This window comes from bacterium (assembly GCA_035549195.1).
GTDB lineage: Bacteria > Oederibacteriota > Muellerivitia > Muellerivitales > Muellerivitaceae > DASZRK01.
Genome location: DASZRK010000080.1, coordinates 57,672 through 115,342, shown reverse-complemented (window position 1 = coordinate 115,342; position 57,671 = coordinate 57,672). Strand labels below are relative to the sequence as shown.

At 56.1% G+C, this 57,671-nt stretch carries 52 protein-coding genes and 1 tRNA gene (2 of these 53 cut by a window edge); 1 reads left to right on the top strand and 52 read right to left on the bottom strand.

What is annotated here, in order from left to right:
- From VHE12_14395 to VHE12_14340, 12 genes are all read right to left on the bottom strand, one after another.
- A protein-coding gene (locus VHE12_14395) for a PilT/PilU family type 4a pilus ATPase (GenBank protein HVZ81974.1) crosses the window boundary here: on the bottom strand, nucleotides 1–1,088 show its beginning. 1,216 nt of this gene lie to the left of the window's left edge; only the first 1,088 of its 2,304 coding nucleotides appear in the window; its start codon is at nucleotides 1,086–1,088; the stop codon falls past the left edge of the window.
- A gap of 87 nt (nucleotides 1,089–1,175) precedes the next feature.
- Nucleotides 1,176–2,855 (bottom strand): DUF2723 domain-containing protein, encoded by a 1,680-nt coding sequence (locus VHE12_14390; protein HVZ81973.1) that lies wholly within the window; start codon nucleotides 2,853–2,855, stop codon nucleotides 1,176–1,178.
- An 8-nt stretch (nucleotides 2,856–2,863) separates the two neighbouring features.
- Complete coding sequence (locus VHE12_14385; GenBank protein ID HVZ81972.1) at nucleotides 2,864–5,218, bottom strand: tetratricopeptide repeat protein; 2,355 nt, start codon at nucleotides 5,216–5,218, stop codon at nucleotides 2,864–2,866.
- Nucleotides 5,205–5,960 (bottom strand): type III pantothenate kinase, encoded by a 756-nt coding sequence (locus tag VHE12_14380; GenBank protein ID HVZ81971.1) that lies wholly within the window; start codon nucleotides 5,958–5,960, stop codon nucleotides 5,205–5,207. The genes VHE12_14385 and VHE12_14380 overlap by 14 nt, the downstream gene beginning before the upstream one ends.
- Nucleotides 5,957–6,742 (bottom strand): biotin--[acetyl-CoA-carboxylase] ligase, encoded by a 786-nt coding sequence (locus tag VHE12_14375; protein ID HVZ81970.1) that lies wholly within the window; start codon nucleotides 6,740–6,742, stop codon nucleotides 5,957–5,959. The genes VHE12_14380 and VHE12_14375 overlap by 4 nt, the downstream gene beginning before the upstream one ends.
- Nucleotides 6,743–6,762: 20 nt before the next feature.
- The gene (gene nadC / locus VHE12_14370; GenBank protein HVZ81969.1) at nucleotides 6,763–7,611 is read right to left on the bottom strand and encodes a carboxylating nicotinate-nucleotide diphosphorylase; all 849 of its coding nucleotides are present in this window, start codon (nucleotides 7,609–7,611) and stop codon (nucleotides 6,763–6,765) included.
- 2 nt (nucleotides 7,612–7,613) lie between these two features.
- Nucleotides 7,614–10,271, bottom strand: coding sequence for a valine--tRNA ligase (locus tag VHE12_14365; GenBank protein HVZ81968.1), 2,658 nt, complete (start codon nucleotides 10,269–10,271; stop codon nucleotides 7,614–7,616).
- A 53-nt stretch (nucleotides 10,272–10,324) separates the two neighbouring features.
- On the bottom strand, nucleotides 10,325–10,918 hold the full coding sequence (locus tag VHE12_14360) for a GerMN domain-containing protein (GenBank protein ID HVZ81967.1): 594 nt from the start codon (nucleotides 10,916–10,918) through the stop codon (nucleotides 10,325–10,327).
- On the bottom strand, nucleotides 10,915–11,637 hold the full coding sequence (locus VHE12_14355; protein HVZ81966.1) for an N-acetylmuramoyl-L-alanine amidase: 723 nt from the start codon (nucleotides 11,635–11,637) through the stop codon (nucleotides 10,915–10,917). The genes VHE12_14360 and VHE12_14355 overlap by 4 nt, the downstream gene beginning before the upstream one ends.
- The gene (locus VHE12_14350; GenBank protein ID HVZ81965.1) at nucleotides 11,634–12,461 is read right to left on the bottom strand and encodes an acetyl-CoA carboxylase carboxyltransferase subunit alpha; all 828 of its coding nucleotides are present in this window, start codon (nucleotides 12,459–12,461) and stop codon (nucleotides 11,634–11,636) included. Before VHE12_14350 ends, VHE12_14355 begins: the two co-directional genes overlap by 4 nt.
- A 104-nt stretch (nucleotides 12,462–12,565) precedes the next feature.
- Complete coding sequence (tgt, locus tag VHE12_14345) at nucleotides 12,566–13,693, bottom strand: tRNA guanosine(34) transglycosylase Tgt (GenBank protein ID HVZ81964.1); 1,128 nt, start codon at nucleotides 13,691–13,693, stop codon at nucleotides 12,566–12,568.
- Complete coding sequence (locus VHE12_14340) at nucleotides 13,680–15,854, bottom strand: hypothetical protein (GenBank protein ID HVZ81963.1); 2,175 nt, start codon at nucleotides 15,852–15,854, stop codon at nucleotides 13,680–13,682. The genes tgt and VHE12_14340 overlap by 14 nt, the downstream gene beginning before the upstream one ends.
- Nucleotides 15,855–16,012: 158 nt before the next feature.
- On the opposite strand from VHE12_14340, the gene VHE12_14335 reads away from it, so the two are divergent.
- Nucleotides 16,013–16,441, top strand: coding sequence for a hypothetical protein (locus tag VHE12_14335; GenBank protein ID HVZ81962.1), 429 nt, complete (start codon nucleotides 16,013–16,015; stop codon nucleotides 16,439–16,441).
- Between the two features lie 2 nt (nucleotides 16,442–16,443).
- Here the strand turns inward: VHE12_14335 and VHE12_14330 are convergent, their stop codons facing one another.
- The 40 genes from VHE12_14330 to VHE12_14135 all read right to left on the bottom strand — a co-directional run.
- On the bottom strand, nucleotides 16,444–16,974 hold the full coding sequence (locus tag VHE12_14330) for a GNAT family N-acetyltransferase (protein HVZ81961.1): 531 nt from the start codon (nucleotides 16,972–16,974) through the stop codon (nucleotides 16,444–16,446).
- Nucleotides 16,975–17,043: 69 nt separating this feature from the next.
- A complete protein-coding gene (queA, locus tag VHE12_14325) occupies nucleotides 17,044–18,099 on the bottom strand; it encodes a tRNA preQ1(34) S-adenosylmethionine ribosyltransferase-isomerase QueA (protein HVZ81960.1) in 1,056 nt (351 codons plus the stop codon).
- 25 nt (nucleotides 18,100–18,124) lie between these two features.
- Complete coding sequence (locus tag VHE12_14320; GenBank protein HVZ81959.1) at nucleotides 18,125–19,324, bottom strand: SpoIID/LytB domain-containing protein; 1,200 nt, start codon at nucleotides 19,322–19,324, stop codon at nucleotides 18,125–18,127.
- Nucleotides 19,321–19,545 (bottom strand): DUF2905 domain-containing protein, encoded by a 225-nt coding sequence (locus VHE12_14315; GenBank protein HVZ81958.1) that lies wholly within the window; start codon nucleotides 19,543–19,545, stop codon nucleotides 19,321–19,323. The genes VHE12_14320 and VHE12_14315 overlap by 4 nt, the downstream gene beginning before the upstream one ends.
- A gap of 67 nt (nucleotides 19,546–19,612) precedes the next feature.
- Nucleotides 19,613–20,272 carry a fructose-6-phosphate aldolase gene (gene fsa, locus VHE12_14310; GenBank protein HVZ81957.1) on the bottom strand — a complete coding sequence of 220 codons (660 nt, stop codon included), beginning with the start codon at nucleotides 20,270–20,272 and terminating at the stop codon, nucleotides 19,613–19,615.
- Between the two features lie 42 nt (nucleotides 20,273–20,314).
- Nucleotides 20,315–21,112, bottom strand: a complete 798-nt coding sequence (gene tatC, locus VHE12_14305) for a twin-arginine translocase subunit TatC (protein ID HVZ81956.1) — start codon at nucleotides 21,110–21,112, stop codon at nucleotides 20,315–20,317.
- A gap of 37 nt (nucleotides 21,113–21,149) precedes the next feature.
- Nucleotides 21,150–22,532 carry a DUF4340 domain-containing protein gene (locus VHE12_14300; protein ID HVZ81955.1) on the bottom strand — a complete coding sequence of 461 codons (1,383 nt, stop codon included), beginning with the start codon at nucleotides 22,530–22,532 and terminating at the stop codon, nucleotides 21,150–21,152.
- A gap of 18 nt (nucleotides 22,533–22,550) precedes the next feature.
- Entirely contained in the window at nucleotides 22,551–24,155 is a 1,605-nt protein-coding gene (locus VHE12_14295; protein HVZ81954.1) for a GldG family protein, read from the bottom strand.
- Nucleotide 24,156: 1 nt separating this feature from the next.
- Nucleotides 24,157–24,870, bottom strand: a complete 714-nt coding sequence (locus VHE12_14290; protein HVZ81953.1) for an ABC transporter permease subunit — start codon at nucleotides 24,868–24,870, stop codon at nucleotides 24,157–24,159.
- Nucleotides 24,870–25,811 carry an ATP-binding cassette domain-containing protein gene (locus tag VHE12_14285; GenBank protein ID HVZ81952.1) on the bottom strand — a complete coding sequence of 314 codons (942 nt, stop codon included), beginning with the start codon at nucleotides 25,809–25,811 and terminating at the stop codon, nucleotides 24,870–24,872. Before VHE12_14285 ends, VHE12_14290 begins: the two co-directional genes overlap by 1 nt.
- A 159-nt stretch (nucleotides 25,812–25,970) precedes the next feature.
- On the bottom strand, nucleotides 25,971–27,239 hold the full coding sequence (locus VHE12_14280; protein HVZ81951.1) for a methyl-accepting chemotaxis protein: 1,269 nt from the start codon (nucleotides 27,237–27,239) through the stop codon (nucleotides 25,971–25,973).
- A complete protein-coding gene (gene ruvB, locus VHE12_14275; GenBank protein HVZ81950.1) occupies nucleotides 27,236–28,300 on the bottom strand; it encodes a Holliday junction branch migration DNA helicase RuvB in 1,065 nt (354 codons plus the stop codon). The genes VHE12_14280 and ruvB overlap by 4 nt, the downstream gene beginning before the upstream one ends.
- A gap of 47 nt (nucleotides 28,301–28,347) precedes the next feature.
- Nucleotides 28,348–30,393 (bottom strand): helicase C-terminal domain-containing protein, encoded by a 2,046-nt coding sequence (locus VHE12_14270; protein HVZ81949.1) that lies wholly within the window; start codon nucleotides 30,391–30,393, stop codon nucleotides 28,348–28,350.
- A gap of 230 nt (nucleotides 30,394–30,623) precedes the next feature.
- The gene (locus VHE12_14265) at nucleotides 30,624–31,043 is read right to left on the bottom strand and encodes a 23S rRNA (pseudouridine(1915)-N(3))-methyltransferase RlmH (protein ID HVZ81948.1); all 420 of its coding nucleotides are present in this window, start codon (nucleotides 31,041–31,043) and stop codon (nucleotides 30,624–30,626) included.
- 47 nt (nucleotides 31,044–31,090) lie between these two features.
- Nucleotides 31,091–31,166, bottom strand: a tRNA-Phe gene (locus VHE12_14260).
- A gap of 96 nt (nucleotides 31,167–31,262) precedes the next feature.
- Complete coding sequence (locus VHE12_14255; GenBank protein ID HVZ81947.1) at nucleotides 31,263–32,243, bottom strand: PorV/PorQ family protein; 981 nt, start codon at nucleotides 32,241–32,243, stop codon at nucleotides 31,263–31,265.
- 62 nt (nucleotides 32,244–32,305) lie between these two features.
- Complete coding sequence (locus VHE12_14250) at nucleotides 32,306–33,211, bottom strand: PorV/PorQ family protein (protein ID HVZ81946.1); 906 nt, start codon at nucleotides 33,209–33,211, stop codon at nucleotides 32,306–32,308.
- 65 nt (nucleotides 33,212–33,276) lie between these two features.
- Nucleotides 33,277–34,266: a hypothetical protein gene (locus VHE12_14245; GenBank protein HVZ81945.1), complete on the bottom strand. Its 990-nt coding sequence runs from the start codon at nucleotides 34,264–34,266 to the stop codon at nucleotides 33,277–33,279.
- Nucleotides 34,267–34,919: 653 nt separating this feature from the next.
- The gene (locus VHE12_14240; GenBank protein ID HVZ81944.1) at nucleotides 34,920–35,120 is read right to left on the bottom strand and encodes a flagellar FlbD family protein; all 201 of its coding nucleotides are present in this window, start codon (nucleotides 35,118–35,120) and stop codon (nucleotides 34,920–34,922) included.
- Nucleotides 35,121–35,136: 16 nt separating this feature from the next.
- Complete coding sequence (locus VHE12_14235) at nucleotides 35,137–35,817, bottom strand: hypothetical protein (protein HVZ81943.1); 681 nt, start codon at nucleotides 35,815–35,817, stop codon at nucleotides 35,137–35,139.
- A gap of 479 nt (nucleotides 35,818–36,296) precedes the next feature.
- On the bottom strand, nucleotides 36,297–38,303 hold the full coding sequence (locus tag VHE12_14230) for a flagellar hook-basal body complex protein (protein HVZ81942.1): 2,007 nt from the start codon (nucleotides 38,301–38,303) through the stop codon (nucleotides 36,297–36,299).
- Nucleotides 38,304–38,398: 95 nt separating this feature from the next.
- The gene (locus VHE12_14225) at nucleotides 38,399–38,809 is read right to left on the bottom strand and encodes a TIGR02530 family flagellar biosynthesis protein (GenBank protein HVZ81941.1); all 411 of its coding nucleotides are present in this window, start codon (nucleotides 38,807–38,809) and stop codon (nucleotides 38,399–38,401) included.
- A 49-nt stretch (nucleotides 38,810–38,858) separates the two neighbouring features.
- Complete coding sequence (locus VHE12_14220) at nucleotides 38,859–39,263, bottom strand: flagellar hook capping FlgD N-terminal domain-containing protein (GenBank protein ID HVZ81940.1); 405 nt, start codon at nucleotides 39,261–39,263, stop codon at nucleotides 38,859–38,861.
- Nucleotides 39,264–39,332: 69 nt separating this feature from the next.
- Nucleotides 39,333–41,660: a flagellar hook-length control protein FliK gene (locus VHE12_14215; protein HVZ81939.1), complete on the bottom strand. Its 2,328-nt coding sequence runs from the start codon at nucleotides 41,658–41,660 to the stop codon at nucleotides 39,333–39,335.
- Nucleotides 41,661–42,385: 725 nt separating this feature from the next.
- On the bottom strand, nucleotides 42,386–44,671 hold the full coding sequence (locus VHE12_14210) for a hypothetical protein (protein ID HVZ81938.1): 2,286 nt from the start codon (nucleotides 44,669–44,671) through the stop codon (nucleotides 42,386–42,388).
- A gap of 10 nt (nucleotides 44,672–44,681) precedes the next feature.
- Nucleotides 44,682–45,167 carry a flagellar protein FlgN gene (locus VHE12_14205; GenBank protein HVZ81937.1) on the bottom strand — a complete coding sequence of 162 codons (486 nt, stop codon included), beginning with the start codon at nucleotides 45,165–45,167 and terminating at the stop codon, nucleotides 44,682–44,684.
- A gap of 3 nt (nucleotides 45,168–45,170) precedes the next feature.
- Nucleotides 45,171–45,458 (bottom strand): flagellar biosynthesis anti-sigma factor FlgM, encoded by a 288-nt coding sequence (locus VHE12_14200; protein ID HVZ81936.1) that lies wholly within the window; start codon nucleotides 45,456–45,458, stop codon nucleotides 45,171–45,173.
- Between the two features lie 70 nt (nucleotides 45,459–45,528).
- Nucleotides 45,529–45,948: a MerR family transcriptional regulator gene (locus VHE12_14195; protein HVZ81935.1), complete on the bottom strand. Its 420-nt coding sequence runs from the start codon at nucleotides 45,946–45,948 to the stop codon at nucleotides 45,529–45,531.
- On the bottom strand, nucleotides 45,945–46,418 hold the full coding sequence (locus VHE12_14190) for a rod-binding protein (protein ID HVZ81934.1): 474 nt from the start codon (nucleotides 46,416–46,418) through the stop codon (nucleotides 45,945–45,947). The genes VHE12_14195 and VHE12_14190 overlap by 4 nt, the downstream gene beginning before the upstream one ends.
- Before the next feature lie 8 nt (nucleotides 46,419–46,426).
- Nucleotides 46,427–47,494: a flagellar basal body P-ring protein FlgI gene (locus VHE12_14185; GenBank protein ID HVZ81933.1), complete on the bottom strand. Its 1,068-nt coding sequence runs from the start codon at nucleotides 47,492–47,494 to the stop codon at nucleotides 46,427–46,429.
- 59 nt (nucleotides 47,495–47,553) lie between these two features.
- Entirely contained in the window at nucleotides 47,554–48,171 is a 618-nt protein-coding gene (locus VHE12_14180; protein HVZ81932.1) for a flagellar basal body L-ring protein FlgH, read from the bottom strand.
- Nucleotides 48,172–48,189: 18 nt separating this feature from the next.
- Entirely contained in the window at nucleotides 48,190–49,152 is a 963-nt protein-coding gene (gene flgA / locus VHE12_14175; GenBank protein HVZ81931.1) for a flagellar basal body P-ring formation chaperone FlgA, read from the bottom strand.
- A gap of 13 nt (nucleotides 49,153–49,165) precedes the next feature.
- Complete coding sequence (gene flgG / locus VHE12_14170) at nucleotides 49,166–49,960, bottom strand: flagellar basal-body rod protein FlgG (GenBank protein HVZ81930.1); 795 nt, start codon at nucleotides 49,958–49,960, stop codon at nucleotides 49,166–49,168.
- A 112-nt stretch (nucleotides 49,961–50,072) separates the two neighbouring features.
- Nucleotides 50,073–50,858, bottom strand: a complete 786-nt coding sequence (locus VHE12_14165) for a flagellar hook-basal body protein (protein ID HVZ81929.1) — start codon at nucleotides 50,856–50,858, stop codon at nucleotides 50,073–50,075.
- A gap of 9 nt (nucleotides 50,859–50,867) precedes the next feature.
- A complete protein-coding gene (locus VHE12_14160; GenBank protein HVZ81928.1) occupies nucleotides 50,868–52,421 on the bottom strand; it encodes a fibronectin type III domain-containing protein in 1,554 nt (517 codons plus the stop codon).
- Nucleotides 52,411–54,501, bottom strand: a complete 2,091-nt coding sequence (locus tag VHE12_14155) for a hypothetical protein (protein HVZ81927.1) — start codon at nucleotides 54,499–54,501, stop codon at nucleotides 52,411–52,413. The genes VHE12_14160 and VHE12_14155 overlap by 11 nt, the downstream gene beginning before the upstream one ends.
- Before the next feature lie 32 nt (nucleotides 54,502–54,533).
- The gene (locus VHE12_14150) at nucleotides 54,534–54,833 is read right to left on the bottom strand and encodes an EscU/YscU/HrcU family type III secretion system export apparatus switch protein (protein ID HVZ81926.1); all 300 of its coding nucleotides are present in this window, start codon (nucleotides 54,831–54,833) and stop codon (nucleotides 54,534–54,536) included.
- Between the two features lie 3 nt (nucleotides 54,834–54,836).
- A complete protein-coding gene (locus VHE12_14145) occupies nucleotides 54,837–55,274 on the bottom strand; it encodes a hypothetical protein (GenBank protein HVZ81925.1) in 438 nt (145 codons plus the stop codon).
- A 197-nt stretch (nucleotides 55,275–55,471) separates the two neighbouring features.
- A complete protein-coding gene (locus tag VHE12_14140) occupies nucleotides 55,472–56,119 on the bottom strand; it encodes a hypothetical protein (protein HVZ81924.1) in 648 nt (215 codons plus the stop codon).
- Between the two features lie 7 nt (nucleotides 56,120–56,126).
- Nucleotides 56,127–57,671, bottom strand: the 3' portion of a protein-coding gene (locus VHE12_14135; protein ID HVZ81923.1) for a FapA family protein. 138 nt of this gene lie beyond the right edge of the window; the window shows 1,545 of its 1,683 coding nt (coding positions 139–1,683); its start codon lies off the right edge, out of view; it ends in the stop codon at nucleotides 56,127–56,129.

Here is a 57,671-nt window from a genome sequence, read left to right as displayed (position 1 = left end):
TGGGCCGAGGCCTTGGAGGACGAAATACCCTTGAGCCCAAGGTCGATCTCGCTAGGGGAAGAAGCCTGCTCCAAGGCGCTTTCCCTCGTGATCATCCCGGAACGGACCAATTGAATGAGGGACTGGTCGAAGGTCTGCATGCCATATTGGCTGTTCCCTTCCGCTATGAACTGACGGATCGATGAGACCTTCCCTTCCGCAATGAGGGATTTGATGGTCGGGGTAACGATCATGATCTCGCAGGCCGGGACCACGCCAACGCCATCGGCCTTATTGACCAAACGTTGGGAAATGACCGCCCGCAGGGTACCTGATAATTGGACCCGGATCTGGTTCTGCTGCTCCGGCTGGAAAAAGTCCAGGATGCGCTCGATGGTCTGGACCGTGTCCAATGTGTGCAGAGTGGAAAGGACCAAATGGCCTGTTTCGGCCGCGGAAATGGCCGCCGAGACCGTTTCCGTATCACGCATCTCACCAATGAGGATGATATCTGGGTCCTGCCGCAGGACATATTTCAGGGCAGCCTTGAAACTTTCCGTGTCCAGCCCGACCTCGCGTTGGGTGATGCTGGACTTCTTGTCCGGATGGACGAATTCGATGGGGTCCTCGATCGTGACGATGTGGGCCGCCCGGTTGGTATTCATCTCGTTGATGAGGGAAGCCAGGGTGGTCGATTTCCCCGATCCTGTGATGCCGACCACCAGGATGAGGCCGCGCTGTTCCAGGGCGATCTGCTTGAGGACCGCCGTGGGCATATTGATGTCCTCGATCCTCGGGATCCGTTGGGGAATGACCCGCATGATGATCTCAGGAAGGCCTCTCTGCCACATGGCATTGGTCCGGAACCGGGCCAATCCCTCCACCGCATAGGCCAGATCCACCTCATGGTGGTCCTCAAAGAACAACTTTTGTTGCTTTTCATCCATCAGGTAGGAGGCGATCTCGGCAAGATCTTGGGAGGTCAGGAGGGTCTCGCCTTGGGGGGTCAGGTCACCGTCGATACGGAAAAGAGGAAAGGCGCCCGCCTTTAAGTGGACGTCCGAGGCCTTCTTTTCCACCATGGAATAGAGCAGTTGATGAAGGTCCATTCCTTCTCCCAAAGGGCGTTCAAATGCGTCGTTTCAACGGTGGCATTATATCAACGGGGGTTGAAAAAACCGAACCTTTTGGCTTTTTTAGGGCCGCGCAGACCCAGCGGCGAGTCGGTAATAGGCAAGAATGCCCAGGGAGGCCGTATCCATGGGTATGGGATCGGTCACCCTGATCCGGTAAGAGTTTTCCCCGCTGGAAAGGAACTTGTTCTTCGTTGCCGTCGCCTGAGTCGTGATAAGCCCCAAGGAACGCCAAGCCCCCGGCATCTCCAAGAGCGCCCCTCCCATTTTCCATCGTCCCAACGAATAACAGAATGGATGCGCGGCGCCCAGATCGGCCAGACCTTGGAGTCGTTCTTGGAAAACGGATGTTCTCCGGACAAGAGCGGCGATCCCCGGCGATTGGTCCGCGAGCTGTTTCCAGCCCCAACCATGGACCAGGAAGACCGCAGGCTCAAAAATGACATCCTCCCTCCTCTTCTCGGCGATCCTTTGATACCAGACCGACATGACATAAGGGTCCCCTTCCGCCAAAAGGACCGAACCCCGCGGCAGATCCTGAAGGACATTGACGCCGAAATCGGACGCCAATAGATATCCCATTTTATCCTCCGCCCGTAGGACCGAACCATCCCACACCAAGAGGGCCAGGCCCATCCCCAGGAAGAAGAACAGGATCCCCCTCTTTTCTTTCACCCGATCCTCAAAGCACCTGAGACCAACCACGGCCAAGAGCGCCAAGGCCACGCTTATCGAAACCAAATAAACGGGGACCAAATAGGTATTTTGATCTTCGTGGATCAACAAGACCCCCATCAGAACGGGTCCGGCCCAAAGCAGGGTCTTCCAGAACCAGGTCTTCCGTTTATAAAAAAGCCAACCGATCCCCACCACACCCATCGGGACGAGGAGGGGAAAAACACCCCGGGCAAAGAAGCGGACCATTTCCAGGAAACTTTTGGAATAAAAATCGAATGGTTGGACCCAATGTTCCACCTGAGAAACCAATTTGCGGGAGAGGACCCAATAAAAAAGGGATGGATGAACGGGATAACCCCAGGAAGGCACACAATCCTGGATCGCTCTCAACGGCAGCAGAAGGTAGACCGAAAGCCCCACGATCCCCAGAACCGAACCCACCAAAAGGATGCGGAGACCAGGCCATTTTCCCCACCGACCCCAGTTCCAAACCACCAGGGGACTCCAAAGGACCATGGTTTGCCAATGATTGGCCATTCCGATCGCCCAAAGGAACATCGTCGCCCCGACCGTCCCCGTTCCGCTCCGGTCGGACGAACCGACCCGCATCAAAAGACAGACCAAGAAAAGGTTCAAGGCATAGACCACCCCTTTGGCCGTGAGTGCCTGGGCCACAAAAGCGTGGATCGAGAACAGTAAAAGAACGAAGAAGATCCTGTCTCGAAAGGCCGAAGCCAGGGATGGTTCTTTTCCTCGGAGTGAATTCAAAAGGGGAAAGGAGACCCATACTGCCGCCAGGAGAAGCCCTTCCGACAACAGGTTCATCCGAAAGGCTGGCGTCCCCACCGGCAACCAATTCATGATATGGCCCAGCAAGACCACCCATGGATATCCCGGGGGATGGGGTATCCCCAGGCCCACCGCCGCCGCGACCATTTCACCGCTGTCATCGGCCATCAATCCAGGGTTTTGGATCCGCAGAAGGATCCCCCAAAGGACCAAGAGGATGCCCGCGTCCAGCCACCCGGCCGTGAAGGATTTGCCATTCACCGAACGACCGCCCATCGTCCCCCCTATCGATCGTTCAACGAGCGCCAATATTCAACCTGGGCTTCCTTGTTCAAGGGGTCCAGGACCAGGGCCGCATGGAACGCTTCCCGGGCCCTCAATTTGTCCCCCATTTTTTTCATGAGTTTCCCCAGGCTCAACTGGGCTTGCAATTGTTTGGGGTTCAAGACCACCGAAGCCTCCAAAAGATCCTGCGCTTCTTTCGACCGCCCTTCCTTATCGTAGATCTTCGAAAGTTGGTATTGGGAATTGGCCAATTCGGCGTCCAAATGAATGATGCGGTCCAAAAGCTCCACCGTCCGGTCCTCGCGCCCCGAGACCCTTGAATCGTCCAATTCCCTCAAAAGTTCGGCGATCCGGGCTGGATGGCTCTTCAGGGTCGCCTCGAAATCCAGTTGGGCCGCCTCCAGCATGTTCTTTTGGGAATAAAGCCACGCCAAATGGTCCTGGGCCTCTTTGAAACTTGGGTCCAATTTCAAGGCGCGGTCGAAGGACCGGATTGCTTCCGAATAAAGCCCCCGTTCCATCAGGTCCAGACCCATTTGATTGAAGCCCTCCACATAGGATCCAAAATAGTGTTGGGTCCAGGGATCCTTGATCGTTCCGGCCTTCGGCAGACCCACCAGGTCGTAACGGGCCGGGACCCCTTCGGGATCGGGTCCCTTGGAAGGATCGGACACGAAAAGACGGACCAGGCCCAAAGAATAGCTCGGCAGTCCCTTCCCGATGGGAAAGGGCTCGTCCAAGAGCAAGTTCCATTGGCCCCAGTTGTCCCGAATGAACCGGTCCAAGTTCCCTTTAGGTTCGCCGCCCGCCCGCGAGAATAGGATCTCCGGCTCCTTTTCAATGGCTTCAGCCGCGAACCATTTTTTCCCGAGGTAGTCCTCGTTCAAGATCACCGAATGCGTCACCAGGCCCAGCGACCTTTGGGTCGCCACACAGGCCCAATTCTGGAACGGATCCCGGCAGATCAAGAGGGAGCGGGGACCCATGGTCCGCAAGAGGTTCTCCGCATGCTGGGCGGGAAAGTAGAAATCGCTCCTCCAAAATCCTTGGCCCTGCCACAAGGCGGCGCCGATCAGGCCAAAAAAAAGGATCAGAGCCCCCAAAGTTCCCCTCAGTGGTTTTTTGGAGCGTTGGTCCAAGGATCCCATGGCTTTTTCCAAGCCCTGGTCAAAGAAAAAGGCCGCCTCCGCCAGGAACCAAAGAAAGGTCGGCCCCAATGTTTCCGTTGTGCGGGAGGCGAACAGGATGCCGCCAAGGCCTGAAAGGACCCAAACCCAAAAGGTGTTTCCCGGGGTCATCCCGCTACGGCCTTTTTTGACCAAAAGTCCGAAACCCAAAAGGCTGAGGATGGCTCCGACCAAGATCGATCCACCGGACCATCCCGTCCAGTCCAAGACCGACCTCCAAGCCGGTGCGTCTTGGGCCCAATGCGCCGTCCAAACCTCCCGCCACTGGAACAAAAGGGTCCGGAAAGGGGACTTTCCTCCCCAGGATGGGAACACCTTGTCCGCGCGAAAAAAAAGCCAAAGATAGGGGGTCAACCCCGCCACAACGCATAGCAGACCCTTCCACACCGGGGTCTCGGAAACTTCTTGGCGGCCCCAAACAGCCAGGATCCCCAATAGGCCCCAGATGGGATGGACCGAAAAAAGAAGAGCGGCCAGGAAAGTGACCGTGAGCCATGGCTTTTCATCCCTGTTCAGACAGCCCCGAAGCAGGAGATAAAGGAAAAATCCAAGGGATGCCGGAAGGCCCGAGGCCAAGGTTCCCAGGTTCCAAAAGGGCGTGCTGATGGCGAGCACCATACCCATCAGGAGGGTGATGGACCAAACCTGGAGGTTTTGTTTCGGAGAGCGATGGAACGACTCGGCGGCCCAACATCCGAGCCCAGCGGCCAGGAATGCGGCTGAAGCCAACGGAAGCAGGGACATGTCCCCTGGGCCGAAAAGATGGACGGTCGTTTGTCCGACCAGATAGCTCAATGGGGACCAAAGCGGTTCCACCACCGTTCCTTCTTGGACCGCCGTCCAGAAGGACGGATCCTTCCCCCAAAAAAAGGTCGGCATCCTGGAAAGAAAATAGATCGTCCCGCTGAAAAGAAAGGTCCCGAACGCGGCCATCAAGGCTGGCAGGGAGGGCCCGGAACCCCTGAGGACGCCGGAAGCCAAGAGGAACATAAAAAAAGAACCGAGGATAAGGACCGAACCCTGTCCCATCTTGCCCATGGAAAAGAGATACCATCCCCAGGGGCCCAGACCGAAGGCGGCGAACCAAAGAAGACCGTTGAAACGCCCCCCCCGCTCTTCCCATAGGCGGGCGTTCTCCTCAGCCGCCAGGTCCTCAATCGAGCGCATGGAGGTTCCGCCAGATGAGGGCCATGCCCTTTTGGGTCAGGTCCGGATCGATATGGTCAAAAAGTCCCGAAGAACGGAAAAGTCGGCACCAGCCGCCGGTGGCGATGGCGGGTGCCCGGGGGCCTATTTCCCGGCGTATCTCCCGAAGAAGTTCCCGCGTCGTGCCGATGGCCCCGTAATAGACGCCGGAACGGACCGCGGCTTCCGTCGTCCGCCCGACCACTTGGTGGGTCCTCTCAAAAGGGACCATGGGAATCTTGGCTGTGAAATCATGCAGTGCCCGGAGGGATATCCCGATACCCGGCAGAATGGCCCCACCCACATAGGCCCCCCTCCGGTCCACCACATCGAAGGTCGTCCCCGTCCCATAGTCCACGACAATGGAGGGTTGGCCATAGAGCTCCCGGGCCGCCACTGCGTTGGCCAAACGGTCCGCGCCTGCCTGGGAGGGCTTGAGCACCCCGACCCGCCCCCCCAAAGGGCTCCGGTGGGTCACGAAATGGGGTTCCAGGCCCAAAATCTTTTGCGAGGACTTCCGAAGGAGAGGGTCCAAAGGCGGCACCACGCTGGCGATCAGAAAACCCTCCACCCTCTTTCGCTTGGCCAGTTTCCCGAAGAATGAAGGGGGCCCCATGCGTGTCCGGAGTCGCGCGGTCGGCACCCACAGCCGGGAAAGGATGCGGCTCCCTTCCATCAAGGAGGCGACGGTACGGGTATTCCCAACCAGTAAGGTCCAGATCACGCGATCCCCTTGTGGCCCTTGGCCCGAAAGGTGACATCCCCGGAAAGGACCCTTTGGACCTCTCCGGTCTTGAGACTCAGGAGAAGGGCCCCGTTACGGTCCAAGCCCAAGGCCATACCCGTGATGCTCCGCTTGCCTTGGGTGAGCCGCACCTCCCGGCCCAGCGTCACGTTCCTCTTTCCCCATTGTTCGCTCAACCGGTCGATCCGTCCATGGAGAAGGTCCTCGTACCCTTCCTCCAGATGATCCAGGAGCCGGCCCAGGAGCTTCTGCCGGTCCCAGGTCCTCTTCGTGGCCATTTGAAGGCTGGTCGCGGCCTTCCGAAGTCCGGGCGGAAAATCCTTCGCGACCTGGTTCACATTGAGCCCCACTCCCAATACGATCGACGGCCTATTATCCCGGGAAGGACCCACTTCGGTCAAAATCCCGCAAACCTTCTTGTCGTTCAAGAGCAGGTCGTTGGGCCACTTGATCCCCGCCCGGACCCGGAAGGTCTCCAGGCATCGGGCCACCGCCACCGCGGCCATCAAGGTCACCCAAGGAAGGTCCTTGGGCGACGATCGGGGCCGTAGAAGCAGGGAAAAAGCCAAGGCCCGTCCCGGCGGGGTGATCCAACGGCGCCCCTGCCTTCCCCTGCCCCGGGTCTGGGAATCGGCCTGGACCACCGTCCCTTCGGGATAACCCTGGGCCGCCAGGTCCAACAAGAGACGGTTGGTCGAATCGATCTCGGAAAAGGAAAGAAGGACGGAGCCGAACCGGCCGGCGCGGATGGCCGGGCCCAAGGTCGTCCTCCGGAAGGGGTTCAAAGGGGATGGAACTCCAGCGAAAAATCCAGGGACGGGGCCGAATGGGTCAGGGAGCCCGAGGAGAACCGGTCCGCCTTCAAGGCGGCATAACGATGGATGTTGGACAGGGTCAGCCCACCCGAGACCTCGACCCCCATTTTCCCCTTCACCAGGGCCAGGACCTTTTTCAACAGACGCGGATCGGCATTATCCACCAGGATCATGTCGGCCCCGGCCCTTAGGGCTTCGGAGGCTTCCACGAAATCTTCCACTTCGACCTCGATGAATTCCCCCGGGCCGTATCTTTTCCGGGCGGCCCGGACCGAAGCATAGACCCCGCCGCCTAATTTCAGGTGATTGTCCTTGATGAGCACTTGAGAGGCCAAATTGAACCGATGGTTCAACCCGCCGCCCACCCGAACCGCATAACGCTCCAACTCGCGCCACAGGGGGGTGGTCTTTCGGGTGTCATAGAGACGCGCAATTCCCAATTTTTCCCGGAACCTCCGGGTCAGGGTGGCGATCCCCGAAAGCCTGCTCAAAAGGTTCAAAGCGGTCCTTTCGGCCGACAGGAGACCCCGGGCCTTCCCTTCGATCCAAAGGGCCCTTTGTCCGGCCTTCAATCTTTGACCGTCACGGGCAAGGGGCCGGAACTTGGCCCGGGGCTCCATCAGCCGCAAGGTTTCAATAAAGAAAGGCAATCCCGCCAGCACACCGTTCGATTTGCAAAGAAGTTCGACCCGGGCCCTGGCACCCGCAGGCACCACCCCCCTGGTGGTCCGGTCGGCCCAAGCGCCATCCTCCCGGAGGGCCTTCTGGAGCAGCGGCCGAATTTCCTGGAGCCCGGGGGCCTGGAGGGTCCTCAAGTTCAATTTTCCAGGAACTTCAGGTTGTTCTCGATCCGGGCGATCTTCTCCTGGGTCTCCCTCAGTTTCGCCTTTTCGGCATCGACCAATTCGACCGGGGCATTCTTGACGAAGGACTCGTTGCGGAGCTTGCCTTCGATGGTTTGGACGTACTTGGCCAGCTTCTCCCGCTCCTTGACCTGTTTGGCGGCCTCCGCCTTCAGGTCAATGAGGCCCTCCAAATGAAGATAGAGTTCCCCGCCCTTGACCACCACCAGCGCGGTCTTGACCGGGCGTTCCTTCGCCGGCCCGTAGTCCTGGACCCGGCCAAGGGGTTTGAGGAGGGATTCCTGGGCGGACCCGGCCGAGAAAGCCAGGGCCGCCCCTTGATAGGAGACCTTCACCTGGGCCGAGGGCGGAACGTTCAATTCACTTCGGCTGGTCCGGATGCCCGTCACGACCTCCTGGAGGAAGGCGAATTCCTCCAGGGCCTTCTCGTCCACCGGGTAGTCCTTGGGATCGGGCCAGGGCGACCTCATGATGCTTTCGGAGCGGCCCGGCAGCTTATGCCAAAGCTCCTCGGTCACGAAGGGGGTCACCGGATGCAGGAGCCTGAGGATCCCCTCCAGGACGGTCACTACCATCGAGGCGGCCAAGGTCTTTTCCGGGGACCCGGCCAGGGCGTAAAGGCGGGGCTTCACGCTCTCCAGGTACCAATCACAGAACTCGTTCCAAACGAAACGATAGAGGGTGGCCGATAGTTCGGCCACCCGGTAGCGTTCATAGTCCTGGGTCACTTCGGCGGTCACTTTCGAGAGCCGGGACAGGATCCAACGGTCCTCCAAACGGAGGCTCCCGTGGTCGGACGGGGTCAGGGGCTTCAACGCCGTGCCGTCGGACAGGCCCAACAGCACGAATCTTGTGGCGTTGTAGAGCTTGTTCACGAAGTTACGGGAGGATTCGAGCTTCTGAGGCGTCAGGGCCACATAACGTTGTTTGGTCTCGATGCTCGTCAGGGTGAACCGGAGGGCGTCGCAACCATGCTTCTCGATGATCTCCAGGGGGTCCACCACGTTGCCCTTCGACTTGCTCATCTTCTTCCCGTCCTCATCGGCCACCAAAGAATAGATATAGACCTCCCGGAAAGGCACGTCCCCCATGAACTTGAGACCCATCATCATCATGCGGGCCACCCAGAAGAACAGGATGTCCCAACTGGTCACCAGCACGGAGGTCGGGTAGAAGGTCTTCAGGTCCTGGGCCATCGGATCGGGCCACCCCAGCGTTGAGAAGGGCCAAAGCCCCGAGGAGAACCAGGTATCCAGCACGTCCGGGTCCTGTTCCCAGGCCGACGCCTTGCACTTGGCGCAAGGGCCCGGCGTCTCGGCCGCCGCCACTTGGTTGCCGCAGGAAGTGCAGTTGTAGACCGGGATGCGGTGACCCCACCAGATCTGGCGGCTGATGCACCAATCCTGGATATTGGACAGCCATCTCTCGTATTCACCCCGCCACATCTCGGGGACGAATTTGGTCTTCCCCTCGGCCACGGCCTGCAAGGCCTTCTCGGCCAGGGGCTTCATCCGGACGAACCACTGCTTGGAATAATAAGGTTCCACCACCGTCCCGCAGCGGTAGCAATGGCCCACGTTGTGCTCATGGGGTTCGACCTTCAGGAGGAAACCGCCGGCCTCCAGGTCGGCCACGATCTTTTTGCGGGCCGCGAAACGGTCCATCCCTTGATAGGGGCCCGCGTTCTCGTTCAGGGTCCCATCCGGGTTCAGGATATTGATGCGTTCCAGCTTGTGCCGGTTCCCCACCTGGAAATCGTTGAAGTCATGGGCCGGGGTGATCTTGACCACCCCCGTTCCGAATTCCTTGTCGACATAGGCATCCTTCAGGACCGGGATCTTCCGGCCCAAGAGGGGAAGGAGGACCGACTTCCCTTCGAGTCCCGCGTAACGCCCGTCCTCCGGATGGACGGCCACCGCCGTATCCCCCAACAGGGTCTCGGGACGGGTGGTGGCCACTTCAAGCCCCTGGGACGGGTCATGGGCGAAAGGGTATCGGAGATGGTAGAAATTCCCGTGGACCGGCTTGTGCTCCACTTCAATGTCGGAGAGGGCCGTGCGGCAGTGGGGACACCAATTGATGAGGTAATAGTCCTGGACGATGAGCTTTTCGTTGTAAAGGCTGATGAAGACCTGTTGGACCGCCTTGGAGAGGCCCTCGTCCATGGTGAACCGGCCGCGGCTCCAGTCGCAGGAAGCGCCCATCTTGCGGATCTGTTGGTTGATGGTGGCGCCGTACTTCTCCTTCCATTCCCAGACCTTCCGAATGAAGGCCTCCCGGCCCAGGTCATGGCGGCTCTTCCCTTCTTTTTTAAGGACCCGCTCCACCACGTTCTGAGTGGCGATCCCGGCGTGGTCCACCCCCGGCAACCAAAGGACGTTGAAGCCCCGCATGCGTTTGAACCGGGCGATCAGGTCCTGCAGGGTGTCGTTGAGGGCGTGGCCCATGTGGAGGCTGCCGGTGACGTTGGGAGGGGGCATGACCATGCAAAAGGCGGGTTTGGACGACCGGTCCTCGGCCCGGAAATCGCCCGAAGCTTCCCAAAGGGGGTACCACTTGGCCTCGACATCCTTCGGTTCATAGGCCGAAGGCAGGTTCATTTCTTGTTCCATCCGGAATCCCTCGGGAATATTGATGGGGCGGACCCTGGGGGGCGCCCTTTCCGCTAGTCGACGGGCGAGGTCCCCGCGGCCGTGGAGGCCATATTGGCTTCACTGGTCCCCAAGGCATAATGCCCGAAGAGGCTTGGGACCTCCTGCCCATCCAAAAGGATCTTGACCGAGTGCACCTCGAAGAAATTTCCGTCCAAGGTATCAACCAGGCACCGCACCAGCAAGGCTTCCTCGAAAAATCCCACATGGTCCTTCCGGACCCCTTCCGTGGAAAGGTCTACCACCGCTTGGCCCGAGGGGGTCAGGTAGAACTCGTTCAAGGCCAGGCCCTCCGGGACAGGGACCTGCACCTTTCCCGACCGGGCCCCATCGAGGAATGCCATCAGAAGCTGTTTGACCTGGTTGGCCCTGAGGCGGCTCGCCCGGATGACGGCCGTCTGATTGACCAGCTTGCCCGTTTCCGTGTCCAAGGCCCGCAGATAGAGGGTCGCGGGCTTGTCCCCCGGTTCATAAAGAGGCGCGGTGGCGGCGTGCTTGACCGGTCCCGCCCCATGGTGCCCACGCCCATGGAGCCAGAAAAGGACCACCACCGACAGGACGACCAACCCACCGAGAGCCACGATGGGGATGGGAAGGGGACGCTTCATTGGACGTACTCCGCAACGCCCCGGGCGACCTTTTGGGCGAAATCATCCACTTCCGAGGAGGCTGAGAATTTTTTGACGTCGGAAGCGGAGGTCAGGAACATCGGGACCACGACCACGGAAGGAAGGGTCAGGTAGCGCAGGCTCTGGTGGGGGAGGCAATAGAGGTGTCCCGTGAAGGTGGTCACCTCTCCCGGAAGACCCCGGCTGTCCGACAGGACCGAGAGGTCCGTCCCCACCCCGAAGGCCTTGCCCAACGCACGGGCTAACCGAAGGCTGGCCCGGTAAAGGGAAGGCGGGGTCGCCCCCCATCGGGCGGCCTCGGTGAACTCGGTCGATTGGGTCGGCGGCTCGACGACGACGCAAGGGGCCTTGATCCAGTCGTTACGGTCACGCTCAGCATGCAGGACGATCACCGCGGAGGCTTGGGTCGCATTGATGGTCTCCGCCCGCTTCTCGATCGGCAGGGTCTCGTCCCCTTGACGGGCCTGGACCACGTCCATTCCTTGGGCCACCAGGGCCTTCTCCAGGGCCTTGGCGAACCGGACGTTCCAGTCCTTCTCCACCTCGCCGCCGGCCTTGACCCCGCTTTCAGAACCGCCATGGGCCGCATCGACCACCACCAGGGGCTTGGCCCAAGCGGATGTGGTCCCCAGAACGATGGAGAGGGAAAGGAAAACAGGGCAAAAGACCAGGAAGGAACGGGGGGAAAAAAGTGTCACTTTTCTCGGAAAACCCCCATGGAACGGAACTTCTCATAGCGTTGTTGTTCCAGGGCGGAGGGAGAAAGCTTCAGGAGCGGATGAAGGTTCTTTTCAATGGCCTTCCGGAGGTTCGAGGCGGCCAAGTCATGGTCCGAATGGGCGCCACCCGCGGGTTCCGGGACCACTTCATCCACGATATTAAAGGCGACCAAGTCCTGGGCCGTCATCCTCATCGCATCCGCGGCCTGGTGGCTCTTGGAGGGATCGTTCCAAAGAATGGCGGCACAACCCTCGGGAGAGATGACCGAATAGACCGAATTCTCCATCATCAGGACCCGGTTGGCGACCCCGATCCCCAGGGCACCCCCGCTGCCGCCTTCCCCGATGACCGAGGCGACGAGGGGGACCTTGAGCTTGGCCATTTCCAGCAGGTTCCGGGCGATGGCTTCCGATTGTCCGCGTTCTTCCCCGCCCAATCCGGGGTAGGCGCCGGGTGTATCGATGAAGGTCAGAAGAGGCTTCTTGAACTTTTCGGCCATCTTCATGACCCGTAAGGCCTTTCGGTAGCCTTCCGGATTGGGCATGCCGAAATTCCGTTTGATGTTCTCTTTGATCTCGCGGCCCTTTTGATGGCCCAGGATGAAGACCGGTTGTTTCCCCAAGAAACCGAACCCCGCCATGATCGCCTGGTCGTCGCTGAAGGCACGGTCCCCATGGACCTCTTGGAAGTCCGTGATCAGCCTTTTGACGTAATCCAGGGTATAGGGACGTTGGGGGTGGCGGGCCAAGAGGACCCTTTTCCAGGCGCCCGAAGGCTCTGGTGCCGTCTTTTTGGACGAGATGTGATTCGTTTTAGCGGTTTTGATCAATGGAATGAACCCCTTAAAAATGAGGCGTCATTATAAGGGGGTCAAAAGAAGGCCCGCAACGGGCAATCCGAGATCGGTCAACGGCCAGGATCGAAATACTTGTCAAAAAATGCCTTTTTGGCTTCCAAGAACCTTCCTTCTCGAACGGCTTCCCTGATCATTTCCGCGATCTCGGTCATGAACCTCAGGTTATGCAGACTGACCAAACGCAGGACCAGCAATTCATCCGCTTGGAACAGATGCCGTAGATAGGCCTTCGTATAGTTCCGGCAGCATTCGCAGGAACATTCCGGGTCCAGCGGCGTGAAATCGTCGAAATACTTGGCGTTCTTGAGGATGATCCGTCCATTCCGGGTCAAGGCAGTGCCGTTGCGGGCGATCCGGGTGGGCATGACGCAATCGAACATATCCATTCCCCGCTCCACGCATTCCCAAAGGTCCTCGGGTGTTCCCACCCCCATCAAATAGCGGGGCCGGTCCTCGGGCAAATAGGGCGCGGTCCTCTCCACGACCCCATAGATGACCTCTTTGGGTTCCCCCACCGAGACCCCCCCGATGGCATAACCGGGAAAATCCAATTCCAACAACTGCTTGGCGCTCTTTTCACGAAGATGCGGGAAATTGGACCCTTGGACGATGCCGTACAACGCCTGGTCCTTGTCCCGCCCGCTTTGAAGGTGGGTTTCCAGGCAACGCTTGGCCCACCGGGTAGTCCGCTCCACCGACCGGTCCACGTAATCCTCCGGCGAGGGATAGGGAATGCATTCATCGAAAGCCATGATGATGTCGGCACCGATCTTATGTTGGAGCCGGGTGGCCGATTCCGGGGTCATTTCCCACTTGCTGCCGTCCAAATGGGATTGGAAGCGGACCCCCTCCTCATTGATCTGCCGCAGGTCCGCCAAGCTGAAGACCTGGAATCCACCGCTATCCGTCAGGATGGGTCTGTTCCAATGCATGAACCGGTGGAGTCCCCCGGCCTTTTCCACCAGGTCGGCCCCAGGCCGCAACATCAGGTGATAGGTATTGGCGAGCAGGATCTCGGACCCGCAAGCCAGCACATCCTCGGGGGAAAGGGCCTTCACCGAGGCTTGGGTGCCAACGGGCATGTAGCAGGGCGTGGTCACTTCCCCATGGCCCAATTTCAAGACCCCGGCCCGGGCCCGGGTCTTTGGGTCTTTCGCGGTCACTTTAAATTCGTGCAAAGGCTTTGAACCCTCCCCGGATGCCCAGACCCGCCCACAGCCCAACGGCCAAAAGAGCGAGGAACAGCCCCAACCGAACGGCGGTGGGCCGATAGGTCATCGTCACCCTTTCTTCCCCGGGCCCCAGAAGGACCCCCCGGAAATCATGGTTCACCACATGACAGGTCTTTTCCTGTCCGTCGACCAAGGCGACCCACCCGGGAAAGGCCGTCTCGCTGGAGACCAACAAGGCCCTTCCTTTCCCGACCGCCTCTATCTCAAGCCGGTTAGGCCCCATCGAGGAATAATCGACCCTGCGCGAGGAATAAGGCCCCGTCCGTAGATCCCCCTCCGCGAAGCATTCTTTCGTGAAATCAAAAGCGTGGCCCGCGGCCCACCGCATATCCTCATCCCATGAGGTGCCGGGCAAAACGCGGGTCACCGAATGCCATTTCGACAACGAGGACAAATTCACCCAAAGCGGGTCCGGAGCCGATCCGGCCTCCAACCTTTTGAACCCAGGACCTGGGTCCGTCCCGAAAAAATAGCGAACGTCAAGGTAATCCAGGATCTTTTTGGAGAAAGCCCCGGAAATACGCGCCGCACCGTACCACCATTTCAAAAAATCCTTCAAGAAGAAACTGTCGTGGTCGAAGACCTCCTCCCGACCGTAGTTCAGGGGCCAATTCGGGATAAGGTCACCGCGAAGTTGATCGAAAGCCTCCTGGATGGACCGGCCGGAAACCGCTTCACCTTTTTGGATCACGCCATATTCATGGTCGATCCGCCCCGGTTCGGTCATCCGCGCCAGGCATGGGGGCGCCTCCCGGTAAAAAGAGACCGGAAGGGTGTAACCAAGGCTTTGCGCCACCGGCCCCAATGAACAAAGGACCGCCAGGCCCAGGAAAAACCTCCCGGTGTCCCGGCCTTTTGAAAACGACCTCCCGGCCAAGAAAATGGCCAAGACGCCACACCAAAAAGAGGGCAGATCAAATGGGACCCCCAAGGCAAGGGCTCCACCCGCCGTCGCAAGAACGACCCAGGTCCAGGAACTTTCGCCCTTCGTTCCCTTCACTTTCGACCCATCCCCCTCGAAAGCCTGAAGCGCCGCCCAAACCCCGAAAAAAACGACCCAGGAAATGAGATAGCCCGAACGAACGACCCAATGGAACCCGGGAAGGATGTCTTTCAACCACAGGCCCACCCCCAGTAGAGGGCCCGTACTCAATAGAAAGGCCAGCAGAAAAAGAAATAGCGTCACCCCTTCCACCCTTCGCCGAAAAGCCCCCCATAAAAGCAGGACCACGATGGGAAGCCCGGCGAAATAAACGGAGACCGACGCGTCGATACCGGTGAAGGAATGGAGCGGATGGCCGTTGAAAAAAGGGTTCAACCAACTGGCAAGGTGTTTCCATTCGATCCCTTGGGACATGGCCAAGCGTTGATCCACATTGCTGAATTTCAGGAACTCGGAGAAAGGAAGGAGCCAAGCCAGGTTGAAAAATACCGCGGCCCCCGCGCCAAGAAGGGTCCAGCCCGCCCAACCCCGGACCCTCCCCCATTGATCCGGAACGTTCCGCAGCAGGAAGGCGCTTCGGATGCTCAGGTCAAGGCCGAGGAAAAAGGCCGTCAGATAACCATAAAGGGGATAACCCGAAGCACCTTGGAGCCCAAGGGCCAGGGAAAAAGCCAGACCGGTCCCGGAAGAGGGTCTTTCCCAGACCCACCAGGCCGTCCGGAAGACCCATGGGATCCAGGAGAAAGCGAACAACATGGCCGGGATCTGCATCACGCTCAATGAGTTGAAGGAAAAACCGAAGGCCAGGGAACCCGCGAGGGCCGTCCAGGGCGGGATCCCGCGGTCCCGGACAAAAAGATAGAAACCCAAGGCCCCCCAGAGTTGGTGTCCCACGACCAGGAACCGGAAAGCGTCCTCGGGAGACATCCATTCGTAGAACAACCTCAAAGGCGGATACCAGGCTCCCATCTGGGGATCGGCCCAATAGGGCCGCCCGAACGCCACATCCGGGTTCCATAAAGGCAGGATCCCTTGGGCGAACCAATGCCCCCCCCATTTCCAAAGCGGCTGGAAAAAACCCGAGCTGTCCATCCAAACGAAGGTTTCACCGCCCAAGAGGACGCGATGATGGAAATAAGCCCAAAGAAGGACGAGCCACAGCAAAGGGATGAGGTCAGGAAAGGATCGAAGGTGTGGTTGGGAGGTTTTCCCGGAGGATGGTCTTGGCACCGGATGATTTTAACCGTCCGGTCCACGGACACAAAGGGACCTTCCACTCCGGGAATGCTGTTTTCTCGCGCTCCTTTCCCTACAATGCCGCCATGGACCGCGATATCTATGTTCCACCCCAGGGCCCGCCCCAAAAGGGCCTTCCCCGGGACATCTACGCCAGGATGGGAGAAGAGAACATCTTCCGGATGCTTTCGGACTTTTACGAAGAATTGGAGAAGTCGCCCATCCGCTCCATGTTCCCAGCGGATATGCGGGAGGCGTCGAAAAAATCGGCCAAGTTCTTCGTCCAATTGCTGGGAGGACCACCCCTTTACGCCATCGACCACGGACCGCCCCGGATGCGGGCCCGGCACATTCCTTTCCCCATCGATGACAAAGCGCGCCAGGTATGGCTGGGATGCTTCGAGCGCATCCTCGGGGACGGTGGGGCGAAATATGCCTTCCCGCCCGAACACCTGGATGCCTTCCGTGAATTCTTGAGGGATTTTTCAGCTTGGATGGTCAATAAGGCCGGATAGGCTCAGCGGCGGGCGCGTTTTCGTTTTCCGGATTTCCCGACCCTTTTGCGGGGCTTTCTTTTCGATGCCGACCCGTTTCCCGGCCGTGCCGGGGACATCTTGTAGTAGATCAGTTCGGGGTTGTTCCGGTCCAAATGGGAGATGAAGCCGGACTTGACGAACCCGTTCCTCTCGAAGACCGACTGCATGGCCACATTGGATTTGTTGGTCGAGGAAAAGAGCTTGTTCCCTGCGCTGAAGGCTTCCATCGCCCGGATCATGGCCGAGGCCACCCCATAGCGCCTCATCTTCGGATGGACCACCACTAGGTCGATGAAATAATGGCTGTAGAAATCCTTGGTCCAAATGAGGAATCCCGCCGGGATGCGACCTACGAAAGCGATGAAGGCCCGCTTTTCCTTGAGGGCGGCGTTGAGGTGGCGGAGTTGGTGCCACTTGGGGGCCGCGGCCTTGTTGATCTCCACCATGGCGTTACGGTGATGGAACTTGGCTGGAACGACCTTCAATATGAATTCGCGTTCAATGAGGCCCATGGACCCTCCCCTGGCATGGCCCCATTTTACCCAAACATGCCGTTAAGGATGGCCGCCTTTTTCGTAAACCTATAGGATCAGCATGGCGTCCCCATAGGACAGGAACCGGTAACCTTCCCGGATCGCCTCCTGATAGGCCGCCAAGACCCTTTCCCGGCCGGCAAAGGCGCTCACCAGCATCAGAAGGGTGGACTTGGGCTGATGGAAATTCGTGAAAAGGACGTCCACCGTCCGGAAACGATAGCCCGGGGTGATGAAAAGACGGGTCTCATCGGGCTCCGTCCGGAAGGACCCATCGGCCTGGGCCGCGGATTCCAAGGCCCGGACCGAGGTCGTCCCGACGGCCACGACCCGTCCCGGGCGGGCCTTGGCCCTTTGGATCTCCCGGACGGTGGCGGCCGGAACCTCGAACCATTCGGGATGCATCACATGGTCCTCCACCTCATCGGCCGTGATCCCCAGAAAGGTCCCCAGGCCCACATGGAGGGTCACGGGACTTTTTCGCACTCCCCGATCCGCAAGGGACCTTAGAAGAGCCTGCGTGAAATGGAGTCCGGCCGTCGGGGCGGCTACCGATCCTTCCTCACGGGCGAAGACGGTCTGATACCGGCTCCGGTCGCCCGTTTCGTCCGCCCGTTTGATGTAGGGCGGCAAGGGGACATGACCATGAGCGGCAAGGAATCGACGCAGGTTTCCCACGTGATTGAGCCGGACGATGAAGTGGCCTTCCCCGATCGACTCCAGCACCGCCGCTTCCCCCTTGCCTTCCAATCGCAGGACACAAGGCGTCTTGATGCGCTTGGCCGGGGAGACCAGTGCCTCCCACTCATGAGGAAGCTCGGTGGAAGCCTGGCCTGCCCCCAAGGCCGGCCGCAGCAGGAATATCTCGATCTTCGCCCCGGTTTCGGGCTTCAGGGCATGCAAGCGGGCCGGAATGACCTTGGTCCGGTTGACGATCATCAGGTCCCCCGGCAGGAGCCATTGGGGCAGGTCCCGGACATGGCTGTGCTCCACCCGTCCCGTCTTGCGGTCCAGGACCAGCATCCGGGAGGCATCCCTCTTCTGCAGGGGATACTGGGCGATCCTTTCAAACGGCAGCAAATAATCGAAAAGTTCGGTTTTCATAGGCGGTTTCCCGGGCCCGAAAGGATCATGGGTAACTTTCCATTCTCTCCACCATGACCCCACGATAGTAATAACGAAGGATATCAAAGGCTGAATAGCCCTTTTGGGCCATCCCAAAGGCCCCCTCCTGGCAAAGACCCACTCCATGGCCCCAGCCCTTCCCCGTGAAGCGGACCATGGAGTCGCCGATCCGGACCTCGAAGCGTGTACTCCGGATGACATCGGGACCTATGGCCATGCGGAAGGTCGATCCTTTCATCTCCTTGACCGTTCCGTCCCCGTCCCGGATCGCCAACTTGAGGATCCGGTTCCCTTCATCGCGCGAAAGGACCGTCAGACCCGCGATGTCGGACAGTTCCACCCCCGCCCCCCGGAGCTTTTGGACCAGGTCATCCATCGGGACTTCGGCCGACCAATGGAAATGGACCCCATGGTCCCCGAAGGAACAGGGGACCGAGCGAAGATAAGGTCGGTCCTGGAACCAGACGGTGGAGGCATCGGCCGTTCTCCCTCCGCAATTGGAATGAAAAAAGGCCTCGATGGGTTTGTTTCGATAGGTCAGGATCTCGCCCCGGCTCGATAGGACCGCTCGGCGGATAGGTTCGGTGACCCGGTCGGACCCTTGGTACATTTGAAAAAGGGCCGTGTTCTCCAGGTCGTAGGGCTGTCCCTTTTCCCGGGCTTGAAGGCGGTTCAAGAAGGCGAAAGTGCGGGCCGCGATGGCCTGGGCCTTGAGGGCTTCGGCCGGCCCGTTCCCCGGGACTTCACCGGCCAGGACCCCCATCACATAATCCTCGAAAGGCAGCTCATTGATGACGGTCAAAAGGCCCTTCCCGGCTTCGACCACCTCGATGGAACCATTGAAATTCTTCCCGTCCACCCGGATCATCCCTTCGCCCGAGGGCCGGATAAAGGCCCTTCCGGAGTAGAGACGGTCGGAGGTCAGGACAATCTCCCGATAGCTTTTCCCTCCCGACCGAAAGGTGGGTGTGCTCCAAGGAAAACCCGAAAGCTGGAATTCCTCAGGAGCCTGGAGTTTGACGGAGCTATGTTTGACCACAATGGCCACCCGGATGGTGAGCGGTGGAACGTCCGGTCCGGGAGCGACCTCCGGCGCCGATCGAACGACCTCCGCCGGGGCTTCCCAGGGATTCGCCTGATGGCCGATGGTCTCGCATCCGGCGATGGCCCAAAATGCGGCGAAAAGAAAAAAGAGGGGTCTCATTCGAACTTCGACAACACCCACAGGATGAAAGAAACAAGGAAGGACAACAAAAGACAGGTCACGATCGGGAAATAGAAGGTGAGACTTCCCTTTTCGACCCGGATATCCCCCGGGAGGTCACCCCATAAGGACGACTTGCCGCCCACCCAAAGGAAAAATCCGAAAAGGACCAACCCGCACCCAATGCCCATGAGCAACTTGCCGACTTGGGGTAGTTCCAAGGTTCCACACCTCACAATGAAAAAGGGCGGCGGGGCCGCCCTTGGGGTTCTTCGGATGGGATCGGGATCAGGACTTCATGACCTTGTCCTTGACCTTTTCCCAGTCCGCCAGGAAGCGCTTGAGCCCGATATCGGTCAAGGGGTGGTTGAAAAGGGTCTTCAAAACGCTGAAGGGCATGGTCCCCACATCGGCGCCCGCCATGGCGGACTCGACGATATGCTGGGGATGCCGCAAGGAAGCGGCCAGGACCTGGGTCTTGAAGCCGTAGTTCTTGTAGATCAGGATGATATCACGGATGAGCTGCATGCCATTGTTCGAGACGTCGTCCAGCCGGCCCACGAAGGGACTGATGAAAGTAGCCCCGGATTTCGCGGCCAAGAGGGCCTGGGAGGGGGAAAAACAAAGGGTCACATTGACCTTGATGCCTTCCTGGGAAAGGGCCCGGCAGGCCTTGATGCCTTCCGGGATAAGGGGCACCTTGACCGTGACGTTGGGGTGGAGCTTGGCCAGGGTGTGACCCTCTTTCATCATCCCGTCAAAGTCCGTCGCCGTGACCTCCGCCGAGACCGAGCCGTTCACCAGGGAACAGATCTCCTGGATACGGCCATGAAAATCCACTCCCTCCTTGGCGACCAGGGACGGATTCGTGGTCACGCCGTCCACCAGGCCCCAGGCCACCCCTTGTTTGATCTCCTCCAAGTTCGCGGTATCCAAGAAGAATTTCATGTCGTCCTCCCGATCATTTTGGGGATTATCGACCCCCCTATTTTAAATGTCAATCGAGCCAGCCTGCGGCGGATCATGGCGGTTGCGGCGGTAGAAGGCGACTTTCGACAGGAGGATCCCGATCTCGTAGAGCAGGATCAATGGGACCGCCACGATGGTCTGGGTCACCGGATCGGCGCTGGGCGCGACAAAAAGCGCCAGGATGAAGGAACCGACGACGGCATGCTTGCGCTTCTGGCTGAGGAAGGCGGGTGTGGCGATCCCGATGGAGACCAGGGCGGCCAGCACCAGTGGAAGTTCGAACAGGAACCCGAAGATCAACAGGAAATTGACGACGAAGGCGAAATAGCCCTGGAGGGTCCATTGAGGGATGAAATGGAAATCCAGGTTGTATCGGATCAGGAAATCCAAGGCCATCGGCACGATCAGGTAATAGCCAAAGGCCAGGCCCCCGAAAAAGAACGCCAAGAAAAGGATGAAGACGGTCAACATGGCCCCCCGCTCATGGGCTTTCAATGCGGGGGAAACGAAGGACCAGATCTGGACCAAGAGGAACGGGGAAGCCAAGAGGATCCCGGCGATGGCCGCCAGCTTCATATCCACCATGAAGGCTTCGGTCGGGTTCAGGGTCTGGAGCTCATGCACGTGGGCGACGGCCGCCGAGGGTTTGGACAAAACTTGAAGAAAAGGCCTCAAGAGCCAGGCGAAAAGAAGGTCCGAACGCCAAAAGGCCAGCGCCATCCCGGCGAGGGCGAAGAACCCGCTGCGGATCAGGGCTCTCCGAAGTTCGCTCAGGTGTTCGGTCAGATATTTGGGCCGGTCTTGGACGGGCTCGGACATGGGGGCACTATACACTAGGCCGGACCACGGGAGGTCCTTACTTGGAGGGCTGAGCGGACTTCGCCGGGGCCGCCACCGGCGTCAGGATCGAATTGTAGTAGCCTTCCATCGTGGAAACGACGGCATCCGCGATCTTATAGACGTCCTTGGACCGGCTGGAACTGACGAAGACCTTCCCTTGCTCCCGCCGCCCAAAACGATAGTTGGCCGTGCTCCCATCCGCCAGGGTCACCTCCACCTGGAAAACGGGTTCTTTCAGCCCCGTAGCCTCATCGGAGGGCGGGAATTCGAGGACGGTCTCCGACGCCAATTGGTCGATCAAGTTCTTGGCCTCGTTATCGGCGTTCGGCCGTCCGGGACAGGTCCATGCTCCCTTCACGTCCTTTTGATAGGCATAGGAGGCGCTCCCCCGGCGGACCACCAAATTCTTGACCGCTCCGCCATCGAATTGAAGGGCCGTTTTATCCCGATAATCGTCGATCTTGAGGTCCAGGGACTTGTCGATATATTCCCCCACCAAACCCACATAGGGCTCCTCGCCTGATTTGGCATAGAGATTGGTCGTCTTGAGTTTTTTACGCCCGATCAGGATGGAATGGGTGCCGGACGAGTCGCTGTTCTGCACCTCAATGCGGATATGGGGGGAAGAAAGTCCGTAGATCTTGAGGTCCGTCGGATGGTCCGTGACGAATTCCTCGATCCGGAGCGAACTGATGGTGTTCAGTAGGTCCCGGACCTTGTTCGTGTCGGCCTTGGACTGGATCGGGGCCACGATGTTCCACTGCCCCCCCTTGTCCCGTTCGAAAGAGGCGGTTTTCCCGTCCCGGACGACACGAACCTTCCGGGCCAAGACGGAATCGGTCTTGAAAAAGAAGCGGTCCCGGTAGGAGTCAAGACCCTTATGCAGGTTGTCCGCCGCGTAGGAGCCGACCAAGTAGACCTTGTTCTTGTCTCCCGGTCTCACATAGACCGTCGAGCCGCCGATGGCTTTATTACCGACCAATAGGACGAAGGTCTGCCCGCTTTTGGACTTGAGGGTGCATTTCCCCTGGGGCGGGTCCAAACCGAATTGCTTCAGGTCGGAGGGTGCCTCAATGGTCGTTTCCGGGTTCATGTCCCCGATCCCCGTCAGGAGAGAGCGGATCGTGGCCTCATCCGCCTTGTAGTGTTTAGGGGAATCGATCGTCCAAACGTCCTTGTCGCCCTTCGTCATGAGGATGGGCCCCATCTTGACATTGGCGCTGTTCGAAAAGTCCTCCACCTGGATGCTCTGGATCTCATCGGCCACGAAACGGTCGAGCACCGCGACCTTTTTATCATCCTCGGGTTTCTTGGCCGGTCCCCTCTCGAAGAAATAGATGTAGCCGCCGACGAGGACTACGACCAGGAGATAAAAATAGGTGGTCTTGAAGTTCTTCAAAAGGTCGACTCCGAAGGATCAGAGGGAACGGCGGCGGTACCAGACCACCCCGCCGAGCAGGAGGGTCCCGAAAGGAATAAGGCCTACCGCGACGTACTTGATCAGGTTCGCACTGACGGTGGTCAGGTTGACGGTCCGGTTCTCCTCCGTCTTCGGATGGATGGAGATCTTGTTCTCATCCTCCGCCGCCCAGCTGAAGCAATTGATGGCCAAGTCGCCGTTCCCGGGAGCTTGGAGGAAATTGTTGGTCATGAAATTGGAGCCGCCGATCACGACCAACCGGGCCTTCTTGTCGCTCGAGCCCGGCACGGGATATTCACAGGCGTAGCCCATGTCGAGGGGGCCGCTCAAGTCCCCGGGCTCCCGCTTGAGCGTCCGGGCCTTGAAGTCCTTCCCGCCATATCCGTTGGACGTCGTTTGCATCAGGAGCCCCTGGACCACACCTTCGAGGGCCGCGGTCCCCTTATGGATGCTCCGCATGAACGGCATGATGGTCAGGACCCGACTGTCCGCCAGCTTTTGGACGATGGAATGGCCCATGTATTGGGGGACGATGTTGCGCGGGTCGGGCGGTATGCTCATGGTCATATCGACCAAATAATCGTTGTCCAGGGACAGGCCAAAATCCTTGAGAAGGGCATCGAGTCCCGAATGGACCATGGGATCGACACAAAGGACCATCTTCCCGCCTTTCTTAAGGTAATCCCGCAGGAACACCTCCTCGGAATTTTGGAATGGTTTTTCCGGTCCAATGATGCCGATCAAAGTGGCGTCTTCGGGGATCTTCCCCGAGGTCAGCAGGTTCAAGCTTTTGACCGTGTAGTTTTCCTTCTCAAGAAGCTCCTTGATCCCGTTCAAACCGTCCCCTTGGGGGCTGTTCAGGTCCCGTTCCCCATGGCCTTCCGTCAAATAGAAGGTCTTGTGAGAGTCATCCACCATCTTCAGGAGGGCCGAGGTGAAAGCGGCTTCCCCTTGGAATTTCGGCACCGGCTGACGGCCCATCATGGAATAGGTGATGTAATCCCTCTGGAGCACATCCTTGCGGTTCGCCCCGGATTCGAAAACGACCGTATTGGCCTCCGTCACCCTCAGTTTTTGGACCTCAGCGGGGTTCCGGTCCCCGTCGACCACCTTCAACCTGAACTTGGTCGAGTGCTTCCCGTATTCTTCGAGCAGTTGTTGGGCTTTTTGGATCTCGGCGGAAGAGCGCTTGGCCGAGGTGATCATGGTCACATCGACCTCCTGCTTGAGCTTGCCGAGGATCTCGAGCGTCTGGTCCGAGAGGGTGTAGATCTTGTTCGAAGTCATGTCATACCGAAACGGATGGCGGGAAACGATGTAGTTCAAGCCGATGATGATCCCGGCCATTGCGACGGAAACGAGGGTCAGGTTGGCCCTCACGACCGTTCCGCGTCTCTTACCCACCGCCTTCACATCGGCCAGATTGGCCGACAGGAATAGGATCAAGAGGACCAACCCCAGTGCCATGAGGGTGATGTTCCACCAACTGGTGGTGTCCAGCACCAGGACGGCCAGGATCCCCCCCAGCAGCAAAGCCATGCCCACGGAGAGGAAGACCACGTTCAGGGAACGGATACGGATGAAGGTTTGGTTCAAGTTCATGTCAGTTCCTCTTGCCTTCCAAGACTTTCACTGAAAAGAAAAGTCCCAGGAAAATGAGGCTCAGGAAGTAGACGATATGCCCCAGGTCGATGATCCCGGAGAAAAAGTCGTTGGTATGTTCAAAGATGGAGAGGTACTTCAGGAAATCCCCAAGGGAACCTTGGGCCCCCGAACCGGCCGCCCCTACCACCCAAAGGAGAAGCAGCATTCCAAAGGCGATGATGGCCGAAATGATCTGGTTCTCGGTGAACGTCGAGGCCAAAAGACCTACGGCGAAGAATCCCATGGCCGCGAGTACATACCCCAGGTAATTGGCGAAGACCGGGGGGATGTCCGGATTCCCCAGGACAACGAGAAAGGCCAGGTAAATGAAGGTCGGGACCAGGGTCACCAGGAAAAAGCAGGTGACACCCAGGAATTTCCCGATCACGATCTCCCAGACCGTCAGCGGCGAAGTTTTCAACAATTCAGCGGTCCCTGATTTTTCCTCTTCGCTCCAAAGCCGCATGGTGATGGCCGGGGTCACGAAAAGAAGGATGACCAGCAAGTTCTGGAAGACAGGCTGCATGCTCGCCTGCCGCCCTTGGGTCACGATCAGGAAGTAAAAGAAGCCGCTGATGAGGAAAAAGGCGAAGAGGACCACATACCCCATAAAAGAGGAGAAATAGTGGGTCAATTCCTTGCGGACCAGGGCTGAAAGTTTGCGGGCGTTCACTAGGCGCCCTCCTTGGTGGTCAGCTTCAAGAAAACATCCTCCAAGCTCATGCCCAGCGGGGTCAACTGGTAGAGGACCCATTTGTTCTTCACGACGGTCTGGAAGAGCGCTTCCCGGGCCTCGTTGGACCCGTCGGTGGTGACCTCGAAACGGCAAAGTCCACGCACTTCCTTATCGGCGGTCTTGACCGTTGAGACGCCCTCCGTCTTTTCCAGGGCCTTGGCCACTTCCACCTGGGGCCCCTTCACTTCGATCTCCAGGGTCTTTCCGCCGGAGACCCGCTGGGAAAGGTTCTCGACCGTATCCGCCGCCACCACCCGACCCCGGTCGATGATGACCACATCGTCACAGGTCGAGGAAACCTCGGGCAGGATATGGGTGGAAAGAATGATGGTCTTTTTCCCGCTTAAGGATTTGATCAATTTGCGGATCTCTTGGATCTGTTTCGGGTCCAGGCCCCGGGTCGGCTCATCGAGGATCAAGACCTCGGGGTCGTGGATCAGGGCCTGGGCCAACCCCACCCTTTGGCGGTAACCCAAGGAAAGATGCCCGATCATCCGTTTGCCCATGTCCTCGAGCGAAAGCAGTTCCAGGACCTCCCCCACCCGGTTCGCCTTTTGGTCCGAAGGCACTTCCTTGATGTCCGCCACGAAGCGAAGGTAGTTGACCACCGACATGTCCTGATAGATGGGCGGGATCTCGGGGAGGTAACCGATCCTCTTGCGGACTTCCTGGGGTTGTTCCACCACGTCGAACCCGGCGACCGTCGCCTTACCCGAGCTGAGGGCCAGGGAGGTGGTCAGGATCCGCATGGTCGTTGTCTTGCCGGCCCCATTGGGCCCCAAAAGGCCCAGGATGGAACCTTTGGGAACCGAAAAGGTCACTCGGTCGACCGCCGCGAGAGCCCCATAGGTTTTGACCAACTCTTTGACTTCGATCAAGAGCCAATGCCTTTACGAAACGGGAATTGAGGGACGACGGGGTAAAAATATAAACCACGCTAAGGATTTTTCAACTTCTTTAACCGTTTGGGCACGAATTAATTCCGATTTTCCACGGAACAAAAATGACGATCGGACGTCCAACCAGATTACAGGCCATCATTCCTTGAAGTTCGCGGCAGCCTCCCGGAGCCGTTGGGCCACCCCTTCCAACTGGCGCGCGGCGGCGACCATGGATTCCATCGATGCCGTCAATTCCTCGGTCGAAGCGGATATCTCCTCGGTGGCCGAGGCATTTTCCTCGGAAACCGCCACGATATTGGTGATGGCCTCCACCACCTTTCCCGCCTGGTCCGCCTGGTTTTCGAACGATTTGGATATTTCCTGGACCTGGACCGCCACCTCGTCGGATGCGGCTTGGATCTCCTTCAAGGCGTCGCCACCTTCCGATACCACGGCCAGACCTTGGGTGACCTTTTCCGCGCCCGAAGCCATGGAACTGACCACGACCGATATCTCCTTTTGGATCTCGCGGATCATCACACCGATCTGGTTGGCGGCTTCGGCGCTCCCCTCCGCGAGCTTTTTGACCTCCTCGGCGACCACCGCGAAACCGCGCCCATACTCACCGGCCCGGGCCGCTTCGATGGCGGCGTTCAAGGCCAGAAGGTTAGTTTGGTCCGAAATGTGGGTGATGACCTCCACGACCTTGCCGATGGCCTTCGAGCGGAAGCCCAGTTCGGTCACCTCCCGCGCCGAGTTCTGGACCACCTCATGGATGGCGTTCATTTGCACCGTCGTCCGTTGGACCGCCCGGCTCCCCGCAGCCGAGGTCTCCTTGGCCCGGGCCACGACCCTCTCGGAGGTGCTCAGGAGCTCCGCGGAACTTTGGATGTTCCCGGCCATCTTGTCGATGATATTGAAGGCCTCCTGGACCTTGACCGCCTGTTCCTCCGCCCCCTTGGAGATGTTCTGGATGGTGGAAGAGACCTCCTCCGTGGCTCCGTGCATCTGTTGGATGGTCTGGGTCAACTGTTCGGCCAGGTAAAGGGTCTCTTCCGAACTTTTCTTGAGCTGCTCCACCGAGCCGCGGATGGAGCGGAGCATGGTGTTGAAATGTTGGGCCAAGGTCTGGAAATCACCGATATATTTCCCTTCGATGGAAACGTTCAGGTCCCCCTGGGAAGCCCTTTCCATGGCGTCCAGGAATTCCTCCAAGGGCGCCAGGACGATCTTTTGGACCACCCAAAGGATCAGGCCGGCGGCGAAGACACCCGAAAGGACGCAGATCAGGTAATACCAGAAGCGTCCGTCCTGCTTCAAGTTGGCCAGTAGGGGGAACGTAAGTCCCAAGACCACCCCCAGGAGGGTGATGGCCGAATAAAGGACGATCTCGGCCTTCTTGAGGCCCGGACGGCTGGTGCTCATAGGAGGGATCCTTGGGCGGAGGCGGGCGGTTGGACCCCCAAATGGTGACAGGCGGCAAGGGTCGCTTTACGACCAGCCGGCGTGCGCTGGAGGAACCCTAGTTGGACCAAGAACGGTTCATAGACATCCTCGACGGTCTCCGCCTCCTCGCCCACCGCCATGGCCAGGGTCTCCAATCCCACAGGTCCCCCTGAGAATTTCGAGACGATACAATCCAATATACGTCGGTCCATGAGGTCCAAGCCCAGACCGTCCACGTCCAGGAGTTTCAAGGCGGCATCGGCGGCGCCTTGGTCGATGATCCCCTTCCCTTTCACTTGGGCATAGTCCCTGACCCGTTTCAAAAGCCGGTTGGCCAGCCTGGGTGTCCCCCGGGACCGCCGCGCGATCTCGGCGGCTCCGCCCGCATCGATCCGGATGTGGAGCACCTGGGCCGACCGCACCAGGATCTCGGTCAATTCCCCAGGCTCATAGAATTCCAGCCGATAGGCCAGGCCAAAGCGGTCGCGAAGCGGCGCGCTCACCTTTCCAGCCCGGGTGGTCGCACCGACCAAGGTGAAAGGCGGTAGGTTCAGCCGGACGGCTCTGGCCGTGGGTCCTTTTCCGATCATGATATCCAACTCGAAATCCTCCATCGCCGGATAAAGGACTTCCTCCACGGCCCGCGGGAGACGGTGGATCTCATCGATAAAAAGGAGGTCATGGGGCTGAAGATTGGTCAAAAGGGCCGCAAGATCACCTGCCCTTTCGATGACAGGCCCGGAGGTGGCCTTGAAATGAACGCCCATTTCTTGGGCGATGATGGAGGCCAGGGTGGTCTTTCCCAGGCCCGGCGGGCCGGAAAGAAGCACATGTTCCAGGGCCTCTTTGCGTTTCTGGGCGGCGGTCAGGGCAATGGAGAGGGACGATTTCAGGGCGGATTGGCCCGTGTAATCCTTCAGATAGCGGGGACGAAGGCTTGATTCCTCGTCTTCTGTGGTCTTTTCCGGATCCAAAACCCGGGGTTCCGAAGGAAGGGTTTCGGAAGAGGCTGCCGGAGCGGCTGGTTTGGGGCGAGGCATGGCTCATTTTAGCCCCATCCAAAGGCCTTTCAACGGGCTTTTTGGCGTTAACCCCGTCGTCCCCTTGTTTTGGCGGATCGTTCGGGAGTTCCAGGCCCGGACAAAAAGACCGTCTCGCATTCCGGAAGGGCCTTGAGGAAAATGCTTCCCCATCTTTCGGTCGTCAAGCGTGGGTCCAAGAGGGTGACCGTTCCCACATCCTTGGAGGAACGGATCAGCCTTCCGAACCCTTGTTTCAACCGAAGGACGGCCTCCGGCAGGCTTTCCACCCGGAAAGGCTCCAGTCCCATTTCCTTCATGCGGGCATGCCTCGCCTCGACCAGTGGTCCTTCCGGCACTTGGAAAGGCAATTTCGTGATGATGAGGTTGGAAAGGGCTTCACCCGGGACATCGACCCCTTCCCAGAAACTATTGACCCCGAAGAGGACCGAATCGACGTCCTCCCGGAAGGTTTTCAACAAACGATTCCGGTCCCACCCTTCCTCGCCTTGGACCAAAAGTTGGATCCCCAATTCTTCCAGGTCAGGGGCGACAGCCTCGGCCACGCGCCGAAGCATCTTGAAGCTGGTGAAAAGAACGAAGGCTTTTCCATGGGAGATCCGCAAGGAGGCCCGGACATATTCGACCACGGCCTCGATATAGCGTTCCTCTTCCCGGCGGGGATGGGGCATTTTTCGGGGCAAGAACAAGGTCACTTGTTTCTTGAAATCGAACGGCGAACCGACCAAAAGGGTTTTGACCCGGTCGCCCATTTCCTCCAAGCCCAGGGCATGCTTGAAATAGGAAAAATCGTTCCCCACGGAGAGGGTCGCGCTGGTGAAAACCACCGATGGGACCGAGGATAAGAGATGCTCCCGCAACAGGCTGGAAGCGTCCAAAGGGATGGCTTTCAAGGCGGCCGCCTTGATCTCTCCCCGTCGCAGGGCCGCGCTATCGGGCTCGACCACATAGCAGGAATCATCTCCCCACCCCCTCTCCAGGATGAGCGAGAGCCGTTTCAACAAGGCCCGGCACTCTTCCCTTGTCCCACGGGCCTCCAAAGCCCATTCCTCGGAGGGAGCGGTTTTTTCAATGGTTTCCAATAACGCTGTCACCTTGCGTAAGGGAACGGCAAGTGTCTCGATACCCGGCATATTGTTCGGCATTGGATAAGCGCGGTTCAAAGACCTTGGTGGGAACGTTGCCAGGGCCACCTGGGAAAAGAAGGAGTCCGCCACCGCCTTGAATTCCATGACCGCTTCCCCCGCTCCTGTGATCGGCATCAAGGTGAATATCCCTTTGAGGGCTTTTTCGGACCGGGCATCCGTGAAAAGGAGCCTCCGGACCAGGCCATGGCACTCCGAAAGCGTGAAGGATGTCGCCAGGTGTTCCGAAGCCAAGGCGGGCAAGTGGTGCGCCTCATCCACGATCAAGGCACCATAAGGCGGCAGGACCCCTTGATCCTCCTCCATTTTCAAGGCGAGGTCGGCCAAAAGAAGGGCGTGATTGACCAAGATCACCTTGGCTCCATAGGCCTTTTTCCGGGTCGAATGGTAAAAACAAGTCTCGAAGGTCGGGCATTGGGCGCCCATGCAATGGTAAGGATCGCTTTTCACTTCATTCCAGATATCCTGCGGAATGGGGAAATCCACCGTCGCCCAGGTCCCTTCGAATGTTCGCTCGGACCAATCCCTGAGCCGATTGAGCGTTTCTTGGGAACCATCCAATGCCATTTGCCCTCCTTCCCCCAGGGCCATGCTCAGGCGCCTGCGGGAAAGGTAATTCCCCCGGCCTTTGAGGAGAATGGCCGAAGGATGGCCCGCCCCCTCTTTTTCCAGTGCCATCTGGACAAAGGGGACGTCTTTTTGGAACAGCTGGTCTTGAAGTGTCAGGGTGTGGGTCGATATGACCACGGGTTCGCCTTTTTTCAGGACATGGTCGAAAGCGGGCAAGAGATAGGCAAAGCTCTTCCCCACGCCTGTGCCGGCCTCGGCCATCAGGAACCCACCCTGGTCGAGGGTCGCGGCGACCTCCTGGGCCATCTCGTTCTGTTGGGGCCGGGGCTCCAAATAGCTGTCTGGAACGGCCCGGGAAAGCCTTTCGGCGATGTTCATGGTCACCTATGAAGAGAGGATAAAAGAAAGGCCCCACGAAAAGTCGCAGGGCCTTTCAGCGGGATTATATCAGGGTGGATCGGAACCGTCCCCGACGATGGATTGTTGGGTTCGAAAGACGGTTCTTCTTGCCCGCTCAAGACCCTGGGTACAACCCTGACCCGGAACAAATGAATTTCCCGGTAGCGCGGGTCCATCCAAGAGAAAGCATCGTCCGCCTACTTTCCTCTTTACCTCGGATAAGGATGCCCCCTTAAGAGGGCGCCCGCCCGATAGAGTTGTTCTACAAGGATGAAACGAGCGACTTCATGATTGAAGGTCAGTGTCGACAAGCTGATGCTTTGGGCCGCCGGAAGCTCCAGGCCCTTGGGGGGGCCGTCCGCTCCCCAGGCCATGAAATAAAGGTCCCGGGAGTGGGCGGTGACCCATCCGCAAAAAGCCGTTGAGTCCATGGACTTTCCGTGGGCATCCAGGGATATCCAGTCCCCTTTCCCGCTCTTGGCCGTGATCCAGGCCCTTAAATCCTTGGGGTCTTCCGGCACTTCCAGGATCGTGAAAGGCCAAAGCTTTTGGGACCTGCGATGGAAATCAAAGACCAGGTCCTTGAGCCGGACATCTTTGATGGGCCCCACAAAGCAACAATGGATCATGGTTCATTTTAAGGAAAAAACGAGGCCGGAACACAAGGAATGAAAAATGGTGCCGAGGGGCAGAATCGAACTGCCGACACGCGGATTTTCAGTCCGCTGCTCTACCAACTGAGCTACCTCGGCACAGGGAAGGAATACGAAAAGAGCTTCCGCGCAGGGGAGGAAGATTAACAAGGAGCCTGGGGCTTGTCAATCGAGACCCCTGACCCGGCTTGGTCTTTAGAAAATGCGGAATTGGTTGAACTTCAGGTTCAAGGCGAAAAAGAAGGTGTCCGAGGTCGTCGAGGTGAAGTTCGCGGGGTTGTAGGCGATGTCGACCGAAAAATCATCGCCATCGATCCGGCGGGTCAAGGTGCAGCCAAGGCTGTAATTGTCAAATGTGTTCGGGACCCCCGGAAAGGCATTCCCGGTATTCGGGTCCGTTCCTCCAAAAAGGTTCCCCAAGTTCTCGAATTTATATCCACCGCGGACCGCAAAAAGTTGCGGGAAAAGCCAGAACTCCGCTCCGACACCCAATTTGATGTCCTGGTCGGCCGGTTTGAAGACCTCGACCGCGGCGTTGAAATCCTTGTTGCCGTCGAAGACCTGGTGGGTCCCGATCCCGAGCCGGAGGAACATGGGAAGGTTCTCGGAGGGGTAACCCGAACCCGCACCGGTCCCACCCGGCGTGAAGGTCATACCAGTACCGAGGTTCTGGACGGCGGCTCCCACTTTACATCCGTAAGGAAGATGGTCGAGGACCGCTCCCAGATCGAATGCGATCGCAGTTCCCGAATAATTGGCCAAGGTGCTCTTCAAATACTTTATTGAAAGTCCGGCCCGGAGGTCCGGCATAAGTTTAAGCGCACAGGACAAGCCACCCAAAAGGTCATCCGTATTGACGGGAGGGTTGCCGTTGTTATTGTCGATCGTGGGCGAATGGCGATAGGTGAGGTTCAGACCCAGTACATCCCCCGAGCCAAAAGCGGTCCCAAGGGCCAGGTATTCATATTGGATATCGGCAAGACTATCCAGATGAAGCAAGACTACCTGGGTGGCCTTGATATAGCTCAATCCCGCTGGGTTATAACTCATGGAGTAAACATCATCCCCCATGGCCGTAAAAACCCCGCCCATGGCCGAAGGCCGGGTCCCTTGATTGATTTTCAAGATGTCTGCCGTAGTGGTTCCCACCGTCTGGGCGCAGGCCGACCCGGCCATCAGCAAGACGACCCCAAGAAGAAAGGAAGACCGGAAGAACAATCGATGCATGAAGATGGCCTTTAAAATTTCGTTGTGAGGGATATCCGGTGGGAGCTTCCAAAGATATCCGCCGGAGCGAAGGCATAATCCAGGAACAGGACCGCGCCCCCGAGATCCAATCCGTAACCCGCTCCCACACCCAAGCCGACCCCGTTCAAGGAAGTATCGAGGAATTCATAACCTGCTCTTAGGGTCGCACGGCTCCCGACCCATTTGAAATTATATTCCGCGCCGACTTTGACCCCGGCCGGGTCCTCAATGGGTTGCAATGGCATCGAGACTTCGGCGGTCAAGGCGCCATCGTCCTGTTCACTGAAGAGTTCATAACGCCGGTAAGAGATCCCCGCATTCATCGTGAAGGGCAGGTCAAAACCCGCGGATTGGGCCCCTAAATTTTTCAAGGAAAGGCCGATCCTCATCCCACTGAACGAGGGCACCACCACGATGCCGGCTGTAACATCGAAAAGCGAGCTGGAAACCGTGTCGATCTGCTGCTGGATGAGGTTGACGGCCACGCCGGCATGGACCGTATCCCCGAAATTTTTGGCATAGGCCAGGCTGAAAACCTGGTCGCCGCTCGTAAAGGTCCCTGTGGTAACACCAAAATCGTCCGTGCGTTGCATGGAGCCCGGTTGGAGCATCCCCGCTCCCAAGGCGATCGTTCCACCTAAATCCGGCATTCCCAAGGCGACCGGATAGGCGTAGGCCAGGAACTCGTAATTCAACCCCTGATAGAGGGACAAATAGGTCACATTGAATTCATTGCTCAGGACGCTGGCAAGCCCCGCGGGGTTGTAATAAATGGAGCCGATATCATCTCCAATGGCCGTATAGGCACCTCCTAGTGCCATGGCCCTCGTCACGGGCGAGATCTTCAATATTTCAAAAGCCGCACGTCCGCCGTTGCTCGTTTCGGCATGGAGCACCAAAGGCCGGAAGGAGAAAGACAAGAAAACGAAAGCAACACATATCTTGCAGGTGGATGAAAGTTTCAAGGGCCCGTCCAAGAACGGGAAATGGCCAGTTTGCCGAAAGACCTACCCGCCGGACCTTCGGTCACGAAATAATAAAAGCCTGAAGAAACCGGGTTCCCGTCGCCGTTCTTGCCATCCCAAGTGAATGTCCCAACTCCCAAGCTAGGGACCGGAGTGAAATTGGGGTCGTTCGCCGCATAGGAGCGGACCAGGGAAAGGTCCACCGTGTAGATCTTCAAGGTCGAGCCAATGGGCACACAACCGATCTTGATGCAGGCTGTTCCACCCGGACATTGGTTGGTATAGGCCGGATTGTGTTGGAAATCCATGGGCTGTGGATAGACGGTGATCGGACAAGGCGTATTGGTAAAGGTCGCCGTGGGACCAGGGGTATTGGTGATCGTGGGCGTAAAGGTCCTCGTAAAGGTAGCGGACGGCGTGAAAGTAAAGGAAGTGGTCGGCGTAAAGGTGAAGGTTGGAGATAAGGTGGGGGTAAATGTGAAGGTCTGCGTAGGGGTGGAGGTAAATGTAAATGAGGGGGTCGAAGTAAAGGAAGCGGTCGGGGTCGAAGTCGTTGTATTGGTCGATGTTGCAACACCTGTATTGGTTGGCGTACCTGTTGTCGTGGCCGAGGGCGTCAAGGTTGCCGTAAACGGAGGTGTGTCCGTGGGAGTAGCTGACGGGGTGGATGTTGCGGTATGGGTTCCAGTGAATGTAGGGGTGGAGGTTTGGGTGGCCGTCGACGTTTTGGTTGGTGTAGCTGAAGGGGTCCCGGTCGGCGTCGGAGTGCCGGTATCGGTCGGCGTCGCCGACGGACTATTCGTAGGTGTAAAAGTCGACGTCACGGTCGGAGTCGCGGTCGGAGAAGAAGTCGGCGTATTAGTGGGTGTGGGGGGGACCAAACAAGGAAGGACTCCTGACCCATACAAATTATCGACGTAGACCGGATTCGTGTTCATCGTCCCCGCGGACGGAATGATGATGGTGACGGTTTGAATGACGCCCAACCCCGAAGTATCTACAAAGAGTGTCGACCACGTATTAGCGAGAGTCGATCCACCAAGGACGCCACCCGAGGAACAATTATAAAGAAGGTCGTTAGTCGTTGCCGTCACGGAGTTATTAGAAACATCGGTCGCTATGATCTGGAAACTTCTCCCTGTGTTCGCCGAGTAGACATCCACCAGAACATAAAGCTGAGATGAAGCGCTCCCGGTATTTGGATCGGTATAGGTCAGGGTAACATTACAAGAAGGACAACTTCCGGATGAGGTGATCAATCCTGTGGTAGCGGTCGTAGCATCGGATGGGTCTGCAGTTCCACCCGAATTGGTCGTTAATGCCGTTAATGTATAAGCGGTCGCACCGCTATGGGTAATTGCCCAGTTTATCTTCGCATTCCCACCCGTCGTCGGAGTAGGGTCAAAATGCTGGTTTGGATCATTTGAAAGTGCGCAAAAACCAGTCCCAAAGACCAAAAAGACTGAAACAAAAACAAAAAAAAGGGTCAAGATTCGATGGAAAAACTTTTCTATGAATGCCATCCCAACTCCAGATACCGTTTTAAGTGAAGTTTACCCCGAATCTCTCACAAACCAATCCACAACATTATCTTCGGCCAGCCCAGACCACGCAACCGTTTAGGGCAAAAGCGAGGGGATTAGGGGGTCTTCTCGAACTTTGGATAACACCGGGATTTGAACTCGACGACCCTGTCAACCACCTGGGAAATCGTTTCCTTGACCGTCACCTTCTTGCCGTTTTCCAGGGTCAGGATGGTCTCCGGGGTGCTTTCCAAGAAAAGGATCAGATCGGCATTGATATAGACCTCTTGGCCGTTCAAACGGGTGACCTGGATCAATCTTCCCCCTCAATTCTCATTGGGTATACCAAACATCATTCAAATAGGTAATCGCACAACTCGCGGACTGGCAGACATTATTACAACCGGCAATGATCCAAAGTTTGTTATTGTAACTTAGCCCTAGGTGATAGAAGCGGTAATCAAAGGGCCCTGAACTGGGGGTCCAGTTGATGCCATCCGTCGTTGAATCCGTGATGCTACGTGCTCCCCACCCCGCCAGATACCCTCCTGTCAACCAGATCTGATTGTTGAAAACAACCCCTTGTCCGTAGTACATCGAATAAAAGATATTCGATAGCGAGATGCGGGTCCAACTTGCTCCCGTGCTCGAATTCCAAACATCGCTATAAACGGTCGTTGGATTGGAGTTGGCAATCGTTGAATAAGCGCCGGTCATCAACCACATCTGGTTGTTGTAGACTGCGGAAGACATCCCCCAACGTTTTGAAAAATGGTTGGCCCCGGCCGTTCCATTCGCCAAGACCAAGTTCCAGGTAATCCCATCAGCTGAATTCCAAACATCGTTATAACTTTGACCGACATCGAACCCCCCGATAACCCACATTAAGTTGTTGTAGACCAATGCCGTGAAATCCTCGCGAGGAGGGAATTGGGTCGCGGATCCAGTCGTTGTGCTTCCGAGAATTTTGGTCCAATTAGTTCCGTCCAAGGATGACCAAACATCGTTTTTCATAGTGCCTGAATTATTCCCGCCCAGCAAATATAAGGTTCCGTTATAGGAAAGGAGTTGGGCACCATATCGGCCCCCGAAAGGAGCAGAGGCCGCAGTTTGCGTCCAAGAAGCTCCATTGGAGGACTTCCAAACGTCCGCATAATAGGTGGTCACTGGCCCGCTGGCACCTCCCAAGACCCACATGGAATTATTAAAAACAGTTCCCGAAAGCCCATACCGAGGCGCGAAAGGCGCATGGGCCGTGGCTTCAGTCCAAGCAGAGCCGTTCGGGGAAGTCGCGTTCTTTGTACATCCCCCAAAGAGACATGAAAGGAAAACTAGTAAAAATCCAAATGATCGGGACAAAGTTCTTCTCTCGTGTTCCATGGTTCTATTAAAGCTTATCTCACATTCAATCCGTTCCCAAAATAAAAACGGCGCCCTTATCGGGCGCCGTTCATTCGACCGGCCCATTTACGGACCTTTTTCCTCACTTAACCTCAGCCACCTTGACCCAACTGGCTCAGGATCTGCAGGTTGGAATTCTCGACCGAGATCACCCGCGAGTTCACATCGAACCCACGTTGAGCGATGATCATGTTGGTCAATTCCACCGTGAGGTCCACGTTGGAGAGTTCCAAGGTTCCCCCTTGGATCGTCCCCACGCCGTCCTGGTCTGCGAACCCGACGAACAGAGCCCCCGTGTTGGACGAGGTCTGGTAGTAGTTGCTACCCACCTTGCTCAACCCTTCCTGGTTGTTCGGCATGGCCAGGATAACCCGGCCGATGGCCGTGGTTTGACCATTGCTGAAGGTACCATTGATGTATCCGGTCGCGTCAAAATTCAGGCTCGAGAGGATCCCCGAAGCAAAACCATCCTGGCTTTTGCCATAGGCGGTCGACTTCGGGATATAGGTGTTGACGCCATTGACGATTTGATAGGACCCTTCCGCGTCGCTGTAGACTCCATCCCTCTTCCCTTGGCCCAGAACCCCGGCGGTGCCGAAGTCCAAGCTGATCTGGGTGATTTCGGCCCCTTGGGTCGGGATCGGAGAAGCCGGCCCGCCCATCCCATTGGCCGGATCGGGAGGATTGCCCGGAACCGCCGGAGCTCCAGGGTTGTTCATCGGAGGCAGGTAGATGTTCGGAATCGCTTGAACCGGTTGGCCGTTCACCGTGACGTTCTCCGCGCCTCCGGTCGAAAGCAAAGAACCATCGGTATTGAACACGAGGAGATCGCCGTAAAACTCATCCCCTGCGACCCCACGATCGTAAGGAACCCCGTTCACATCGCCTTCCTGCAGGCCTGTACCGCCCACGATATTGGTCGAGCTGGGCTGGGCCCCACCCGTCGTATCAAAAGCGTACCAGGCATAGGCCACCTGGTTCGGACCAGCGGCGTTGTTGACCCCACCATTGCCCAGATCGTTCACCTGGTACATGTTGATGGTCACTTGTCGGGGATTACCCTCGGAATCGAAGACCTGTTCCACAATCTGGTGTGCCGGATTCACGGGAGGCTGTTGGTCCCATGCGAAATTGGCATTTCCATTAAAGGCATCCACCCGAATGGTCAGGGCGGTCTGGGCCGGAGTGTTGGCGATCATGGCGGCGCCCCAAACGTTGGGATTGGCCGTCGCGACATTTCCTTTAGCAGCAATGTCCGCATTACCGACAACACCGTTCACATTGGCATCGGCCACCTGTTGGATGACCTGGCCCAGGGCGTTGTTCGGATCGGCAATCTTATTGAACACCGTGTTGTTCAGGACCACCGTGGCATCGGCTAGAGGCAAAGCCTCAGGAGGGGCGCCCGCGCCAGCCGGAACTGCGTTCCCGCCGATATCTAGGATGCCGCCGTGGGCCGAATCAGTGGCTTGGAGGAATGAATCCAGGTTGCCGGCGAAATTAATGACCGTGGTCGCATTGGGCGGCATGGTCATGTCGCGAGGGATCTGAATATTCGTGGCCGCAGCAGCGCTGGTTGTGGTGAACCCGAGCTTCGCTGAGGTGATCAACAAAGCGTTGGCGTTACCCGACGCGCCTGCGGTCAGAATGGTCTTAGTTGTATATTGAACGGTAGCCGACAACCCTTGGATTAACCCACCGTTTTGATCCACCAAATTACCGTTGCTGTCGAATCCCAAATTGCCAGCGCGGGTCAGGTAGGTCGCAGTTCCGCTCTTGGAGACTAGGAACCCGTTGCCCACGATGGCGATGTCGGTGGAACGTCCGGTGTTCTGCAGGGCACCTTCAGTGAAGAGGGTGGTAATAGAAGCCACCCGGGTACCCAACCCGATCTGCTCGGGATTGACCCCGCCCAAACCGGAGGATTGGTTGCCTCCCGTTCCGCCATAAAGCGTCTGGCTGAACTGATCGGCGAACTCCACGCGGCTAGCTTTGTAAGCCACCGTGTTGGAATTGGAAATATTGTTCCCGATCACATCCAACCAAGTGCTGTTGGCTTGCAACCCGGAAATCGCACTGAACATGTCGCGAAGACCCATCTTACGCCTCCTTAGAGTAGGTCGGGCGATCGGCCCGCCTGTTTCGGGCTCCCTCTAAGAGGACCAGCCCGTTTTTCCACTGCACAACTTACTGCTTAAACGATCACCGCACTATCGATGTTCGTGAAGACATTCTCTTTCATACTGCCCCCATCCAGGGCGGTAATGACGGTCCGGTTCGGAACGCTGACGATGAAAGCCTGGCTATCCATCACCAACAAGGACTGCCGGGCCCCCTTCGAGGCCGCCTTGCTGACCGCCTCGTTCAATCGAGCCAAATCACCCGCGGAAAGATTGATGTTGCGCAAAGCCAATCTTTCTTTCGCGTGGGCCGAGAACTTTAACCCCGCCCCCGTTTCGACCGTCGATTGAAGGACCGCCTGAAAAGGCTGGACCGCTTCGGCCGCCCGGCTGGCTTGCTCCTTGATCATCTGGAGTTGCGCCTGGTTCTGGACGGTATCGACCGCGTTCACGTGGGGATCATTAAAGTTGATCTGCTGGACCACTTCGTCTTCACCTGCCTTTCAAAGACCCGGCTTCCCGGGATTTTACGACTTACTGCGAGACGCTCTGCACAGCGGACAAGGGGTAATTCTTGCCATCCACCACCACAGCCGGACCATCGGCGTAATAAACGATGCCGGTGACCTGCCCTTGAGTGAAGCCGCTTTGCGTCGTCGAATCCGCCACCGTGACCGTGCGACCAATCATCCCAACCACGGAGTTCTCGAGGACCGACTCCATCTTCTTGCTGACTTCCGTCATCTGCTCCAAAGATGAGAATTGGGCCAATTGGGAAACGAATTGGCTACTATCTTGCGGATTCAGCGGATCCTGGTTCTTCAGCTGGGTCAACAGAAGGGTCAAGAACGTATTCTGTGACACGAACTGATTGCTAACTGCCGTCGATAAAGCACTCGAAGCAGCGTTATTGCTAGAACCACTAACACCAGAAACCATGAAAATCACCCCGCTTTCTATGCTTCCTTAACGGCTAAAAACGATAAAACTTTAACCCTTTTTTGGCCTTTAAGCCAAAAGATCGACCAGGGTTAAGGAACGGCCCGAAGAAGCCAAAACCCCTGTATTTTCAAGGTTTTCAGGCCCCCCCTGCCCCACCGCGGCCTCATAAATGGGGCTTCGATAGGACGATCCTTCCTGCTGATATTGGTAATACTGGCCCAAAAGATTGGCCCCGCCCCCCTGGACTTGGACTTGCAGTTGATCGATCTGGAGGCCCGCTTGGCTGAGGCTGGCCCGGAGATCGACCAAATGGTTCTGGACGGCTTCCCGGACCTCGGGGTTGGAAACAAAGATCCTCGCCGAAAGGGACTGATCCACCAGCGCTATTTGGACGGTCACCTTGCCTAGGGATTCTGGGACAAGCTGAAAGTTAAGGCGGGAGACATTCCGTGCCTGAACTAGTTGGGTGGTCAATTGGGCCGAAACCAAGTCATAGATCTGGTTCTGGTCCATGGAAAACCTTGGGTTATTGGACAAATTATTCATATTTTGGGCGAATTTCAAAGAATCTTCAGGTCGGGAGACCCCTGATCCGGTCGAGGCAAGAAGGGTGGCGATATCCAAAGAAGTTGTATCTTTTGGATCACTCTTATCGGTTGCCGACAAAACCTGATTAGAGGAGTCGGTTCCTGTAACAGAAACGATCGGTGTCACGCCTTCCGGGGCTTGAACTTTGATGGTTTGATCAGGTTGGAAGGACCCCACCGGGACCGTTCGTCCCGCGTTCAAGGTTCCTTGCAACATCTGCGGTTGTAGTTCCGCCTTTAGGCCCTCGCCAGCTGTGGCCGTGAACGGGACCAGGGGCGTGGTGGAGGTCGGCACTGGAGGTATCATCCCTTGGGATTGCGCCACTTGGCCCTGGTACGCAGGTCCCGGAGCTGGGATCAAGGCTGGGGCCGGCACTGTATGGGGCAATGTCCCCGGACGGGAAGTATCGGTGACTCCATGGTCGTTCGGAACGGTGGTCTGGAGGTTCCCCTTAAACAGATCCGCCTGGGATGCGCTCGTGGGAATACTTATCGAATTGGGCGACAAATCGGATGCCGCAACCGCAGGAATTTTTGTCTCATTCAGCCCAGTATTGGTAGCTGTTGGCTCGGGCAGAGTAGGATTGTTAAGAACCTCGATCGGCAAGACCGATTGGGTCGAAGATCGAGAAATCTCTCCTCCAACCTGGAGTGCTGGGGTATTCCCATTCGCACTCCGGGACGTCGATCGTCCTAGATCCAAAGCAGCCGTAACTTCAGCTTTGATGGTCTGCGTTCTCAAGGCCACCTCGACCGGAGGAACCTCAGGAGTGTTTTGGGGCACCGAGGGACTCCCACTCAAAACGGCCGGGATCGGGCTGTTCAATTGTGTCGCAGCTTGTGATCCTGTCACTTGGTTCAGAGTATAGACCTGGCTGGAAAAAGGATGAAGGTCCCCAAAGGTCAAACTCCCTTGCGTTGCGTGGAGTGAAGCCGTGTTCAGTTTAGAAACATTATCGTTTTGGATGACCTTGTCTTGGATCTCTTGGTGGGTTTGAACGTTCCCCGCCGGTCTCATGAATGGCGCGTTCCCCACGCTTTGGGCCGAAGGATGAATCGGGCCCACCATTTCAGGGTTCGGTTCGAGGGCAGACGAAAGAACGCCTACGGGGCCAAACGCGGTTGTCGGGGGAACTTCCCCTTGAGAAGCCGAGGAACTTTGAACGGTCGTTTCCGACCGCAACGAAGTCTGCGGGCTCAGGTCTCCGTTCGAGGCCGGAACGACAGCCACGTTCCCTTCCGTCAGCTGGGACGAAATTTGATTCAATTGGGAAGCCAAATTCCGCGAGACCTCGAAAGTAGGCGTGGAGGAAACATTCGGAGCCCCTTCAACCGGCAACAAAAGAATTTCGCTGGGCGTTTTCGGGGCCAAGACCTGGCCCCTTTCGCCCAAGGGCGCCGAGGGATTATTCGGGTTCTGGTTCGCGTTTTCCTGATTCCGGTTCATGAAGGAGGTCAGAGCGGCCCGGGTCACCCCGGATTGCATGAGCAATTGGACCAATTCTTTGAAATTGGCCAATGTTTCGGGCTTCAGAACCTGGTTGAAAGAATTCGACTGATTCGAAGGCATTGGACCCTGCTGATCTTGGACGGCGGCAAGAGCTTGCTGGAGTTTTTGGGTCAGATCCTCCGAAATGTTCGAGTCGTTCAAGGCGGTCATGCCTTGGGGCAAAACCAGCGGTCGGCCCTTCGACTCGGCCTGGATGAAGGTCGCGGACATTTTGAAGCTTTCCATATCGATGGAGATCCGGCTCGATTGGCCCTCTTGGTTTTGGAACGCGTTCACTTGGAGATCGGAAAAGCTCAATCGAAGGATAGTGGTAGATCCAGTGACCCTTGCCGTTTGACCAATGCCCTGTATGGAAGAAAACTGTGCCTGATCACCATTCCCCCGCCCCGGCGTCCCAAAAAGAACCTGTTGGGCACTCAGCATTTGTTGGACCATTTGGGCTAGGAGCCTTGCCTGTTGGTCCCTATCCAATGAAAACGGATTTTGATCTTCCGGAAGCTTTTGAGTGAAAGGTTGTAGAAGGTTCGAGATCGATTGAAGGTCCGCAGGGGTCAACTCCAAGCTCGCGTTTAGGGCTTGGGCCTGCTCTTGGCTGATCCCTTTCGAGGCCCCAGAGGCGGAAAGCCCTTGCAGAAGGGTCAAAAGACCCGTCATGAGGTTCTGAAGGGTTTGCTCAGCTTGTCGAACCTGATCCCGGGTGGCGTTCCGAAGGGTCTCGGTGACCGTTATCGAGACCTGGGAGACCGATCCTTGGAACGAATCGGCAACGACCCCGGGGACCAAATTCGTGTGTGGGCCGCTAAGAGCCGCCGGGGAGTTCTGGGAGGATCCCGTAGGGGCGTTCAACCCCTGGTTCCCGACGGCATTCTGACCTTGGGTGATCTGGGCAAGGACCTGACCGAAGGTGGCGCTCTGTTCCCCGGCCCCTTTCGCGGGCGAGCCCGTAGAAATCCCGGTCTTGTCTTGGGGCTTGGTCAGCAATGAATTGAGAAGGTCTTCGATCCGCTTCAAGTTCGTTTCCCTTAAGCCCTATTCTGGAAAAAATTACCCGTGTTATTGCTCCCCGTCATGGTGACTAGGTCCGCGTACATCTGGTCGATCACCTGCAGGACCTGAAGCATGGCGTTATAGGTGATGAGGTCCTGCATGGCTTGCTGTTGGATATTGGCAATGGGAACTCCGGGAGTGCTTCCGGAAGTCGATACCCCAGCGATGTTCGCCTGGGCGGTGTTCAATTGCTGTAAAGAATTCGCGGCTTGGCTTTCCGTCGCTTTCGCCGTCAAAAGATCCGAATCAACCCGCCCTAAAAGACCGGAAGAAAGGCTCCCAAGCGGCTGGCTCGAATTAAGTCCAGTGAACTGGGTAAAATTTCCGGTCACATCAACAATATTCATGGGATTGGGCAAGTAATTGATCAAAGAAAGGGTTTGCGTGTTGGAATCCCAACTAAAGGTCACATTAGCAGCCCCATAAAAGGCACTTATCATGTTGCCAATAGCCCCAAGCGACATCGTGTTATCCCAATTGAATTGGTTCCCTGTAGGCAACGGCGGATATAAAGAGAAGGTCCCATTTGCGCTTGGAACGATCTTAAAGGAAATGGAGTTGGGGCCCGTATTGAACTGCGTTGTGCTCGGCAATGTCGAATTCAGGCTCGACGGATCGGGAACAGGCAAAGTGAACTCATAATAATCGATCTGAGAAAATAGCGGGTTCAAGGAACTATTCATACGGATCGAGCTCGTCAAATAATTGGCTAAAAAACTCCAATTATTTATCCCGGAAACGAAATTGCTCGTCCCAGGACTGACGGTTATCGGTTTTTGGGAATAAAGGAAGAACTGAGACGTTTGTGCATTATAAACGGCATAAACACTCGGATCGGCTTGAGTGATTTTCGCCAGGATCGTATCGATCGTATCGGTTGCCGCATTGTAGGTGACCGACACTCCATTGACCGAAAAATTACCGCTCGTTGGTGTTTTTTGAAGACCCGGCGTATTGAGAGTGACAGTCGGATCAAAATAGGCCAAAGCAACCGGCGAATTGCTTTCCATGAAATTGTTCGACAATAAATTCGGGAGGTTTGAAAGGTATTCAGCTATGGTCCCTTGATAGGTGATCCCGGGAGTGGCGGGATTGGCCGCAGCATAATTTGGGTCAAAGTTAGGGAAAAGAGATGCGGCAACCAGATTGCCGTTAGCCAACAAGGCTGGATTAAGTGCAATGTCTTGTGCGCTCAAACCGGAAAAAAAGGCCGTCCCGGTCGTCACTCCATCTCCGGCATAACCCGCCTCATGGATGCTATTAGTAACGGATAAGGTCGAAAAAGCGATTTGATCGACCTTGCTTTGATAATCATGAATGATCATTTGGGCCTGAAGTTCCCCGCCCAAATTCCCTCCGGTTATCAATCGGGAAAGGTCGTTCGGGACAGGCCCCCCCGAAGAATTGGACCCACCATAAAAGCCCCCTTGTGGCGATTGAATCGTCACACCAACCATTCCCGGATAATTCTGATTGGAAACATTTGTTTGAAAAAGTGCTCTCCCAGAATTATCAAGTAACGTAAGCGAGCTATTCGCGAGAAAAACATCAACTGTTCCCGCCGTCCCAAAATTAACCTGGATATTTATAAGACGGGACAAAAGATCCAGGGCATAATCCCTGACATCCAAAAGACCATTCACATTGGCGCCCTGGGAATTTAGTAGCTGTTTATTAATGGAATTCAATTGTCCAAGGATCCCATTGATTTTGGCGACGGTCGATTGGATCTGCGCACCATTGGAATTCAAAAGGTCTTGGAGTTGGGCGTACTCCGAATTGGCGGTTTGGGCGAAATTTTTCCCTGCTTGAACCACTGAATTTTGCAGGGCCGCATTGAGTGGATCAGCGGCGAGGTTACCCCAGGCGGCCGCAAATGAACTCAATGAACCATCAAGTGTGCTCGTTCCATTCACGATGGCATTGATCCGATCGAGTATTCCAGAAGCCGAGGTATTGGCCAGGACCTCCGCAAACCCGAGGACCGAACTCTCGTTCTGGATCTGGGCATCCAGAAACGAATCGCGTAATCGGGTGATCGACTGCAGGGTAGGGCCGGTTCCAACGGCCAAATTGCCATTGGCTCCCCCGAAGATGAGAGGGGCCCCCTGGCCCGGGTTCACTCTTTGAAGACTATTGATCAAATATCCATTCGCATCCTGGGATGGATTGGAGATATTTGAAGCATTTATCTCTTGCTGAAGCTGCTGCAAGATCAAACCATTGGTGATGGTATAAAGGCTCTGGTAACTGTTTATCATTTCAGCTCCCTCAAACCACTCGATTCACAAAAGACGGCTTTTCGCTTTCGGTTTTCGCCATAGGGGAAAAAGTTGATTTTTTCCTCGTGCCCCGGATCGCCTCCAGGGTAAAAGAGGCGAACGAAGCAGCATTGCCCAAAAGCTTGCCATTCACCCTATTTGTTTCGTCTAATTTTTTTACCGCATCCAGCAATCGGCCGACCACCTCTCGCATGCGCCCTGATAATCCAGCAGGGGCCAACCGGAGGGCCTCCTTAAGATCCAACTTTGTCTGCCCCGTTTGGCGGCCCATTTTTTCCAACAGTTCGACCCTGGCCGAAACCAAGGGACCCAAGGCAAAGACTTCTTTTTCTTGGAGCCGAATATTTTCATTCAATGGCTCCATCTTTCCGGACACCAATATCCCCCTTTGGGCTTCACCCAATTCGGTCAACCGTCTGTAGTGTACCGTTTCCTTCTCGATCGCTTCGATCAAGGACAGGGTCGTTTCCGTCATTTTTCAACCTTTAAAATTGATGATCCGGCCGTCCACCAAATTCTCCGCCAATTTTTCCGTCTGGATATTCAATCGACCGGACTGTTCTTGTTGGGACAAATGATCGACGCGATCGGCCCTGGCAGCGGTGGATTTCCCCGCCTCTCTTTGCAAGGCCTGAAGAGTTTCGGCAAAGGAACTTAACGTCACCGAAGAAGGCCTCTCTTCGATCTCCCTGGTTGATTTGATGGCCTTTTGAGCGTTCAAGGACTGAAGAACGGCAGGGATGTTTTGGAACGAATCGATCCGCATGGGAATCTCCTTAGGTTTGCTGGCTTACCTAACGGAGTTTTGGGTAAAAACTTGAGTTTAAAAGGCTAAATTAACGGCCCCTACGGTCCTTCAGGTATTTAGGATCGCGGGTGAGGTCTTTTGGCGGGTCTTTTGGGGTCATTTTAGGGCTTTTTCCAACTTCATCCTTCATTTCAGTTGTCAACTTTCTTACGCAAGAATCACATAGTTTTCCTTGGGTAACTGATGCCCCGCAACTTTCACATTGGAGATCAACGCCAGTTTTGACCAATCGAAGACGATTTTCCCTAACAAAGCGGAGTATTTCCTTTATATCCACACCGGTGGCGTCGGCGATCTCAGGTGCAGAGGCACTTGGCCGCTCCGTTAAATAATGGAAAATTTTCAGATAATCCTCATCTTCCCGACGAATACAGGTGGGACAAATATCACGTGTTCCCGGAACGAAGGCAAAGACCAGCCCACAACGGGAACAATTGGCCAGTTTCATGAAAAGATTTTTTGATGAGGAACGGTCGCCATTTTCAATTTTTCATAGACCATTTGGCCCAAGCCAATACCCCCACCGGCGGACAATTGGCGGCTTAACTGTTCGTCGTACATACCTTCAAAAAACTCCATGCCCCTGGAATTTCCCATGAGCCCCGATTTCTGGACCGAATTACGCATTTCTTTCATCATCATCTCAAGAAATATGGATTCGAAGTTCTTGGCGACCTGCTTGATCTCGGCATCTGAGTGGGATACCGGCCCCTTCAGGGGATTCAGACCCTGTGGACCTTGCGCCAAGGTCAGGTAATTCAGTCCCGACTGTCCCATCATGACCTGATTGACCGCGTTGGAGGCCATTCCGGGGTTGAGGGCAAAGGCCTTCCCAAATTTCCCAAAGGAAGCCAAGTCGGAAACCTGAAAGGTCCCCGAAGGAAACACAGGCATAATGGAAGCTGGGATCGGTGGCAAAACGACTCCTAAAGTATCTCCAACTCGGCGTGCAGGGCGCCTTCCGCCTTGACAGCCTGAAGGATCGAAATAAGGTCTCGTGGTGTGGCGCCGACTGCGTTGACCGCTTCGACGACATCCATCAAAGTGGCGCCTTCCGGCAGGACCACCAAGTTCCCTTTCTTCCCAAGGTCATCGGAGGAAACCGTCGTGGTGTGGGTCAGTTCATCGTGTCCAAAAACGGCATCGTGAGTGATTTGGGTTGTCTTTTTGATCACCAAGCGAAGATTTCCATGGGCGATAGCGACCGCATCGATGCGAACGTCCTGCCCAAGGACTACGGTCCCAGTTTTTTCATTCACGACCACGCGATTGGCGGGTGAATCCGTCGCCACCGAGACATCCTGGACCGCGGCCAAAAAAGCCACGACATCGTCTCGGTAGTTATAAGGGATCTTCACATCCACCTGGCCTCCATCGACCGCTTTCGCGACCGGCTCACCGAACTGCTGGTTGATGGCCTGGGTCACCAAAGAAGCTTGTCCAAAATCCGGATGGTCCAGCAAAATGGTGACCGTATCGTTATCCACAAAGGTGGAAGGCACTTCACGCTCGACCAAGGCACCATTCGGCACCCTTCCAGCTGTCGTGTGGTTGACCTGCACCAACGGAAATTCACCCGTATTATCGGAAAAACCACCGACCGCCAACGGACCTTGGGCCACGGCATAGACTTGCCCGTCCGGACCCTGTAATGGCGTCATCAAAAGAGTCCCGCCTTGCAGACTACGGGCATCCCCGACAGAGGAAACGGTCACATCGATCTTATCACCCGATTTCAACAAGGGTGGTAATTGGGCCGTGACCATGACCGCCGCAACATTCTGTGTCCGGATATCGGCCGGTTTGATCACGATCCCGAATTGAGAAAGCATATTGGTTATGCTTTGTAGCGTCGACTTGACCCTTTGCGTGTCACCGGTCCGTTGCAAACCAACGACCAATCCATAACCGATCAATTGGTTCTCACGGACACCTTTGACCTGCGCAATGGTCTTCAACCGGACCTGAGCCGCCCAAAGCGGGTTGAAGGTCATTAGGATCACCAGCGAACAAACGATTCTCCCAAGCATGGTCACTCCTACTTTGAAAGTGGCTAGAAAAGGCCCAGCCAACCCAGGACCCTTGTCAAAAGTCCTGGCTTGGCCGTTTCTGACGCCGGCCCGGTTCCCGTTAACTTGATCTTGGCATTGGCGATCCGCAACGAAGAGACCGTGTTATCACTAGAGATATCGTCCGGACGGATTTCCCCGGTCACTTCAACGGTTTGTTTTTCCTCGTTGACTTCCACATAACGGCTTCCTTCGATCTGATAATTACCGCTCGGGAGGACCGAAATGATCTTAGCGGTCATTTGTCCGGTCACCGTAGTGCTTCGGCTGGAAGTTCCTTGCCCCTGATGGGCCGCGCTTGCTCCCACACCCACCTGGCTATTGGTGTTCAAAATGTTGGTCCCGTAAACCCCCGCGCCAAGGAAACCGGATCCCGCTCCCAACGCCAAGCTTGAAGCTTTTTGATTCTGGCTGCTAGCCGCCTGAGTGGCATTTGTGCTCTCATTGATAAGCACCGTAATGACATCCCCCACCCGTCTAGCACGTTTTTCATTGTAAATGGAATTAGTTCCCTCGGCCGGATAAAGGGAGTCGGCCAAAGACCTAGAAATCACGGATAAAAAAAGAAGAAACAACGTCAAAAATCTTAAAAAACGCATCATCTCCAAAACCTCCCGGGGTCAAGACCCCTCTACTAACACTTTCTTCTCGTCCAACACCTTACCCTTCAGTATTTTATGGGAATCAGTATTCTCAACTCGGATCACATCCCCCATCTTCCCATCCTCGATGGCCCTTACCTGAACGGAGATCTCGACATTTCCCTTCCGGACCACGGCCTCCACCACCCGTCCATGAACGATGACCGGCGGATCATAGAGATCGGTTACCCGCAGCATTGTTTCAGGTGCCAAGGCCGAGGACGAAAACCGCCCCAACACTTGTTTTAGGTCGGTAAACCCGCCTTTCAAACTGAAATTGCCCGGGAACCGCGCCAAAGCGACGTTTTTCGATGTGAACTTTTCTCCCTTTTCAACCGCCCGTGTCGTCTTTACCACCGGCCGAAACCGATCCACACGGATACGGAACGTTGTTGTGCGGATAAAGCGTCCATCAACACTCAAATCCGCTTGAAGGGTCATTATCCCTTCATAGCGGCCGGACACGTTCGGTTTCAATCTAACGGTGACATCTCCGGCCGGCAGAACCAATGATTTAGGGGACCCTTCGAACCCCACCGCCAAAAACCCAGGGTCCTCCCCGGTCTGTTTTTGGACGAAGTTTTGTATGTCTGGCAAAAGACCTTCGGGTTCGAGTTTTTGGCTCTGGGTCAGGACCAAACACCTATCTGCCCCCCCGAACTTCATTCCCGGTTGAAAAAGATCTTCCCGCCGGAGGGAAAGGATTAGCCCCGACCGGGTGAACACTGCCGTTTTCCCGGGCGGAGCCGCCCTTCCCACATCCAAGTTGGATAAAACTGCGTTTGGCTTTCCCTTGGCGCTCGTAACCTCGGCGATGTCCCCAAGCCTTATCCGAGGCCCCACAACCGTCGCTCTATCCAACAATCGCAGGATCACTTCGGCATGCCCCAGAGAGGCCAGGCAACTCACCCCGATCATGGTCCAAATCCCAAAGACCTTCATGGCTCAAGCGTTATCAAGGAAATTGCTTCATGTTCGCCAGGATCATCATCATGTCGTCCGAGGTGGAAACCGCCTTTGAGTTCATTTCATAGGCGCGTTGGGCCACAATAAGGTTCACCATTTCCGTGACCACATCCACATTCGACGATTCCAGAGATCCCTGTTGGACCGTGGGGAAACTGACCGACCCAGGCGTACCTTGGATCGGATCCCCGGAGGCGGCCGTCGCCATGAAAAGATTATGTCCCTTGGCTTCCAATCCAGCCGGATTCACGAATCTTGTCAATTCCAATTGTCCGATTTGGGTTTGTTGGGATGAACCGGCTATTTGGACGAGGATCTGTCCGGTCGGAGTTATCTGAACTTGGGAAGCGTCCGCAGGGATCTGGATCGATGGATCCAGATAGTAACCATCGGACGTGACCACGTTTCCATTCCCATCACGCTTGAAGGACCCATCGCGAGTATAGGCCGTTTCACCGTTCGGCAATGTCACTTGGAAGAAACTGTCATCGCCTTCGATCAGGATGTCCAATGGGTTGTTGGTATTTTGAATGGCTCCCTCGGTGAAGATCCTCTGGGTCGCCACAGGTTTTACGCCCTCGCCCACTTGAAGTCCTACGGGAGTGTTCGTTTCGGGGGAAGTCGGGGCCCCTGAAGGTTTTAGGTTCAGGTAAAGCAGGTCTTGGAACTCGACCCGCTGCTTTTTGAATCCGCTGGTGCTGACATTGGCCAGATTATTGGAAATCGTATCAATGTTCAGCTGCTGGGCGGCCATACCGGTGGCCGCCGTGTAAAGTGACTGCATAAAGCCTCCTTAGAGTCGGCGGGACAAAAGACCCGCCCTTTCCATCGCCTCGATCGTTCGGCGATAGAACGGCCCCTGCAATGCAGTCCGGCCGTTTAACAACTAACTATCTTCAGACCCTCAAACTTCCTATCTGCGTCGCGGCTTGATTCATCAAATGATCGTAGGTAGAAATGATCTTCGAATTAAGTTCGTAAGATCGATAAGTGTCGATCATATTGACCATTTCGCTTATCGCATTGACGTTGGATTGTTCCAAAAAACCTTGCTGGACCTGGATGTTGTCCGGGGCCATATCAATTTTATTCCCCGGCCGGACCTCAAAAAGCGAATGGCCTATCTTCTTAAGACCTCCCGGGTCCTGGACCTTGACCACCAAGAGCTGATCCAATCCTTTTCCGTCAACGCTAATGTTCCCCTCTTCATCGACCGTTACTTGGTTCCCATCGATGTATATTTCCCCATTGTGTCCCAGCACGGGCAACCCATCTTTGGTGACCAGTCTTTGATTCCCATCCAGGTTAAAACTCCCATCCCTTGTCAGAAGGGTTTTCCCGGAAGGATCGAGAACCGAAAAAAATCCTTGTCCATTCAAAGCAAAATCCAAGGGAGCTTTTGTTTCTAAATGAGCACCTTGGGAATGATCGATCGCCACTTCTTGAGGTACCACGCCTCCCCCAGCAAATCCCAGGGCAGGGCGAACCTCGGCGGTCCCATCCAGGACCGACATTTTTTGATCATGGATCCTGGCGATCAAGTAGGTCGGGAAGGCGAGGTCGGCGGTCCGATCTTGTTTAAACCCGACCGTATCGACATTCGCCAAATTGTTCGCGATCACATTTTGGCGAAGCAAGGTCGAGTCCATCCCCGACGCTGCGATATAAAGACCACTGGGCATCGCGACTCCTTATTTACCGGCCGGTTGAACGACCGTGTTATAGGGTAAAGCAACCGCTGAAACCTCTTTCGAATGCGCGCTCTCAACACCATCCGCAGAAACGGACGTGAACGTAAAGTAGTAACGTTGTCCGACTTTCAACTTTCGGACCAAGTAGGTCGGGACATTGCCCAAAGGCTGCGCATTGACCTTGTCAAAGCGACCTCCCGAAACCTCGGAAATGTAGACATTGTAGCCTTTGAGACCACTCTTACCTGGATCACCCCATCCCGACATACCCTCTTGCTTGGCGATATCGATGACTCCTTCGTTCTGCACCTCACTTTGGACCACTGCCGGCGCCACAGGGGCAGAAGTCGTTCCAGCCACCACTTCCATGGAATATTGGCTTTCCGTAGGGGGCACCGTATTGGTGACAGAAGTCACGACGAAATAATAATTAGTGTTCTTTTCCAGTCCATGCAAGGAATAGTAATTACCTTTTATCGGCTTCTGGTTGATCTTGATGTATCCGCCACCCGATGTTTTGCTGAAATAAACATTGTATCCGGCCAAAGAAAGGGATGGTGAATTCGTCCAACGCAAGGAAATGATGTCCCCTTCCACTACGGCATTGACGCCTTCCGGAATAAAGCTTTTCACCTTGCCCAGGAAGGAATCGCCGAACATCCACTTGGCTGAAATACGGTGGGAGGAACCCAAAAACTGCGCATGACCAATATAGGCGTAATCGATGCCCCAGGTCTTGGATCGATAACTGATTCCTGCGGTAAATTGCCCATCAAGCGTTTGAAAACCGGTGTAACCCGTTCTCAAGCCCAATTGATCCTCGAAGAACCACCCTTCGATCCCAGCAAGAAGAAGCGTGTTGTGATTGGCAAGGTTCGGGTCGTTAAAATCGGAGAATTCAAAAGCACAGACTAGGTCATCGGTAAATTCGTAACTGATCCCGCCCCTCACCCGCAAAGGAATGGGGTCCTCATTTCCGGCTTGATAGCGGATCTTGGTGTCCAGATCCTCCGCCGAAAGACCGATATTGAACTGCTTGCCATAACGGGGGTCCAATATCGGCAAGTGGTATAAAAACCCCATATCCAACCCCAACCCGCTGGCTTGTTGACCAGGCTGGGTAGCGGAATCCACACCATACAGTTTGATATTGATGCCAAAGGAGATCGACTTATCCACTGCCAAGGGGGCCGCAAAAGTCCCGATGTATAAACGCTCGTTCTCCGAGCCGTCCGTAAAGAACAACTGTTGCGTAGAAAGGGCCCACGCCATCTGGTCCCCGAATGGCTGGACATAGGCCAATTCAAAAAGGTCCTCTTTACCGTTCAAAAGGACCGATCCCATACCGGAGATTTCCGGCCTCAGGACCTGGACCAACCCCGCCGGATTGTAAAAAACAGCGTCGCCTGAATCGGCGATCGTACTAAACGCCCCGCCCATACCCAACGGGCGGGCGCCGATCCCTGAAACTCCACCCTTGTCAAAGGCCGCAAAAACAGGCAAATAAACGGCAAAAACGACCAAAAAGTAAAGGGTTAAAAGCCTATTGGCCATTCGGTCCCACCTTTATCCCATTGATCGAAATATCGGACAGCTGTTTCAACCGCGCTAAATCAATCCGACCACCTTCAAAATTGGCGATCGCCTCTGTATTGGCCTTCATGCTTAGGACATTTCCCTGGGCCCCATAATATACATTAACTAACATCGTTTTAAAATCCTTAGTTCCGGTGGTTTTCACATCATTTTTCATGACATCCGCCGCTTCCTGCATGACGTAGTTGGCGTCATTTAGCTTGGATTTATAGCTAACCACTAGAACGCTATTTCCATTCGGATCTATTTCACGGTGGCTATTGAGCCCCTCCCCGGGTGTCAAGGCCTTGACACCTTCCAAACCCATAGCGGGATAGCTCCCCGCCAATGGGGTCGATGCTTGGGTTGCTTGGGCATTAGCCGTTGTCGGAGTAGCTTCTACAAGCCCCAGAAGATCCCGCAGGCTTCTAGTGGCAAGGTCGGTCAGTTGCTGTCTTTCTTGTGCCAAAAGAGCCGCCTGCTGTTGACGGATTTGATAAAGCTTCGTGGGATCCCTGGCCGGTCCGGCCTCGGAGGGGCCCAGGATCTCCACCGTTTGCACCGGGGTCGATCCGATATGCTCCAACTGATCCTCCACTTGGAACGACCACGTATAGACCCCGGGAGATAAAGGTTCGTAATGATCGTTCTCGCCACCCCAGATCAGTTGGGTGGGCGGAGAACCGCTCCCTCTCAAACCTCGGACCAAGTGGTTGTTCGAATCATAGATCAGGACACTCCAGCGATTGACAGTGACATCTTCCGTCGTATCAAGGTAGAAAGTCGCCTTTTCACCTTGCGAAGGAGTGAATGTGGCCGGGCGGACAAAAGCCTTTACCTTCGGAGGCGGGATCTCTTCCCCACCGCCAAAGCGGTAGGTAGCGCCAATATAAAAAGGCTCATAGTTGATCCCGGATGCATTGCTCTGGGTCAGGCCGCCATTGATGTCGAACGTCGGGCCCACAGGCTGAAGATACGCGGCATCCAATTGGAAATCTCCATTCAAGGCCCTGATACTTCCACCCAAACTGATATCCCCAGGACGGCTCAAGGGGGATGAGTACCCCGCCCGTACCCCCAAAACATCCTTGAAGAACCAAAATTCCGTACCGAAATGGATGTATTTATTGTGTGCGTCATCGAATCGGGGATCTGAGATCTGATCAAAATCAAAAGCCGTTATGTTCCTGATCTTGAATATGAAATTGTTCTTGTAGGCTATCCCCAAAGCGATCACCGGTGGGATCTGTGTTTCAAAACCAGGCCCAACATTGAAGCTCACCGGCGGATGATTGATGACCAATCCATTTGAAAATTGAGCACGGCTGACAAGATCGTTCAAAGCCAACCCGATCCGAAATTCCTCGGAATATTTCGTGATCGGTATCCGATAGAGCAGCCCTATATCCACACCGAAACCGATGACGCGAACGGGATCGGAAAGGACGGTGACCGTCTGGGAATCCGAACCAAAGTAGCGGATATAATAGGGGTCATTGGTCAATCGTTTGATGTTCACACCGACCGAGAAATTACGTACCGCCGAAAAGCGTGCCGCATAAGAAAGAACAATGTCGCTTTCTTGGAAGGTTGGGTTGAGAAGATAACTCCCCTCAGACCTTTGGCTCGTGGATAGGGTCGCATTTCCTGAGTAAAAGTCGTATTGGGGATGGAACGGGCGAAAAAGGGAGATGCCAAGGGTGTTTTCCTTGGCCACCGGGATCATCAACTGCATCGAAGCGTACCAAGGGAATCCAAAAGCCTGCTTTCCATTCACTTGGTCCGTGAAGTAGACCGGAGCGCTCGATAGGGTTATCTCGTAAGAGCTCAACTGAGCCAATCCGGCCACGTTCCAATAGGCGGCCGATGAATCATCAGCCACCGCAACGAAAGCACCACCCATGCCGATCGCTCGCGGACCGATCCCGAAGGAATTTTTCTGGCCGAAGATCAGCTCCGTGTTTTGGGACCAGCCATTCGAAGGCAAGGCGATGAACCATAAGGCCAAAACCCCTAAAACCGCCCCAAGACCTTTGCTTCCCTTGGTAATTTTTGGCACCTTGGAACTACCCTTTCCGCCGATTGGCGCGTTTATTTTGACTGCTTCAAATTATTTTCGGCCCGATAGACCGAAACCAGGATCTCCGCCACCACCTGATAAAGTTCGGGAGGAATTTCTTGGTTCACGTTCAATTGTTCCAGCGCCTCCACAAGCAATTTGTCTTCCCGGATCGGGATCCGATGATCCTTTGCCATTTGGATCAACCGTTCGGCGATCAACCCGCTACCCTTGGCCACCACCTTCGGCGCGCCACCCTTGGCCCTATCATATTGAAGTGCGACCGCCGTCTTTCGAGCCGGCTTGCGTCTTGGACGCGCCTCCGGGCTCATTCTTTATCCCCTGACGTTCAAATGAAACCCACGCGGAACAGAGAACTTCCTTTTCAAGATCACCGTTGGACTGGTCAAGAAAAAGCCCTTTTTTTTCAGGTTCTCCTCCACTTCAGAGATCGATCCAAGGAGCGAATCGCTCGGTTCCACCCCTTCGCCGGGAAAGACCTGGATAGCCACCGATCGGCCCCTCAAATAAAGGCTCCACTGCGTCATCCTTTGGAGTTCCGTTTCGCACTCCAGCACCAGGTAAACCGCCGACCCAGACTTCACCGACAATCGTTGTTTCTCAACATAAACTTTCAATCTCGCGGCAGCCTTTGCCCCTCCAAAGCCAAGCGGGATGAATGCGGTCCAGGGTTGTCCAGGTTCCGATAACGGGTCCACAGCTTGAGTCGCTGAAGGGGACGGCAAGACCCTGACAGGATCACCCACCTTCAAACCCGTCTCCCCAACCGCACTCACCCTAACTCCCGAAGCCCCGGATATCAAATAACGTCCCGGCCCAACCACCGCAAGGACCCTCCCCCATTGGACCACCGGCTCCAGACCCCGACTTGTCGGAAGGGGTCCCGAAAGCTTCACAATCCTTGCGAAAGATTCCCCTTGATCCATCTAGTTACCGCATGGTTCTCGACCTAATTCGGCGTCGAAAAGCGGTTCCCCCTCAAATTCAAGATCAATTGGACTTCGGCCCGGCTCAGTTTCGTCTTATGAGCAATATCCGAAAGGTCGCTCTTCGTGTCCGCCAACCGATAAACTTCTTTAAGAACTTTAGGGGAAAAAGAACCGCCCCCCACTGAAAAGCCGTCCAAGACCGTTTCCGAAGCATCGACCGTTTGATTGCGAGGATTCGGCAAAGAACGGACAGCAAGGTCCTCTACCTCTCGTGTGGTTCGAGGGGAACCTTTGCTTTTCTTCGAAGCCTTGAGAAGAGCTTCTTTTTCTTGTAAGTGGTCACGTTCCTGGTCGACCGCCTCGGACAACCGCAGGACTTTCTCGAGGTCCTTATCCAATTTTGTGACCATTTTTTTAAGCTTTTCGGTTTTCGCTTCGGCATCCCGAACCTGCTCCTGGAGATTCTCCGAGACCTCTTTCCCAAGTTGTTTGAGGGTCATTAAGAGTTCCTGAAGATTCCCACGGATCTCATCCACCTGAAGGTCTTTGACGATCTGGGCCTCCTCGCCTTTCTTTTGGGATTGATTGACCGAATAATGGAAGACAAAAAGAAGTCCAAAGAGGAGGACTGCATCGAACACGATTTGAAGGACGGAAAAGATTTCCATTCTCGCCTCAATTCCCTTTGAATGGACCGACCTTGACCTCACCACCGGACTCGGTCAATGTGCAATATTTCAATTCTTCCGAGATCTGGCGGCTGGCTTTGTTGACGGTGATCTTGACGCCCGTGTGGATGACACCCATGCAAGTGACCTTCGCATGGCGCCTCCTATCTTCGGCGCCTTCCTGGTCCTTCCGCTCCAATTCCTGCTTCTTCTCGGCCATACTCTTGCTGTCCGCCATCAACTTGAATTGAGCCCGCGTCAATTTTGTCAGTAGTTCCTTTTTTTCAGGAGGAAGGTTCCCCCCCATTTTGGTCTGAAGATCCTTAAGGAATTGGATTCCCTTCTTTGTTTTGTCCAGGTTTTCCAGCGACGCCTTCAATTCGATGTCCATTTTTTGAAGCTCGTCCCGAAGTCCCACCGCCTCGCCCACGACGATCTCCGTGGGTGTTGCAAAATTCGAGCCTATCGAGGCGGCATGGACATGTTCACCTGCGATGACCTGGCCGCCCACAATAACGCCCTTTTGGCCGGATACATTGACCTTCTTACCCACCGTTACCTTGCTGTGCATGATCGCTTGGCTCGATGTCAAACTTCCAGCCACCTCCACGATGGCATTACGGATGTATTTAATATTAGCGTCGCCACCGCAAACGATTTTGGCCTTATCGTTGCCGCTGACCCCTCCGGCGATCGATAATTTCCCATTGCATTTCAATTCCGCTCCCTCAACCACGCCATTGACGATCAGATCTTCGCCTGCAAAGACCTTGAACCCGTCCTTCACATCGCCCCGAACGGTCACCGTCCCCACAAAGTCGATGTTCCCGGTCGAAAGGTTGACATCGCCCGGAACTTCATAAATGGCCAGGACCGAGATCTTGTTGTCCTTGATGATGACCTGTCCATCATTATCAGCGATCCATTCATCCTTGTTCTCGGGATTGACCACCACCCCTTTTCCCATGGTCACATCCACATCCTTGCCATCGATGGCCGGAAGGGTCTTGCCAGTGACCGTCATGCCCGTCAGCCCTTTGGTCGGTGGGATTTTGCGGGCGAGCAAGGTTCCTTTGGCGGTATTGTCGATCTTGTGGGCGGCACGATAATCGACCCGCCCGTCTTCCGTCTCTTCGGGTGCGGCGGGCGTCGCCTCCTGGGGCGTCTGCGAATAAAGTATCTCGAGCCGGGCGTCCTCCCCATTGGTAACAGGGGTGCCAAGCGCGATATCCATCTCGATCGGCTCATTGATATTCTTGGCGCCCTCGAACTGGCTTAACTTGGCGGACAGCTCGGCCATTTTGTTCTCGTCAAGCCCATAGACCACCCCCCTACGCTGGAGTGCGCCTCGGACGTCATCGATGTTGGTGAAATGATCCTTTTCGCTCTGGGGCGGGACAACCGTAAGTTTGGCTTGCATTTCATCGTCGCTGATCTCAACGAAGACATTCTCCTGACCTGGTACCTTCTTGATCTCCGCGATCTTTTGGGGTTTTCCTGAAGCTTGTTGGAGGATCGCCGAGAGTGTGGCCGGATTGTCCGGGGTCACGTT

Excerpts from the sequence above, each read along its gene's own strand:
- VHE12_14390 (HVZ81973.1), bottom strand. The coding sequence starts at position 2,855 with ATGGGCGGTCGTTCGGTGAATGGCAAATCCTTCACGGCCGGGTGGCTG.
- VHE12_14385 (HVZ81972.1), bottom strand. The coding sequence starts at position 5,218 with ATGCGCTCGATTGAGGACCTGGCGGCTGAGGAGAACGCCCGCCTATGG.
- VHE12_14365 (HVZ81968.1), bottom strand. The coding sequence starts at position 10,271 with ATGGAACAAGAAATGAACCTGCCTTCGGCCTATGAACCGAAGGATGTC.
- VHE12_14360 (HVZ81967.1), bottom strand. The coding sequence starts at position 10,918 with ATGAAGCGTCCCCTTCCCATCCCCATCGTGGCTCTCGGTGGGTTGGTC.
- VHE12_14335 (HVZ81962.1), top strand. The coding sequence starts at position 16,013 with ATGGACCGCGATATCTATGTTCCACCCCAGGGCCCGCCCCAAAAGGGC.
- VHE12_14330 (HVZ81961.1), bottom strand. The coding sequence starts at position 16,974 with ATGGGCCTCATTGAACGCGAATTCATATTGAAGGTCGTTCCAGCCAAG.
- queA (HVZ81960.1), bottom strand. The coding sequence starts at position 18,099 with ATGAAAACCGAACTTTTCGATTATTTGCTGCCGTTTGAAAGGATCGCC.
- VHE12_14320 (HVZ81959.1), bottom strand. The coding sequence starts at position 19,324 with ATGAGACCCCTCTTTTTTCTTTTCGCCGCATTTTGGGCCATCGCCGGA.
- fsa (HVZ81957.1), bottom strand. The coding sequence starts at position 20,272 with ATGAAATTCTTCTTGGATACCGCGAACTTGGAGGAGATCAAACAAGGG.
- tatC (HVZ81956.1), bottom strand. The coding sequence starts at position 21,112 with ATGTCCGAGCCCGTCCAAGACCGGCCCAAATATCTGACCGAACACCTG.
- VHE12_14295 (HVZ81954.1), bottom strand. The coding sequence starts at position 24,155 with ATGAACTTGAACCAAACCTTCATCCGTATCCGTTCCCTGAACGTGGTC.
- VHE12_14280 (HVZ81951.1), bottom strand. The coding sequence starts at position 27,239 with ATGAGCACCAGCCGTCCGGGCCTCAAGAAGGCCGAGATCGTCCTTTAT.
- ruvB (HVZ81950.1), bottom strand. The coding sequence starts at position 28,300 with ATGCCTCGCCCCAAACCAGCCGCTCCGGCAGCCTCTTCCGAAACCCTT.
- VHE12_14270 (HVZ81949.1), bottom strand. The coding sequence starts at position 30,393 with ATGAACATCGCCGAAAGGCTTTCCCGGGCCGTTCCAGACAGCTATTTG.
- VHE12_14265 (HVZ81948.1), bottom strand. The coding sequence starts at position 31,043 with ATGATCCATTGTTGCTTTGTGGGGCCCATCAAAGATGTCCGGCTCAAG.
- VHE12_14255 (HVZ81947.1), bottom strand. The coding sequence starts at position 32,243 with ATGGCCGGGTCGGCCTGCGCCCAGACGGTGGGAACCACTACGGCAGAC.
- VHE12_14235 (HVZ81943.1), bottom strand. The coding sequence starts at position 35,817 with ATGAAAAACGATGTTTGGTCATCCTTGGACGGAACTAATTGGACCAAA.
- VHE12_14230 (HVZ81942.1), bottom strand. The coding sequence starts at position 38,303 with ATGGGTCTTCGCGACATGTTCAGTGCGATTTCCGGGTTGCAAGCCAAC.
- VHE12_14220 (HVZ81940.1), bottom strand. The coding sequence starts at position 39,263 with ATGGTTTCTGGTGTTAGTGGTTCTAGCAATAACGCTGCTTCGAGTGCT.
- VHE12_14210 (HVZ81938.1), bottom strand. The coding sequence starts at position 44,671 with ATGATAAACAGTTACCAGAGCCTTTATACCATCACCAATGGTTTGATC.
- VHE12_14205 (HVZ81937.1), bottom strand. The coding sequence starts at position 45,167 with ATGACGGAAACGACCCTGTCCTTGATCGAAGCGATCGAGAAGGAAACG.
- VHE12_14200 (HVZ81936.1), bottom strand. The coding sequence starts at position 45,458 with ATGCGGATCGATTCGTTCCAAAACATCCCTGCCGTTCTTCAGTCCTTG.
- VHE12_14195 (HVZ81935.1), bottom strand. The coding sequence starts at position 45,948 with ATGAAACTGGCCAATTGTTCCCGTTGTGGGCTGGTCTTTGCCTTCGTT.
- VHE12_14185 (HVZ81933.1), bottom strand. The coding sequence starts at position 47,494 with ATGACCTTCAACCCGCTTTGGGCGGCTCAGGTCCGGTTGAAGACCATT.
- VHE12_14180 (HVZ81932.1), bottom strand. The coding sequence starts at position 48,171 with ATGATGCGTTTTTTAAGATTTTTGACGTTGTTTCTTCTTTTTTTATCC.
- flgA (HVZ81931.1), bottom strand. The coding sequence starts at position 49,152 with ATGAAGGTCTTTGGGATTTGGACCATGATCGGGGTGAGTTGCCTGGCC.
- flgG (HVZ81930.1), bottom strand. The coding sequence starts at position 49,960 with ATGCAGTCACTTTACACGGCGGCCACCGGTATGGCCGCCCAGCAGCTG.
- VHE12_14165 (HVZ81929.1), bottom strand. The coding sequence starts at position 50,858 with ATGCCCAGTGGTCTTTATATCGCAGCGTCGGGGATGGACTCGACCTTG.
- VHE12_14160 (HVZ81928.1), bottom strand. The coding sequence starts at position 52,421 with ATGGCCAATAGGCTTTTAACCCTTTACTTTTTGGTCGTTTTTGCCGTT.
- VHE12_14150 (HVZ81926.1), bottom strand. The coding sequence starts at position 54,833 with ATGAGCCCGGAGGCGCGTCCAAGACGCAAGCCGGCTCGAAAGACGGCG.
- VHE12_14140 (HVZ81924.1), bottom strand. The coding sequence starts at position 56,119 with ATGGAAATCTTTTCCGTCCTTCAAATCGTGTTCGATGCAGTCCTCCTC.